At 55.3% G+C, this 52,295-nt stretch carries 46 protein-coding genes, 1 tRNA gene, 3 rRNA genes and 2 pseudogenes; 14 read left to right on the top strand and 38 right to left on the bottom strand.

Features of this window, described 5'->3' with window-relative positions:
• Together FEAC_RS10080 and FEAC_RS10075 are read left to right on the top strand one after the other, a co-directional pair.
• Positions 1-563, top strand: a 563-nt coding sequence (locus FEAC_RS10080) for a group II intron maturase-specific domain-containing protein (protein WP_272867006.1), incomplete at its 5' end; no start/stop codon positions are given.
• Between the two features lie 119 nt (positions 564-682).
• A complete protein-coding gene (locus FEAC_RS10075) occupies positions 683-1,216 on the top strand; it encodes a transposase (protein WP_052566200.1) in 534 nt (177 codons plus the stop codon).
• Between the two features lie 477 nt (positions 1,217-1,693).
• On the opposite strand, the gene FEAC_RS10070 is transcribed toward FEAC_RS10075, so the two are convergent.
• The 13 genes from FEAC_RS10070 to FEAC_RS10010 form a co-directional block, all read right to left on the bottom strand.
• Complete coding sequence (locus tag FEAC_RS10070) at positions 1,694-1,966, bottom strand: HPr family phosphocarrier protein (protein ID WP_035391975.1); 273 nt, start codon at positions 1,964-1,966, stop codon at positions 1,694-1,696.
• 71 nt (positions 1,967-2,037) lie between these two features.
• On the bottom strand, positions 2,038-2,628 hold the full coding sequence (locus FEAC_RS10065) for a glycerol-3-phosphate responsive antiterminator (protein WP_052566199.1): 591 nt from the start codon (positions 2,626-2,628) through the stop codon (positions 2,038-2,040).
• Entirely contained in the window at positions 2,625-3,791 is a 1,167-nt protein-coding gene (locus tag FEAC_RS10060) for a heterodisulfide reductase-related iron-sulfur binding cluster (protein WP_081901289.1), read from the bottom strand. Before FEAC_RS10060 ends, FEAC_RS10065 begins: the two co-directional genes overlap by 4 nt.
• Positions 3,788-4,912 carry a hypothetical protein gene (locus FEAC_RS10055; RefSeq protein WP_035391977.1) on the bottom strand — a complete coding sequence of 375 codons (1,125 nt, stop codon included), beginning with the start codon at positions 4,910-4,912 and terminating at the stop codon, positions 3,788-3,790. The genes FEAC_RS10060 and FEAC_RS10055 overlap by 4 nt, the downstream gene beginning before the upstream one ends.
• Positions 4,909-6,375 carry an FAD-dependent oxidoreductase gene (locus tag FEAC_RS10050; protein WP_035391980.1) on the bottom strand — a complete coding sequence of 489 codons (1,467 nt, stop codon included), beginning with the start codon at positions 6,373-6,375 and terminating at the stop codon, positions 4,909-4,911. Before FEAC_RS10050 ends, FEAC_RS10055 begins: the two co-directional genes overlap by 4 nt.
• A gap of 199 nt (positions 6,376-6,574) precedes the next feature.
• Positions 6,575-7,390, bottom strand: a complete 816-nt coding sequence (locus FEAC_RS10045) for an aspartyl/asparaginyl beta-hydroxylase domain-containing protein (protein WP_081901290.1) — start codon at positions 7,388-7,390, stop codon at positions 6,575-6,577.
• Positions 7,391-7,776: 386 nt separating this feature from the next.
• Complete coding sequence (locus tag FEAC_RS10040; protein WP_035391982.1) at positions 7,777-8,208, bottom strand: hypothetical protein; 432 nt, start codon at positions 8,206-8,208, stop codon at positions 7,777-7,779.
• A 73-nt stretch (positions 8,209-8,281) separates the two neighbouring features.
• The gene (locus tag FEAC_RS10035; protein WP_035391985.1) at positions 8,282-9,280 is read right to left on the bottom strand and encodes an aldo/keto reductase; all 999 of its coding nucleotides are present in this window, start codon (positions 9,278-9,280) and stop codon (positions 8,282-8,284) included.
• A 684-nt stretch (positions 9,281-9,964) separates the two neighbouring features.
• Positions 9,965-10,339: a YidH family protein gene (locus FEAC_RS10030; protein WP_160290377.1), complete on the bottom strand. Its 375-nt coding sequence runs from the start codon at positions 10,337-10,339 to the stop codon at positions 9,965-9,967.
• Positions 10,340-10,438: 99 nt separating this feature from the next.
• Positions 10,439-10,556, bottom strand: a 5S ribosomal RNA gene (gene rrf, locus FEAC_RS10025).
• Positions 10,557-10,629: 73 nt separating this feature from the next.
• Positions 10,630-13,648: ribosomal RNA gene (locus FEAC_RS10020) — 23S ribosomal RNA — on the bottom strand.
• Positions 13,649-13,842: 194 nt separating this feature from the next.
• A 16S ribosomal RNA gene (locus FEAC_RS10015) occupies positions 13,843-15,366 on the bottom strand.
• Together the 16S, 23S and 5S rRNA genes form the textbook arrangement of a ribosomal RNA operon.
• A gap of 478 nt (positions 15,367-15,844) precedes the next feature.
• A complete protein-coding gene (locus FEAC_RS10010) occupies positions 15,845-17,326 on the bottom strand; it encodes an MFS transporter (protein ID WP_236684637.1) in 1,482 nt (493 codons plus the stop codon).
• Positions 17,327-17,683: 357 nt separating this feature from the next.
• Between FEAC_RS10010 and FEAC_RS10005 the strand changes: the two are divergent.
• The 5 genes and pseudogenes from FEAC_RS10005 (at position 17,684) to FEAC_RS09985 (ending at position 23,359) form a co-directional block, all read left to right on the top strand.
• Positions 17,684-18,248: pseudogene (locus FEAC_RS10005) on the top strand (IS607 family transposase).
• 81 nt (positions 18,249-18,329) lie between these two features.
• Complete coding sequence (locus tag FEAC_RS10000) at positions 18,330-19,016, top strand: hypothetical protein (protein ID WP_052566196.1); 687 nt, start codon at positions 18,330-18,332, stop codon at positions 19,014-19,016.
• The gene (locus tag FEAC_RS09995) at positions 18,989-19,480 is read left to right on the top strand and encodes a hypothetical protein (RefSeq protein ID WP_052566195.1); all 492 of its coding nucleotides are present in this window, start codon (positions 18,989-18,991) and stop codon (positions 19,478-19,480) included. Before FEAC_RS10000 ends, FEAC_RS09995 begins: the two co-directional genes overlap by 28 nt.
• A 543-nt stretch (positions 19,481-20,023) precedes the next feature.
• A complete protein-coding gene (locus FEAC_RS09990; RefSeq protein ID WP_052566194.1) occupies positions 20,024-21,505 on the top strand; it encodes an APC family permease in 1,482 nt (493 codons plus the stop codon).
• 90 nt (positions 21,506-21,595) lie between these two features.
• Positions 21,596-23,359 (top strand): ABC-F family ATP-binding cassette domain-containing protein, encoded by a 1,764-nt coding sequence (locus FEAC_RS09985; RefSeq protein WP_052566193.1) that lies wholly within the window; start codon positions 21,596-21,598, stop codon positions 23,357-23,359.
• Between the two features lie 96 nt (positions 23,360-23,455).
• On the opposite strand, the gene FEAC_RS09980 is transcribed toward FEAC_RS09985, so the two are convergent.
• The 5 genes from FEAC_RS09980 to FEAC_RS09960 all read right to left on the bottom strand — a co-directional run bounded on the left by FEAC_RS09980 (position 23,456) and on the right by FEAC_RS09960 (position 27,172).
• Positions 23,456-24,457 (bottom strand): NAD-dependent epimerase/dehydratase family protein, encoded by a 1,002-nt coding sequence (locus FEAC_RS09980; RefSeq protein WP_035391118.1) that lies wholly within the window; start codon positions 24,455-24,457, stop codon positions 23,456-23,458.
• 262 nt (positions 24,458-24,719) lie between these two features.
• Positions 24,720-24,791: transfer RNA gene (locus FEAC_RS09975), tRNA-Arg, on the bottom strand.
• A gap of 193 nt (positions 24,792-24,984) precedes the next feature.
• Positions 24,985-25,239: a hypothetical protein gene (locus tag FEAC_RS09970; RefSeq protein ID WP_035391121.1), complete on the bottom strand. Its 255-nt coding sequence runs from the start codon at positions 25,237-25,239 to the stop codon at positions 24,985-24,987.
• A complete protein-coding gene (gene xseA, locus FEAC_RS09965; protein WP_035391123.1) occupies positions 25,236-26,609 on the bottom strand; it encodes an exodeoxyribonuclease VII large subunit in 1,374 nt (457 codons plus the stop codon). Before xseA ends, FEAC_RS09970 begins: the two co-directional genes overlap by 4 nt.
• 47 nt (positions 26,610-26,656) lie before the next feature.
• On the bottom strand, positions 26,657-27,172 hold the full coding sequence (locus tag FEAC_RS09960) for a SixA phosphatase family protein (protein WP_052566192.1): 516 nt from the start codon (positions 27,170-27,172) through the stop codon (positions 26,657-26,659).
• A 304-nt stretch (positions 27,173-27,476) separates the two neighbouring features.
• On the opposite strand from FEAC_RS09960, the gene mftE reads away from it, so the two are divergent.
• Complete coding sequence (gene mftE / locus FEAC_RS09955) at positions 27,477-28,190, top strand: mycofactocin biosynthesis peptidyl-dipeptidase MftE (RefSeq protein ID WP_035391125.1); 714 nt, start codon at positions 27,477-27,479, stop codon at positions 28,188-28,190.
• A complete protein-coding gene (locus FEAC_RS09950; RefSeq protein WP_035391127.1) occupies positions 28,187-28,966 on the top strand; it encodes an SDR family oxidoreductase in 780 nt (259 codons plus the stop codon). The genes mftE and FEAC_RS09950 overlap by 4 nt, the downstream gene beginning before the upstream one ends.
• A gap of 16 nt (positions 28,967-28,982) precedes the next feature.
• On the opposite strand, the gene FEAC_RS09945 is transcribed toward FEAC_RS09950, so the two are convergent.
• The 12 genes from FEAC_RS09945 to FEAC_RS09895 form a co-directional block, all read right to left on the bottom strand.
• Positions 28,983-30,242 (bottom strand): aminotransferase family protein, encoded by a 1,260-nt coding sequence (locus tag FEAC_RS09945; protein WP_035391129.1) that lies wholly within the window; start codon positions 30,240-30,242, stop codon positions 28,983-28,985.
• Positions 30,243-30,288: 46 nt separating this feature from the next.
• The gene (locus FEAC_RS09940) at positions 30,289-31,974 is read right to left on the bottom strand and encodes a GGDEF domain-containing protein (RefSeq protein WP_035391130.1); all 1,686 of its coding nucleotides are present in this window, start codon (positions 31,972-31,974) and stop codon (positions 30,289-30,291) included.
• A gap of 75 nt (positions 31,975-32,049) precedes the next feature.
• Positions 32,050-33,234 (bottom strand): mycofactocin radical SAM maturase, encoded by a 1,185-nt coding sequence (mftC, locus tag FEAC_RS09935; RefSeq protein WP_052566191.1) that lies wholly within the window; start codon positions 33,232-33,234, stop codon positions 32,050-32,052.
• 2 nt (positions 33,235-33,236) lie between these two features.
• A complete protein-coding gene (gene mftB / locus FEAC_RS09930) occupies positions 33,237-33,593 on the bottom strand; it encodes a mycofactocin biosynthesis chaperone MftB (RefSeq protein ID WP_035391132.1) in 357 nt (118 codons plus the stop codon).
• Positions 33,580-33,714 (bottom strand): hypothetical protein, encoded by a 135-nt coding sequence (locus FEAC_RS16110; RefSeq protein ID WP_269078267.1) that lies wholly within the window; start codon positions 33,712-33,714, stop codon positions 33,580-33,582. The genes mftB and FEAC_RS16110 overlap by 14 nt, the downstream gene beginning before the upstream one ends.
• A 219-nt stretch (positions 33,715-33,933) precedes the next feature.
• Positions 33,934-34,548 carry an RNA-guided endonuclease InsQ/TnpB family protein gene (locus tag FEAC_RS09925; protein ID WP_052566189.1) on the bottom strand — a complete coding sequence of 205 codons (615 nt, stop codon included), beginning with the start codon at positions 34,546-34,548 and terminating at the stop codon, positions 33,934-33,936.
• A 188-nt stretch (positions 34,549-34,736) separates the two neighbouring features.
• Positions 34,737-36,305: a 3,4-dehydroadipyl-CoA semialdehyde dehydrogenase gene (locus FEAC_RS09920; protein WP_035391134.1), complete on the bottom strand. Its 1,569-nt coding sequence runs from the start codon at positions 36,303-36,305 to the stop codon at positions 34,737-34,739.
• A gap of 61 nt (positions 36,306-36,366) precedes the next feature.
• Positions 36,367-37,524 carry an amidase gene (locus FEAC_RS09915; RefSeq protein ID WP_152623186.1) on the bottom strand — a complete coding sequence of 386 codons (1,158 nt, stop codon included), beginning with the start codon at positions 37,522-37,524 and terminating at the stop codon, positions 36,367-36,369.
• Between the two features lie 11 nt (positions 37,525-37,535).
• The gene (locus FEAC_RS09910; RefSeq protein WP_160290376.1) at positions 37,536-38,633 is read right to left on the bottom strand and encodes an alpha/beta hydrolase family protein; all 1,098 of its coding nucleotides are present in this window, start codon (positions 38,631-38,633) and stop codon (positions 37,536-37,538) included.
• Positions 38,626-39,108 (bottom strand): ribose 5-phosphate isomerase B, encoded by a 483-nt coding sequence (gene rpiB, locus FEAC_RS09905; protein WP_035391141.1) that lies wholly within the window; start codon positions 39,106-39,108, stop codon positions 38,626-38,628. The genes FEAC_RS09910 and rpiB overlap by 8 nt, the downstream gene beginning before the upstream one ends.
• A complete protein-coding gene (locus FEAC_RS09900; protein ID WP_035391143.1) occupies positions 39,105-39,590 on the bottom strand; it encodes a proteasome activator in 486 nt (161 codons plus the stop codon). The genes rpiB and FEAC_RS09900 overlap by 4 nt, the downstream gene beginning before the upstream one ends.
• 50 nt (positions 39,591-39,640) lie before the next feature.
• On the bottom strand, positions 39,641-40,780 hold the full coding sequence (locus tag FEAC_RS09895) for an alkaline phosphatase family protein (protein ID WP_052566188.1): 1,140 nt from the start codon (positions 40,778-40,780) through the stop codon (positions 39,641-39,643).
• Positions 40,781-40,867: 87 nt separating this feature from the next.
• Here FEAC_RS09895 and FEAC_RS09890 point away from each other — a divergent pair, with 87 nt between their 5' ends.
• Together FEAC_RS09890 and FEAC_RS09885 are read left to right on the top strand one after the other, a co-directional pair.
• Entirely contained in the window at positions 40,868-41,320 is a 453-nt protein-coding gene (locus FEAC_RS09890; protein ID WP_035391145.1) for an RrF2 family transcriptional regulator, read from the top strand.
• Complete coding sequence (locus tag FEAC_RS09885; protein WP_052566187.1) at positions 41,320-43,869, top strand: bifunctional acetate--CoA ligase family protein/GNAT family N-acetyltransferase; 2,550 nt, start codon at positions 41,320-41,322, stop codon at positions 43,867-43,869. The genes FEAC_RS09890 and FEAC_RS09885 overlap by 1 nt, the downstream gene beginning before the upstream one ends.
• Before the next feature lie 545 nt (positions 43,870-44,414).
• Here FEAC_RS09885 and FEAC_RS16105 read toward each other — a convergent pair.
• Positions 44,415-44,540, bottom strand: coding sequence for a hypothetical protein (locus tag FEAC_RS16105; RefSeq protein WP_269078266.1), 126 nt, complete (start codon positions 44,538-44,540; stop codon positions 44,415-44,417).
• A gap of 208 nt (positions 44,541-44,748) precedes the next feature.
• Complete coding sequence (locus FEAC_RS09880) at positions 44,749-45,216, bottom strand: glutathione peroxidase (RefSeq protein ID WP_035391147.1); 468 nt, start codon at positions 45,214-45,216, stop codon at positions 44,749-44,751.
• A 248-nt stretch (positions 45,217-45,464) separates the two neighbouring features.
• Between FEAC_RS09880 and FEAC_RS16430 the strand changes: the two genes are divergently transcribed.
• Positions 45,465-46,175: a zinc ribbon domain-containing protein gene (locus FEAC_RS16430; protein WP_082055644.1), complete on the top strand. Its 711-nt coding sequence runs from the start codon at positions 45,465-45,467 to the stop codon at positions 46,173-46,175.
• On the opposite strand, the gene FEAC_RS09875 is transcribed toward FEAC_RS16430, so the two are convergent.
• From FEAC_RS09875 to FEAC_RS09860, 4 genes are read right to left on the bottom strand one after another with little or no spacing between them, the layout of a single operon-like run.
• A complete protein-coding gene (locus FEAC_RS09875; RefSeq protein WP_035392168.1) occupies positions 46,132-46,581 on the bottom strand; it encodes a hypothetical protein in 450 nt (149 codons plus the stop codon). The two genes, FEAC_RS16430 and FEAC_RS09875, sit on opposite strands and share 44 nt — an antisense overlap.
• Complete coding sequence (locus FEAC_RS09870; RefSeq protein ID WP_152623184.1) at positions 46,581-46,934, bottom strand: hypothetical protein; 354 nt, start codon at positions 46,932-46,934, stop codon at positions 46,581-46,583. The genes FEAC_RS09875 and FEAC_RS09870 overlap by 1 nt, the downstream gene beginning before the upstream one ends.
• Positions 46,931-47,287 (bottom strand): metal-sulfur cluster assembly factor, encoded by a 357-nt coding sequence (locus FEAC_RS09865; RefSeq protein ID WP_201773893.1) that lies wholly within the window; start codon positions 47,285-47,287, stop codon positions 46,931-46,933. The genes FEAC_RS09870 and FEAC_RS09865 overlap by 4 nt, the downstream gene beginning before the upstream one ends.
• Complete coding sequence (locus FEAC_RS09860; protein WP_052566186.1) at positions 47,284-47,508, bottom strand: DUF2249 domain-containing protein; 225 nt, start codon at positions 47,506-47,508, stop codon at positions 47,284-47,286. The genes FEAC_RS09865 and FEAC_RS09860 overlap by 4 nt, the downstream gene beginning before the upstream one ends.
• 819 nt (positions 47,509-48,327) lie before the next feature.
• Between FEAC_RS09860 and FEAC_RS14795 the strand changes: the two genes are divergently transcribed.
• Both FEAC_RS14795 and FEAC_RS09850 read left to right on the top strand, forming a co-directional pair.
• The gene (locus tag FEAC_RS14795; protein WP_081901303.1) at positions 48,328-49,296 is read left to right on the top strand and encodes a DUF2249 domain-containing protein; all 969 of its coding nucleotides are present in this window, start codon (positions 48,328-48,330) and stop codon (positions 49,294-49,296) included.
• Positions 49,293-50,615: a hypothetical protein gene (locus FEAC_RS09850; protein WP_035392172.1), complete on the top strand. Its 1,323-nt coding sequence runs from the start codon at positions 49,293-49,295 to the stop codon at positions 50,613-50,615. The genes FEAC_RS14795 and FEAC_RS09850 overlap by 4 nt, the downstream gene beginning before the upstream one ends.
• Before the next feature lie 268 nt (positions 50,616-50,883).
• On the opposite strand, the gene FEAC_RS15605 is transcribed toward FEAC_RS09850, so the two are convergent.
• Together FEAC_RS15605 and istB are read right to left on the bottom strand one after the other, a co-directional pair.
• Positions 50,884-51,138, bottom strand: coding sequence for a transposase (locus FEAC_RS15605; RefSeq protein ID WP_236684638.1), 255 nt, complete (start codon positions 51,136-51,138; stop codon positions 50,884-50,886).
• 483 nt (positions 51,139-51,621) lie between these two features.
• A pseudogene (gene istB, locus FEAC_RS09840) lies at positions 51,622-52,295 on the bottom strand (IS21-like element helper ATPase IstB); the annotation flags it as partial.

Below are 52,295 nucleotides of genomic sequence, written 5' to 3'. Positions count from 1 at the left end.
CTAAGGAACATACCGAGGCCTTGCGAGCCGAGGTTGCGGTGGTACTCTCCCAGGTAGGTCTACGCCTATCACCGGAGAAGACGATGACCGTCCACATTGACGAGGGGTTTGACTTTCTCGGCTTTCGCATCCAGCGACAGACCAAGAGAGGATCAAACAAGGCATACGTCTATACCTGGCCGTCGAAGAAGTCGCTCTCCTCGATCAAAGCCAAGGTTAAGGCGATTACCAAACAGGGAACGAATAACCCGCTCTCTAGTCTCTTGCGCCAGATTAATGGTGTTCTGAGGGGCTGGACAAACTACTTCCGACATGGCGTATCCAAAGATAGCTTCGCCTACCTACACCAGTACACCTGGCTAAGGGTAGTGCACTGGCTACGGCGGAAATATCGCCGTGCGAACTGGGGGTGGTTGCGACGGCATTACCTGGCCAACGCCTGGATGCCCGAGCAAGACGGTGAAGTACTCTTTGACTGCAGGTCAGTCCAAGTGACCCGTTACCGCTATCGTGGTGCGGCAATCCCTTCACCGTGGGCGGGGATAGAGGAGAAGGCATCTTAGCCAGATGGCATGGGTTCGGGGAGAGCCGGATGCGGTGGAAGTCGCAAGTCCGGTTCGGAGGGCGGACCAGAGAAACCCACCAGCGGAAACGTTGGTAGGGCGCTCTGGTCCGACCCTACTTGGGAACCGAGGCCCTAGAGGAGGTACGCAAGGATCTCTGGCGGGAGATGAGAAAGCTTCCCTCTCCTGTCTATGCCCGTAAGTTCGCTGGGGCACGGTGGGCACTGTTGAAGAATCCAGGAACCCTAACCAAGCGTCAAGGACTAGCCCTCTTAGCCATCAAACAACGAGGAGGAGCCCTATGGCGAGCCTATGAGATGAAGGAGTCCCTACGGGCGATCTTTGCTGGAGACCTCGAAATCGACGAGGTGAATGAGATGCTCGATCACTGGTGCAAGCGAGCCTCACGCTCACGACTATCGAGTTTCATCCGACTCTCAAAGACCATCCGAACTCATCGAGACGGGATACTTGCCTCCATCAGACTTGGGGTATCCAATGGAAGGGTCGAGGGACTCAACACCAAAGTTCGCTCCATCATTGCCCGCTCGTATGGGTTTCACTCCGCCAAGGCTACCCTGGCCCTGGTGATGCTAGCTTGTGGACCGATTGACTTGAAGTTACCCTATGAAAGGGCGAGTTTATCCACATGAATGTCAATAGAGCCCTAAATACTCTGATAGCAGCTCTCCCCAAGCGGTAGCGCGCCAACCGGTTTTACCATATCGCACTTTCGTAGCCATTACTTACTCCTTCTCGCGGAACCATAGGTGGATCAAAACAGCAAAAAACCCAAGCCCTAACCAAGGACTTGGGTTCTCAGTTTCTCCCACCCACCCTCGATGGTACACTATTCTTACAGGGCATGCGCACGAAACCAGATTTTTATTCCCACTTCTTGCTATGTTTACATATTTAGCTGATCACAATAGACTGATCGCCCCTGTTTTGGTCAGCAGACATTGAAACCCGAAGCAGGCAGATCGAAAGCTTCGAGAATAGCCACCATTTTACTTCATGCCGAAACTCAGGATTCTAATAAAGAACAGGAAGCTTAGCAACGGGAGCTCACTTTACATGAGTGCTACTACACTGACGTGAATCCAAATCTAGAATCACTCAAGCCTAAATCACAAGCTCTCACCATTATCATTGCAGGGCTCAATAAGGTCAGCGAGACTAGCAATGACATCGTCGGCCTGTTCGCTAAGGTCCAGTACGATCACCTCCCCGGCATCGACTCCAAGGCCAAGAATCTCCAGAATGCTACCAACACTAGCCACCTTGTCGCCCTTGGACACCGTGCCTTCTACTCCTGCAGCATGCATAGCCCTTACGAACCGAGCTGCAGGTCTGGCATGGAGTCCCGATGGGTCAATAACTCGCAATCGTCTAGCTGCCATCGATCCTCCTTGTCACAGTGTTATATATCTCCTCTTCGTGCTCTTTCCAGTCTCACTCATAGCAAGCAATCCTAAGCCAGACCCTGGGCATGAGCGAGTAGTAGACCTGAACTGGTCGATACCCCAAGTGCCCCAGCCTTTAGCGCCGCCGTTACTTGGTCGATGCGCGTAATTAATCCACCAGCAATAAGCGGCACAGAAATGGCGTCAACGACCGTCGTGATCTGATCTGGCAAAACACCTGGCAACACCTCAACCGCATCAGGCTGAGTGCGAGCGACGTTGCGAAGCCCAGAGTCAACGGAAGAGCTATCTAGCAGAAAAATGCGCTCGATCGCCAGCAACCCTACCTTCTTGGCGGCGATCACTGCTGATGGGTGCGTCGTGATAACCCCAGCTGGATGGCCAAGGTTAGCAAGTAGGCGAATTCCCTCACCATCATTGGTGATACCATGCAGCATATCTACATGGACAAAGACCTTAAATCCTCGATCACTCAACAGCTTGGAGGCACCCAACACCTCTCCAGCATTGCCGCCAAGCAGGAAGACCCAAGTGGGCTCGGTGTCAGCCACCATAGCGAGCACGTCAGCTGGGTCTCTGGCCGCAAATATGATCTTTGGAATCTCGTCTGGGTCAATAGCATCAGGACGCGAAGTCACTGCAACACCTCCGTGCTTGAAAGCTGAGACTGCATCCATCGAGCAGGGTGTACACTGCGGTAGCCAGTCAACTCCTCAAGATGGATCGCACATGTACCGCTATCGGTGAGAATCATACCTGGCTCATCGATGGCCCGAGCGGCTCGACCACCCAACGCCCTGGCGACCTCGGTGTGTTCTGACTTAAACGCATAGGAACCAGCAGCACCACAGCAGCTAATCTCCAGAATCCGAGGACCCTGCTCACTTGCCTGCTGAACAAGTGAAAAAAGCGTCCCCTCCCCCTTTGCCGCTTTGGAGCGGCAGGTTGCATGGGTGTAGAGAACCCCTTGAGATGGTCTCGAACGCAGCTCAGCGAAGAAGCTAGGATTCGCGTTGGCAAGTACGAACTCTACAAACGGGGTTACCGGCACCGAAAGTGTCAATCCGAAATAACGCGGCCACTCGACACGCAAGGTGTCATCGCAGGTGGCGTTCAAAGTAACAATAGCCTCAAGCTGGCTCGTCATCCTCCGAAGCGCACGATGAGTCACCTTAGCAGTCCGCTCGGCCTCGCCAATCAGGCCCGAGGCGTAAGCGGCGGCGCCACAACAATGGCTTGCAGTGGGCAGGTTTACCGTGTTGAACCCTAACCGCTGGAGGATAGCAGTCGCGGCGAGCAGTGTCTCTGAGTCGAATCCTCGGGTAAAGCAGTCGACATAGATACCGACAGTGCGACCGTCGTAGTGCCGTCGAGTCGACTGGTGGCGATAGTTGCGTTTCGTCGGAGAGGGTGTCGGCCACTGTGTCTTTGCACTCACCCCAAGGGGCACGCCTAGCTGCTTTGGAGCCTTCACCAAGGATGGAGCCATCGCTAACCACTGAGGGTGGGTCAATAGATAGTCGCGCAACTTAAGTCGTGGCGACTGGTTCGCAAACTGTTTGTGCTCGGCTATCAGGTGTGCGATCGGCACATCAACGGGACAGGCCTCCTCGCACAGCTGACAAAACGTACAATCAATCACGTGCTCCATCGCCTTTTGCTCACCTGCCTGATGCCGTCTATACCAATCAGGGCCAAGCGCCTTCGGCCCTGGAAACTGCTGGTCAACCCGATATACCGGGCAGGCTGTTACGCATATCGAACACTTAATACAGGCGTCCTCATATTCGAATCGTCTCATAGGTCTACCCTCGCATGCATCTCTAGCGCGGCTCTCACCGTCGACACCACCATTGCTCCGCCGTTGTGATCACGATTCGGGTTCCAGCCACCCATCGCACGACCAACCGCCAGCACTCGCCCATCCCCGAGACAATCGATATCTCGATGACCAAGTGAATTGAGATCCTTAAGTTGTTCCATGTGTCCAAGCCCTCGATTTACTAGCCCATCTGTGACATGGCCATCGATAGCGACTTTTGCACCGCCACCAAGAACACCGCCGGTGGCGAGGAACACGTAATCGCTCTCGAAGACTCGACCGTCGCCCAAAGCGATCCTTGGCGCTGGCGAGATCTCCTCGACTCTCCCACTCAGAAATCGGACGCCCTGGTGTCGCAACCAACGTTCCCAACGATCCCGCACACGTATGCCGCCAACACTAGGAGAAAGAAGCGGGAATTCGGCTACGCTACGTTCAAGTTCAGCCGAGAGCCGGCTAATGATTTCGTCGGTTCGGTCAAGTCCGAGAACCTGCGGCAGCACCACAGCTCTGCCAACGGGAAGCCCACTCAAGGCCAACTTCAACTGGTCGGTCAACCAATCAATGCCAGCGTCGCTGTCAAGATAGATTGCGAAACGGAGCGCTCCCCAGCTCTGGTCCCAACCAGGCGGCTTCGGAATTGTGCAGGCAATGGCGTCTCGATGGCTGTGCTCGCGGTAGCTAGCCACTTGTGCCTCAACAATGGAGTCGGCGAGTCCGTCTACCCCGACAAAGACAAGATCCTCAGGCTCAATCGAGGAGTACTGCCAGCTCGGTGTCGCGAACGTAGGTCGAAGCCTACCAATAGCTGTCACCGTGCAAGGGATCCCTTCTATCGTGGGCAAAACAAGGGTGACGCCGAAAGTATCGAAGAGCGAGACTAGTTCGCGAAAGGAGTGCAGCCACTCTACTAACGACAGCTGAATAGGAAAACTCTGGTGGGCGTCTTGGGTCCTACCAAAGCTGAAGTCGCTTGGCCACATAGCGAGACTGCCTTCGGCGTCGGCAATGACAGTCACTTCGCAGCCTCGCTGGCTGAGGTAGCTCGCACTGAGCAAACCCGCTGGGCCCCGGCCAATTACTATGGCTGCTTTAGTCATCTGGCATCCTCTCCTAAGGATTGAGCTGCAATCGACTGCTCGAGCGCAATCAAGCGAGCACTGGCGCCCCAACCCACGGCATTTAGGCCGTGTTCACGCTCTCGCCGCAATGATGAGAGCTCATCAGCGAAACCCACAGCTCGCTCTCGACCTAGCACTCTGTGGGCACAGAAGGTACCTTGGCACGGACCCATGGCAAACCAGGTATCAAAGCGCCGTTGCATCTGCGAAGTTGCCGTCGACTCATCTAGGTCAGCCTCATATACCTGCTCACATTCACACAGCAGGGCTCCACGAGCTTTCGGAGCAGACGGCACCGATCTCACATGCCTTCGCTCTATAGCAACCTCACGACTGAGGCTTGGGCTATCAACATTGAGCGCCTTGGCCAATCTTTCGCCAAGGGCCTCGCCCATCAAGCGAAACGTAGTCCACTTACCTCCCAACACAGAGAACGCTCCATTCAAACCGTCGGTCTCACCGTGATCGAGGACCGCGAAGTCCCTCGATACTGTTCGTGAATCACCAGTAACCCCAGAGGGTTCGTAGAGGGGACGAACACCCGTGAACCCTCGAAGCACCCGCCATGAACCTAGATCTGGAACCAACTCAGCTCCCAGCTCCATCAACCGTATCGCCTCGGCACGTCTTGGCTCGGGCGCATCCGGTAATCCCTGAGCGACATCGGTGGTGCCAAGAATAACCACCTCTCGATGGGGGACGAAGATATCTCCATCTCCAGGTGGTTTTAACCGGTTGACAACCTTGTTCATGCGGCGATTGGCGAATATGAGCATCAGTCCATATGATGGCTGAACCTTTATGTCGAGACCCCAATCACGAGCGACGATCCCAGCCCATGGGCCGGCTGTGTTCACCACCGCATCACACTCGAGAACTCGATACCCGCCCACACCTTCGACCTCGACACCGCTCACACGATCACCATCAAGTCGCAACCGTATCGCCTTAGTGTGATCGAACAGCCTAGATCCACGTGATTCGATCGCTTGTACCAACATTGAGAGCATGGTGAACCCCTCGAGGACGCCATCGGGGACCCAGTGGGCGCGCTGAACATCGCGAGTCAGCATCGGCAATTCATCAACCAGTTCAGCAACCTTCACCGGGTGGGTGGGCACTCCCAACTCTTCGGCCTGGCTCAACCAACGACTCTCGAAGGTGCTGTCATCACCGAACTTCTTCACGAAGTACCCTCCGGTTGCCACCACTGCGTCGCACGCAATCCGACGCAACAGCATGTTCTCGCTATAACACTCCTTGGCCGCAGATGGATCAGTGACGAGATACCTACCGCCGCTGTGGAGCAGCCCATGAAAGCGTCCGGAGGTGCCAGCACCAAGTTCGCGTGCCTCTACCACAGTGACATCGATCCCACGAAGTGTAAGGTCCCAGGCTACGCCCAAACCAGTGGCGCCAGCGCCGATGACTACAACTCTCACATCAACACACCCCTCCCAACGGCTAAAACGAGACAAGCCCGACAGCAATTGCTGTCGGGCTCTCACAAATCAAACGCCACGTCTAGCAGTCGAATCGACTGATCTTCATACTAGATCGATGGTCCACCAAAGTCAAGGTGATGGCCTCAGAACTCGATCTCTTTACGCTCAAACACACGAGCCCGATCCAACGTCTAGCCTACTGTCGGATGCTCCCTTCGAAGCGTCGCTCCCACGCCTCATGCCGTTTCTTGGCATCGCGCAGGAAAGGAGAGTAAGCAATAGCCTTTAACAACGCGTCGTTGGTGACTTTGGCTGCCCCGGACATCGGTCGAACCACGTCCAGGAAAAGCACCGCTCGTAGCTCCGTTGAATCATTCCATGCACTGTGTTGATAGCCATCATCAAACAACAAGCTCTTGCCCTCCTCCCAGTGCCGAGTCTCACCTCCGACTTCGATTCCGCAGAGTTCCTTAGGCTCTGGAATCCTCAGTCCTAGGTGGTAGCGCAGCACACCACGATAGGGACCGCGATGAGGAGGCAGGTGCTTCCCAGGGCTAAGAATTGAGAAGAATGCCGTCGTCATTCCAGGTACCTGCTCTAGCAATGCTGCCGTCTTTGGGCAACGCTCCCAGTTGGCCGCGGAACGGTAGCCGTACCCCATAAAAAAGACCGTCTTCCACTGATCATCATCAGAGATCGAGGCGACATCACGAGAGATATCCTGGAAGTTCGGAAGATCATCACGGCGTCCAAGCAACTCGTCGAGCTCTGCACGCATATCCTTCCAGCCATCCTCGAGTGTCTTGGTCCACGGGAAAATCTCCGGATCCATAAACGGTGTCGTCGGTACGATCGAAGACTTCAGCAGCCAACCTTCGAGGCCGAAAATAGCCGCCTCTCCACCGTTCAACGCTGCTTCCCGAAGATCCTCACGCACCTCCTTAAGATCGGTACCGGCGGACCGGAGGTTATCGCGCGCCTCTTGAAGTGCCACCTGCCAAGTTTTGGTCATACTATCTCCTCCTCTCTGATGGCGACGGATAGTGCACACAAAGCACACCTCTACTCTCTCAGCTGCAAGTTTAGCAGGTCATGGTCGTACAGAGTTTTACTACTGTAGCGATGGACCTTCGTCAACCCAGTCAACATCCGCCCTGAACTACTCAATCAGCATTGGAATCGAAACCCGTCCCTGGTCTGTCGGCAAGCTAACACGCTTGCCGCGAACCAAACTTTTGTTCCACGGCACGCCACTCATAACTCTTCCGCGTCACCCGTCTCCGTCGACGTAGATGCCCATCTCGCCGGCCGATGTCAGATCCCATTTTATGTGGCACAAAGAAACCCGAATACCAACTAGATCAGATGGCCCACCCGAACGGCGAACTCGAACGAGATCTAACTACCGCTGCCGGAACTAGCCAAGATCAGACGCGCACGATCGCGCATCTTTCGGCGTGAACGCACACCCCATGCCGCGACAAGGAGGTAGATAACACCGATAACGATCAGGTCTCCTGCTGGTCGAATCAGGTACTCGCCTATCAGCAGTACCAAAACAACGCCGTAGATCGCCGACGGATCCCACTGACTCACAGTCGCCTGTGCGACCTCAACAACCACCCCGGCCAGGTGGGGATCATCCGGCAAAGTACCTGTGCGCAAGTGACCAAAGGCTATTCTCTGCTCCTCCCTGTCAGGCAGCGCCGACCGAAGAACCATCAACCCGGTCGGCTGTCGACGCTTCCGCCACACGACGAAGCTGACCACCAATCCGGCAGCCGCCACCAGAACCAATATCAGTCCTATGACTTTGCCGATCTCACCCACTACTACCTCCGCTCACTAACTGAAGGCAGTCTATCGCCACCGGTGCTTGCATCTGAATTTTGAGCAGCCACACTCAAACCAGCGCAGGACCAGTCAAATACTGATCGGTCAACCCTCGCAGTTCGGCATCGAGTTCATCGGTCACCACATAGTTCATCGCAGCGATGGAATCGCTGAGCTGCTCAGCTCGCGAAGCACCAATGATTGGTGATGTGATACCTCCTTGGCGCATCACCCAAGCGACAGAAAGAGTGACGAGACTCACACCTTCGCGTACAGCAATAGCCTTGAGCTTCTCAACCGTTGCGAACATCTCCTCATGCCAATAGCGCTCTCGATAGATTTCGCTCGCTGGTGTAGAGTTGAAACGCGTACCTTCAGACGGGCCCTCCGTCGGCTGGTGCTTGCCCGACAACAAGCCACCAGCAATAGGGTTATACGGTATCACTCCGACGCCATCCTCGGTTGCCAGCTCCAACAGGTCTCGCTCTATGATTCGATACAGCAGATTATACCGCGGCTGGACCGACGAGAACTTCGCCAACCCCTTTCCGTCGGCGATACCATTTGCCTTAGCCAATCGGAACGCGGGGAAGTTAGAACAGCCTGCATACCGAATCTTACCCATGTGCACTAAGTCATCCAGGGCCCCAAGAGACTCTTCTAGTGGGGTATCCGGATCATATCTGTGGAGCTGATACAAATCGATATAATCAGTACCGAGCCGTCGCAACGATGCGTGAACCGCGTCGAAGATATGTTTGCGCGAATTTCCCTGCTGGAACGGCTCCTTAGCCGTAGCACCATAGCACTTGGTGGCAAGGACTACTTTGTCACGCTTACCCTTAAGCCAACGTCCTAGGATCTCTTCGGTGGTTCCGGCCAAACGGACTCCACCACCGAGCGGATAGACATCGGCGGTATCGATAAAATAAACTCCTGCATCGAAGGCGGTGTCAAGGATCTTGACGGCCTCCTCCTCCCCGCTCTGGAGCCCGAAGGTCATGGTGCCGAGACACAAACGCGACACCTTCAGCCCCGTCGACCCTAAACGAACAGCCTCATCACTCATCAAACAACCACCTTTCAACACACCTACTTCTTACTCCGACCCTACCACGGCCCTGACAACCAACAAATCCAAAGCAAAAGAGCGAACAGGACACAACTGAACCAAACCTCCATATCCAATCGATCATGACTTCGAATCAAAGGTCGGTGGATGACTCCATCGACGAGAAAGCAACATCGAACCAAACTCCTGGGAACACGCAGCTACGAAACTGGTCAGACTGACTTATATCACCATCACAGCTGCGCGAATGGCACCTACACGACCGCAAACACTCACAAAGCTCAACTAAAACACGCCCAACTCGCCGTCCAACATGACGAAACGCAATAAACATCAGCGCCTGCTAAACCAGGCAAAATAAACCCTGAGACATGCAACCGAGCGAACCCCAAAAACGACTGGACTACAGCGGATCTGATAACCACACCAAAGCCAGCAGTAGCATGGGCAGACATCAGAATGATGCACTAAGCGGGAACCGAGGTGCATCAGAACCTACCGGACTACACGTGTCCTGTCGATTCAACCAGAAACCACCTTGCACTATCCGCAAGCCGCACTGGCACCACCGAGCCGGCTAATGCCTGGACCTTTGTCATTCCCTAACACGGTAAAACTCCAATCACGGGCCCGCCCCACGATGAAAATAGCAAGTCGAAGTACCAGACGCCAGACGCTATGCTACAGGCCTACAGCTAGGTAGACAAATAGGAAAATACCTATAAGAGTCAACCCAATGCCCAATCCGACAGCAGTGCGCGAACGCCCCGCCGTCGACATCGCCTCAGCATCAATCGTAAGACCACGAACGCGATACCGATAGGTAGCGGAGGCGATAGCAGCTAAGCCAAGAGCGACGAGCGCGAGTCCAACAGCCTGTGCACTCACCGATGAACGAAACCTCTGTTGCTGGTGAAGTGCCGCTCCGATATAGGAGAGAAAAATAGTGAACTTCTCAACCAGGAAACCGAAAGCCATCACGGCAATTCCTGATCGAATCCAGGAGAGCAATGTCCTCTCGTTAGCAGCATGATCACCAAAATTCCTAATACCCACAGAACACCCCCAGTCATCTACGTATTGGTATACCAACTCCCCAACCAAACCACCCCCAAAACAGAACAACCCCCCTCACGAGGAGGGGGGTTGTTAAACGAGCGGCAGTGCCCTACTCTCCCAGGGGGCCTCCCCCCAAGTACCATCGGCGCGGGTGGGCTTAACTGATCGTGTTCGGAATGGGAACGGGTGTCTCCCCACCGCCATTGCCACCGCTCGAAATTGTCAACCTAGATCATCGATCTAGTGCTGTGTGTTCTCATCATGAGAACGAAAGAGCGAGCACGGGTAACTCCAAGCCCTCGGCCGATTAGTACCGGTCGGCTGAACACATTACTGTGCTTACACCTCCGGCCTATCAACGTGATCGTCTCTCACGGGCCTTACCAGGTTAACCCTGTGGGAAACCTCATCTTGAAAAGAGCTTCGCGCTTATATGCTTTCAGCGCTTATCCCTTCCGTAGGTCGCTAACCAGCCGTGCCCTTGGCAGGACAACTGGCACACGAGAGCTACGTCCGTCCCGGTCCTCTCGTACTAGGGACAGCCTTTCTCAGGTTTCCTACGGCTGCATCGGATAGGGACCGAACTGTCTCACGACGTTCTAAACCCAGCTCGCGTACCGCTTTAATGGGCGAACAGCCCAACCCTTGGGACCTACTTCAGCCCCAGGATGCGACGAGCCGACATCGAGGTGCCAAACCTTGCCGTCGATATGGACTCTTGGGCAAGATGAGCCTGTTATCCCCGGGGTACCTTTTATCCGTTGAGCGACGGCGCTTCCACACGCTACCGCCGGATCACTATGCCCTGCTTTCGCACCTGCTCGACTTGTGGGTCTCGCAGTCAAGCTCCCTTTTGCCATTGCACTCTAACGACTGATTGCCAACCAGTCTGAGGGAACCTTTGGGCGCCTCCGTTACTCTTTAGGAGGCGACCGCCCCAGTCAAACTGCCCACCTGACGCTGTTCCCGATCCGGATTCACGGACCATGGTTAGAGCTCCGGCACCGACAGGGTGGTATTTCAAGGACGCCTCCCGGGCAGCTAGCGCCACCCGTTCATAGGCTCCCACCTATCCTACACAATCGGAACCAAAACTCAACATCAAGCTACAGTAAAGGTCCACGGGGTCTTTCCGTCCTGATGCAGCTAACGAGCATCTTTACTCGTACTTCAATTTCGCCGGGTCTGTGGTTGAGACAGTGGGGAAGTCGTTACGCCATTCGTGCGGGTCGGAACTTACCCGACAAGGAATTTCGCTACCTTAGCACCGTTATAGTTACGGCGGCCGTTTACCGGGGCTTAGGTTCAAAGCTTCGCCCTAAAGGGCTAACCTCTCCCCGTAACCTTCCGGCACCGGGCAGGCGTCAGAGCGTATACGTCGTCTTAGCGACTTAGCACGCTCCTGTGTTTTTAGTAAACAGTCGCTTCCCCCGATTCTCTGCGACCCACTCGGGCATCAAAGGAGCAAGTCCTTCTCACCCTAACTGGGCCTTCCTTATCCCGAAGTTACGGAAGTAATTTGCCGAGTTCCTTAACCACAGTTCTCCCGATCGCCTTGGTATTCTCTACCTGCCTACCTGTGTCGGTTTGGGGTACGGGCGCTCTTACCACTCGCTAGAAGCTTTTCTCGGCAGCATGGGATTAATGACTTCACCTAAAAGCGGTTCGGAATCACGTCTCAGGCTTATATGAGGTCCGGATTTACCTGGCCCTCGCCCTACACGCTTTCCCCAGGACAACCAACGCCTGGGATCATCTACCCTCCTGCGTCCCTCCATCACTCAAACGTGGTATTAGCGGTACCGGAATATGAACCGGTTGTGCATCGACTACGCCTCTCGGCCTCGCCTTAGCTCCCGACTTACCCTGGGCGGATTAGCCTTGCCCAGGAACCCTTAGGCTTTCGGCGGAGGGGTTTCTCACCCCTCTCTCGCTACTCATGCCAGCATTCTCACTCGGACACGCTCCACGGCCGCTTACGCTGACCGCTTCAATGCATGCCCGACGCTCCCCTACCATATGGACACTGGATAAATCCAGCTCCACATCCGCAGCTTCGGTGTCTGACTTAGCCCCGTTACATTGTCCGCGCAAAACCACTCGACCAGTGAGCTATTACGCACTCTTTAAAGGGTGGCTGCTTCTGAGCCAACCTCCTGGCTGTTTTTGCGGTTTCACATCGTTTTCCACTTAGTCAGAACTTAGGGACCTTAGCTGGCGGTCTGGGCTGTTTCCCTCTCGACCATGAAGCTCATCCCCCATGGTCTCACTGCCAGACTCTAGAGCATCGGCATTCGGAGTTTGATTGGGATCAGTAAGCCTGTGGGGCCCCATAGCCCATTCAGTGCTCTACCTCCGATGCTGAACATCTGACGCTGTACCTAAATACATTTCGGGGAGAACCAGCTATCACCGGGTTTGATTGGCCTTTCACCCCTATCCACAGGTCATCCCCTCTGTTTTCAACCAGAGTGGGTTCGGCCCTTCACGGGGTCTTACTCCCGCTTCAGCCTGCCCATGGATAGATCACCCGGCTTCGGGTCTACCGCAGGCAACTCATACGCCCTATTCAGACTCGCTTTCGCTTCGGCTCCCCCATACATAGGTTAACCTTGCCACCCACGGTAACTCGCTGGCTCATTCTTCAAAAGGCACGCCATCGCAGAACATGTCTGCTTTGACTGCTTGTAAACCAACGGTTTCAGGTTCTATTTCACTCCCCTCTCGGGGTACTTTTCACCTTTCCCTCACGGTACTAGTTCACTATCGGTCGCCTGAGGAGTACTTAGCCTTACGAGGTGGTCCTCGCAGATTCACACGGGCTTTCCCAGATCCCGCGCTACTTGGGTGGTGATCGAAGGAGGTTGGAGGTTTTCGTCTACGGGGCCATTACCCTCTGTGGCGCAGCTTTCCAGACTGCTTTGACTAACCAGCCAACTTTGTAACTCCTCCTAGGCTCTGGCGAACCTAGATGATCACTCCCACTACCCCGAACCGGCAACGCCGCCAGGCTAATCACACCGGTTCGGTTTAGGCTCTTCCCTTTTCGCTCGCCGCTACTTGGGGAGTCACTGTTGTTTTCCTTTCCTAAAGGGTACTGAGATGTTTCAATTCCCCTTGTTCCCTCCTCCTGCCCTATATATTCAGGCAGGGGTGACATCGCATTAACTGATGTCGGGTTTCCCCATTCGGAGATCCATGGATCGAAGCTTGGTAGACAGCTCCCCATGGCTTATCGCAGTCGCCTACGTCCTTCATCGGCTTCAGGCGCCAAGGCATCCACCGTTGGCTCTTAATAACTTGGAGTACTTATGTTGATTACTCGTGCTCGCTCTTTCATTCTCAAGATGCATAACAAACGCATTGTAGCTGAAGAGGGATGCCAGGCTTCGACACTTTCTTTGAGACAGCCTCACCATCTGCGACAACTACTTAACTAGTTCTACTTGCGTAGCGCTAAGTGTGTAGCTGTGTTAGATGGGTTGGCGTGTGCTCCTTAGAAAGGAGGTGATCCAGCCGCACCTTCCGGTACGGCTACCTTGTTACGACTTCACCCCAATCACCGACCCCACCTTCGACGGCTCCCTCCATTACTGGTTGGGCCACCGGCTTCGGGTGTTGCCGACTTTCGTGGTGTGACGGGCGGTGTGTACAAGGCCCGGGAACGTATTCACCCCGACGTGCTGATTCGGGATTACTAGCGACTCCGACTTCACGCAGTCGAGTTGCAGACTGCGATCCGAACTGAGACCGGCTTTATGGGATTGGCTCCCCCTCGCGGGTTGGCGACCCTTTGTACCGGCCATTGTAGCATGCGTGCAGCCCTGGATGTAAGGGGCATGATGACTTGACGTCGTCCCCACCTTCCTCCGAATTAACTCCGGCAGTCCCCTACGAGTCCCCGGCATTATCCGCTGGCAACATAGGGCAAGGGTTGCGCTCGTTGCGGGACTTAACCCAACATCTCACGACACGAGCTGACGACAGCCATGCACCACCTGTGAAGGGCCCTAAAAGGACACTGCATCTCTGCAGCTTTTCCCTACATGTCAAACCCAGGTGAGGTTTTTCGCGTTGCATCGAATTAAGCCGCATGCTCCGCCGCTTGTGCGGGCCCCCGTCAATTCCTTTGAGTTTTAGCCTTGCGACCGTACTCCCCAGGCGGGGCACTTAATGCGTTAGCTACGGCACGGAACCCGTCGAAATAGGCCCCACACCTAGTGCCCAACGTTTAGGGCGTGGACTACCAGGGTATCTAATCCTGTTCGCTCCCCACGCTTTCGCTCCTCAGCGTCAGTACCGGCCCAGATCGCTGCCTTCGCCGTTGGTGTTCCTCCTGATATCTGCGCATTTCACCGCTACACCAGGAATTCCACGATCCTCTACCGGACTCTAGCCATAGCAGTATCGGATGGCGACTCCAGGTTAAGCCTGGAGATTTCACATCCGACTTGCCAAGCCGCCTACGAGCTCTTTACGCCCAATAAATCCGGACAACGCTTGCCCCCTACGTCTCACCGCGGCTGCTGGCACGTAGTTAGCCGGGGCTTCTTCTGCAGGTACCGTCAGTTTCGTCCCTGCTGAAAGGAGTTTACAACCCGAAAGCCTTCATCCTCCACGCGGCGTTGCTGCGTCAGGCTTTCGCCCATTGCGCAATATTCCCCACTGCTGCCTCCCGTAGGAGTCTGGGCCGTGTCTCAGTCCCAGTGTGGCTGATCGTCCTCTCAGACCAGCTACCCGTCGTAGCCTTGGTGAGCCGTTACCTCACCAACAAGCTGATAGGCCGCGAGCCCGTCCCAGAGTGATAAATCTTTCCTCATTCAGTCATGCGGCCGAATGAGAGTATTCGGTATTAGCACCGGTTTCCCGGTGTTATTCCAAGCTCTGGGGTAGGTTGCTCACGTGTTACGCACCCGTTCGCCACTAGGTACTTCGGGTATTACTACCCTGATACCCCGTTCGACTTGCATGTGTTAAGCACGCCGCCAGCGTTCGTCCTGAGCCAGGATCAAACTCTCCGTCATAAACGAATGTCTCTTGGTTGGCGATACTCTAGGAGCCTTACTGCTTTCGCGGTGATGGCTCTGGTCTAGATACCGTATGGACAAGAGACGAGTTAATCCGAGCTGGATTGTTGTATCTCAAAGTGTTAGGTTGACGAGGTACTAGATCGTCACTCTCGAGTCCTTGCTGATTGCTCAGCAACGATCGAGGTCGACCTAGGGTTTCCTCTCATACCCGCACTGGCATGTCTTCCCTCTTCAGTTTTCAATGTGCCACACCAGCTTGCCCTTGGTTGGTGACTCCTTAAGAGTCACCTTCTTCGAACGAGCGCAGCCTTCTGATTCCAGAAGGAATCATCGACTGTGGTGTGTCGTTTGCGAGGTACTGGCTCTTTGGCTGTATTACCAGCTTTTAGCTACCAGTTCCTCGTTGCCAGAGGTGATTGCTTCTCTCTTGGTAGAGATGACAACCACATGGGATAGATAAATCTAGTGTGCTCTAGGGGGAGGGGGTGACGGTTTTGGGGGGGAAATTTGAAGAATTTGTTTTTTTACCGCTGAAGTGGTGTTTCAGGTTGGTCGCCGAGAACATTGCTGCGATCGCCATAAGCACGACGGAGAGGTAGAAGGCATTATGAATCCCGGAGGTGAATTCGGTACCGATGTGGGCACTCAACTTAGAGGTGCCGACGAAAATAGCGAATGCCTGTCTCTTCGAGATGGTCCCCGAAGCAACAACGATTGCAGCGGCAAAGGAGAAGACCATTCCGATATTAGCGAAAGTACGAAGCATGCCGGAGGCTATGCCAAAGCTACCAGCTGGCGCCGCCTTCATGACGGCAGCATTGTTAGCCGGATAGAACCCTCCAGAGCCAACCGCCCCGATCACGTAGGCTCCAGACAGGATCCAAATTGCCGATCCAGTCCCAAGCTGGGCGTAGATGACGAGAGCGACCATCTGGAGCACTAGGCCCACGGTAGCGGGCCAAACAGCCCCATAGCGATCGGCTAACCGTCCACCGATGGGACCGACCACCCCACCGACCACATAGCCGGGAAGCAGCAAAAGCGATGCATGCAAAGGTGAGTATCCTCGAACCCCTTGTAGGTACATCAGCAAGAGATATAGCACCGAAAAGCTTGCCAACCCCTGAAACAGAGAGGCGAGCAGGGTCGGGGACATGGTAGGAACCCGAAAGAGCGACAGATTCAACATCGGCTCTTTTTGACGCTGCTCGACGAGGGCAAAGACGCCAAGGAGGATCACGCCGGCGATCACAAACTCAATGATTGAGGCGTTCAAAGATTCACTAGTCAACTTCGTGAGCCCCCATAGGATACCAAAGAGTCCGAGCCCAAGGGTGGTGGTACCGAGATAGTCGAGCCGTCTCTTCTCGCGTTCACCATGATCACGAAGCACCTTGATGGCGACCGCTAACGCCACCAATCCAATCGGGACGTTAATCCAGAAGATCCACCTCCAAGAGAAATAGGTAACGATCAAACCACCAAGCAGGACCCCAAGTACCGCGCCAATGTTCCAACCAATAGCATTGTAACCATAGGCCTTACCTCGCTGTTCGGGAGGAAAGGTGTCTGCTATGACCGCGCCGGAGTTAGCGGCTACCAGCGCCCCTCCTACGCCCTGAAGCAGTCGAAAGCCGATGATAGAGGCTTCATTCCAAGCCAACGCGCACAACAGCGAGCCAACGATGAACACCAAGAACCCAAGTTCATACATCCGAACGCGACCAAACATGTCGCCCAATCGTCCAAGCTGGGTGGCAAGCAAGGTAATCACCAACAGATAACCGATGATCACCCAAATGATCGAGCTGATTCCAATATGCAGGCTGCGCTGTATCTCAGGCAGGGCCAAGACGACAATGGTGGTATCTACCGCGGTAATCAGCACTCCGATGACGATCACCAACAACGCGAGTCCGCTGTGGGGCGCTCTCGCTCGCGCAGCCTCAACCATAAATTCCCTCATTTCACGAACGCGGTCGACTACAGATTAGATTAAGCAACCCTTTGACGCGCATATCTCTTCCCTTGCAACTATGAACGTCCAGCAGACACCAGCTATCTTCCCCCCACCGCACAACTCAAACATTTGACGGTCTACCCCGTTAAGGCGGTCTAATCCCCATCAGAAGAACTACTGCTTGCTCCTCCGGTCTCAGTGCCGCTGCAACTAGGAGGGCAAAGAATCAAATCACTCGGGCACGCCACTGCTATCTCTAAGCTAAGCACTCTTGAGTGTTGTTTACTGTACGTCTATATGACGAGGTTGGTCCCCATTGTGGTAGCAGCACAGGAACTCTAAGTTCACCCCATGACGCTACGGAGATGGGAAACAGAGGGACGTATTGATCCTCCTGTGCACACTCAGGGAGGTAGAAGGCGTTATGACCTGGCTAAACTTCGTGCCATTGCGCCTCATAAGGCTCCATCTACCAGGACCACCATTGCTTATGCTCGCGTATCAACCAACGGTCAAAAAGACGACCTAGTGCGCCAGGTAGCTCTCTTGGAGAGCTACTGTGCTGTGAACGGGTGGACCTACGAGGTCATCTCTGATCTAGGGTCAGGACTCAACCATCACAAACGAGGACTAAAGGCGCTCGTATCTCGGATCTGTTCTGGCGAGGTTGGACGACTGGTGCTCAGTCATAAGGACAGACTGCTCCGGTTTGGATCGTAACTGGTGTTCTCCCTGTGTGAGCACTGAGGTAATCATTATCAACGCTAGTGAGGACTCGACCTTTGAAGAGGATCTTGCAAATGATGTCATTGAGATTGTGACTGTATTCTCGGCCAGACTCTATGGCTCGCGCAGCCATAAGAACAGACAGGTTATGGAACGGCTTCAAGAGATAGCCAAAGAGGTAAGCCCATGACCCGATGTCTGAACTTTCGATGCCAGAGCCTTCGATGTCAGAACCTTCGATGTCAGAGCCTCATCCTATGGTTAGATTCCCATGAAGCGCACGGTACGCCTGGCCACGTTGCCACTCAACAGGGGCAAGTATGGGGAGCTGTGCTTGGTGATCGGGCACTATAGCGACGCAAAGCGCGTCTTTGTGGCTCATCTGCGCCAAGCCAGCCTGTGGGGACTACTAGATCGAAGCAAGAGCTTCCGCGACTACGCCAAGGCACGAGGGCTATACCCAGAGGGCATCAACGTTCATCTGATAGACCAAGCCGCCTTTGATGCCGTGGATACCTGCATTCGCCACATCGAGTCCTGTTTTGCCCGTGCTGACATCAAAGCAAAGACATGGCGGCGATTCACAGACGAGAACGAGAGGCATTATGCCTACGCCTGTCTCGCCCGATACTCGGCCATTGGGCAGATCATGGGTGGTGGCGTGCCAGAGATCTCTACGGTAACTACCTCTCTCGACGCGAGAGTAAAGATAGCTGCGTACCTACACCGTGTGTCAAGGGCCGTGTCATTCGTGATGCGCTTGGTAGTAGTTGGCCAACGGTCGTCAAGGCTCGCTCTATGTCTTTGGACTCTAGCTTGTACTCGGTGGTCGACAATGATACTCGAACAGGCAAAACCAGACGCTATGTCAAAGTCATTAGCTCAACCCGCAACAAGCGCATCTCGCTACCTCTGTCTGGGATCTCTCGGGTGTCGGGCAATATCAGGGTTGTACTAGACGAAGAACACAAGCGAGCCTTCATCCACGTAATCTACGACGTTGCACGCCTACCCAGGGCAACCGGCCCCGCCGTGGCTCTTGACTGGGGGATCACCGAGGTCTGTACTGATAGCTCGGGAGTCCATCACGGCAACGAGTATGGCCGAGCACTTAGGTCTATGGCCGAGCGCCGGAACAAGACCGGCAAGGCGAGAAATAAGCTTCACGCACTGTCAAAGAGAGATGCTGGCTCTAGGCGAACCAAGCACATCGCACGCAACAACCTGGGTACAAAGAAGCAGCAGGCTCGACTCCGGCGCACAAAGGCACAACTACAGACGATCTCTGGTGCCACAATCAAGGAGGTGGTCTACGGGGAAGGGAACCGGACCAGAGCTAAGAAACGAGTTCCCCAACTTCCATCACAACGGCCAAGAGAGATCATCATCGAAGACCTCTCTCACCTGCAAGGTAAGGTCTAGCGTGTGGGTATGTCCATAGTGACAACCGACACGGGGATGTGTTTCACTGTCGCAATCCCTATTGGGAGTGCAACTGGCAGGGCGATGTGGATCACGTAGCTGCCATGAACATCGCGTCAAGGATCGAAGATCGCCAGATCAACCGGTTCACTCCCTATAGGGAAGTGAAGAAGATCCTTGATGAGAGGTTCCTACGCGCAAATGGAAAGCCGAGTTGGAGCACGTATCGTCCCTTTGGGGACCACCGGCAACGGCGTCCGAGATACGTGTCTTGAAAACGGAGCTACCGCTCAACGGCTGAGACCCCAAGCGAACCACGACAACCCAAGTTGGACGTGGGAGGTGGACAACCATCGACTCGCCCTAGTTCTGTCCCTGTGGATAGGGCAGAACACTCAAAGGCGGCTGGAGAGTGAAGACAAAAGAGGTGCATATGAATGTAAATGTATTTCGGAGCGGAATAGCAGTATGTTGCAAACAGTTCGCAATTAGTGTTGAAACGTCACCCATGAACAGCAAGCACAGGTAGCAGAAAGTGAACGCATGAGCGACCAACTAACTCCGCAGCCAACACCAGCGCAGGAACAACCACGTAAGATGCGCCAAGTCTTTAGCTTGCTTGACCTGTTCCCACTATCAATATCGAGCATTGGCCCCGTGTTTTCGGTGGCAGCCACCGGTGGCGTTATGGCCGCCGATGCAGGTTGGTGGGCGTTACCAGCGATCGCCATCTTAGCGATCCCATTCATCATCGCATCGTTCGTATTCAGGCTCCTCAATCGACATTTCCCTAACTCAGGGGCCTCCTACCATTGGTCATCTCGCGTGATGGGTCGCAGGGTATCGCAGTACCAAGCATGGATCCTGATTCTGGCCTACTTTTTCTCAATTCCACCGATCGCCATCCCAGCAGCGACGTATACGCTCGCGCTGGTAGCTCCTCATTACCACCCAAGCAACATCGTAACCATTCTGGTAACCATATTTTGGGTCGCATTCGCAGCAGTTCCATTGCTCCTTGGCTCCAAGCCAACAGCCCAGATCACCAAGGCCTTCTTCGCCCTCGAGATGGTATCACTGATAGGCTTTGGGATTCTCGGCCTCTCTCGACTCCATGCGACTTCAGTCGGGATACACTTCGGAACGCTCCCCGTTGGCGGCATGTTGGTTGTCGCCGTCGTCGCAGCTACCATTTTGGACGGCTGGGAGATCGACTCCTACGCCGCCGAAGAGTCAGAGAAGCCACGTCAAGACCCTGGCATCAGCGGGATCGTCGGTGCCTTCCTCGCCCTGGTGTTTTATGCAATCCTGTATCCGCTGATCTTCTCAGAGACTCCAATGAAGCTGCTGGCATCGCACAGCGACGCCGATCCTCTTGCCCTCTGGGCTCAGCGAGTACTACCGTCCGCACACTGGGTAATCCTTGTGCCGATTCTCGCCTCAACAGCCGGAGGACTCTGGCTTACCACCTATATCCTGACTAGAGCCCTCTATTCAATGGGGCGCGAGCAGCTCATTCCACAGGCGTTCGGCAAGCTGAGTAAACGCCACGTCCCCCACATCGCCACGCTTGCGGTTCTTAGTCTTACGTTGGTAGTCGTGGCGGTGCAGTTGTTCGTATCTTCCCTGGGTAGTTTTTTCAACCTCGTGCTCTCCGCAGCTGGCTTTTTCCTGCTTGCGGAGTTTTTCTTTGACATACTAACAGCGGTCATCTTTTTGACAGTTGGACATAAAAAGCTTCCTGACGTCCAATTTCAACCCCACCAACATCGGTGGTTGCTGATAGGCGCAATCTTCTCCGGGAGTATCATGGGCGCACTCCTGGTGGCATTCTTCATCTACGGCCCCAGAGCGATCGGAGTCGGAATCGATCAAACGCTAGTTGTGCTCCTGCTCGCCGGGGTGCTCTTCGTGTTGGTCACATTGCGACGGGTGAAACGCAGTTACATATTCGATGGCAACAACGCCGACTCAGAACAACCACTCCCCGAGGCAGGTTCAAGCAGCACCGGCATGAATGGCTAGCAGCCAAGTTCCTAAGAAAACCATCACCGTTTTAAACGTCGGCATACACGGCGAACCATCAGCAGCTCCATATCCCCTACGGTGGATGTCGTGACCATTCTTGTTGATGCCGCCAATATCGCTGTGAGTCGATCCGATAGGGTTCTATTTTCAAACCTCTCGATCACCATCTCGGATGGAGATCGACTTGGAGTGGTTGGAATCAATGGCACAGGCAAATCTACCCTGCTGCGGGTCCTCGCCGGGACGCAATCTCCCGAAGCCGGCGAGGTCCGCAGAGGTAAAGGCGTCGTCATCAACCTCCTCGATCAGCAGGACAATCTCCCGGATGCAAGCGTACGCGAGCTGGTTGGGACCGGCTGGGAAAGTGAGGCCATTCTCGATCGACTAGGGATGATGACATCGATCGATATGAAAATCTCTGAGCTCTCGGGGGGTCAGGTAAAGCGAGTAGCGCTTGCGCGTGTACTCAGTAAACCGGGAGATCTATTGATCCTCGATGAACCAACCAATCACCTCGATCTGGCCGCGGTAACCTGGCTTGAGGCCTGGCTCGCGCGCTTTCCTGGAGCAGTCGTCCTCGTGAGCCACGATCGCTACCTCCTCGACCGAGTGACCAACAGGATGCTCGAACTCGATCGCGGCCAAGCGTATCTGCATAATGGTGGCTATGCCGCCTATCTCGCGGCCGGTATCGAACGTGAAGTCCAGGCCGAGACACAAGACTCGATACGCCGCAACCTTGCCCGTCGTGAGCTCGCATGGCTCAGACGAGGGGCGAAGGCCCGCACCCGCAAGCCGCAGGCGAGAATTGACGCCGCTAAACAACTCATTGAAACCCGACCCCAACAGGCGGCTCGCGTTGGTGCTATCGATCTCGGTTTTGACACTCCTCGTCTAGGAAGCAAGGTAATAGAGCTTCAGGAAGTAGGCTTCCGATTTCCGAAGAGTCAGCTTCCAACATTTAGCAACGTGACCTTAAGTCTTGATCCACGTGAACGCTTGGGAATTGTGGGACCCAACGGCGCAGGCAAAACCACACTCCTCGAGATTCTGGCCGGCCTGAGACCACCAACATCAGGTAGCGTTGACTCCGGTACGACCACCAGAATCGGTTACTACGCCCAGCATGGCCCTGATCTGGATCCAACGGCACGAGTTCGTGATGTAGTGGCTGGCCCTCATCGTATAGCCGGGGATCCCTCTGACATCCGCTTGATGGAGCGCTTCTGGTTCACCGGCGAGCTCCCCTGGGCAACGGTTGGGACTCTATCTGGTGGGGAACGTCGACGTCTACAACTACTGACCGTCCTGGCTGCACGACCAAACGTCCTCCTTCTAGACGAACCTACGAACGATCTCGACCTAGACACCATGCGCGCGCTCGAAGATTACCTCGAGGACTGGCCGGGCGCATTGGTAACGGTAAGTCACGATCGCACATTCCTCGATCGCGTTACCGACCGTATCCTGATATGCGCAGATCGAGAAGTAAAATCGATTCCAGGTGGTCTCACCGCCTGGATAGCAATGGCGAGCACGCGGCCCAACCGGGACTCTGGCCCACTCACCTCAGGTCCATCCAACCGGCAATCGGCACCACAGGCGCGAGCTACTCCAGCACGGAAGAGATCGGCGAGTACGGTCCGTTTCCGACTACAAAAACTCGAGGCAACTATCGACAGACTGACCCACGAACGCAACCGACTCACACTAGCCTTCGAGGGCGTGACCGACCACGAAGCGCTCACCAAGCTCGGAATCGAGCTCGCCCACTGCCAAGCAGAGCTCGAGAGTGCCGAAGACGAGTGGCTCACGCTCACAACCGAGCACGACCAGAACTCACACTCATGAGATACCGATTATTAATCCCGTCTTCAGCTCTCTCGTCGCCGCATACAAAATGTGACATCAATAGACAAAGAAGGCCCCATCAACAGCAAAACCGAGTTACGCAGTCTCTCCAATACGGGCAAGTAAATCGCTCACTTGTTCTTGACTTAACCCAAAACCTGGAACTTGGAGTGGATCAAACCCATCAGCCATAGCCCAAGCATGGGTATCCTCTATCGTGTCTCTTAGCGGCCGGGGTGCGAGCCCGGCGGCGTAGGCCCTCTCCGGGTTAGCAGCGCCGACATTGCGATCAGGATCATCTCCTGCCCAGAGTGGGAAGACAGATTCGTTAACACCAACCTCTCTTAGCAACGATGGCTCAACCCACTCGAGGTTTAGGTCACTCGGACCCACGACTGCCTTGACCAGCTCCAAGAATTCAGCGAAGGTTATGCCAGAGGGTGGGCTCACGGTATGGTAGGTTCCCGCGGTCTGAGCGTGTGCGAGCGTGACCATGAAGTCCGCCAGATCACGAACGTCAATGACCTGGAACGGATTCTCCTTTGGTCCAGGCGCCAAAAAGATTCCGCCTCTAGCTATCATCTCGATCCACCACGTGAAGCGCTGAGTATGGTCATAGGGGCCAACCACATAGGTTGGTCGGACTATGGCTACAGGAACGTGTCGAAAACTTCGTTGAGCCTCAAGCTCACAGAGCGCCTTGAGTCCGCCATAGGTCTGACCGGTAACCTCTTCAATCGTCGGATCTGACAACGTCTGCAAAGGTGCATCCTCTGTATACCCAGCCTCGATCGGGCTAGCATATGCCGATACCGACGATACATGCACGTACGTCCCTCCACGCACTCCGAGATGCTCTGCGAGCAGCTTGACTTGGCGAGGGAAGTAGGCCGAGGTGTCGATAGTCGCATCCCAGTCGCCATTAGCCAAACCAGATAGATCACTGTTTCTATCACCAAGGATATGGCTCACCTCGGGAAACAAACTCGGGTTTGTGCGACCACGGTGGAAGAGGGTGACCTCATCTCCGCGGGCCAAGAGTTCAGCCACTACATGTCTACCAATGAACTGGGTTCCGCCAATCACAAGAATTCTCATGAACCGAGCCTAGCGAGTGCATACTTGCCGCTCCAAAGTACATATACATTTTTATGCACCTCTTTTGTCTTCGCTCTCCAGCCGCCTTTGAGTGTTCTGCCCTATCCACAGGGACAGAACTAGGGCGAGTCGATGGTTGGCCACCGGAAGGGCTGACTCGGATTCGCAATTAGTCGAAATTTAGTAGGTTGATCATCTAAAACCTTCCCTACAACAGCTCTAGAAAGCCAGCTAAGACAAATCGCGCGAACCGCCATATCCGTGCCCCCGGCAGGATTCGAACCTGCGCACATGGTTTAGGAAACCACTGCTCTATCCCCTGAGCTACGGGGGCTTTGGCGCCCAGCTTAGTCTGGCTACTGGCAACATCCGAGATCGATTGGCCACAACATCCTCCGTGGTCTAAATAGCCCGTGTTCGGAGTAGACCTCCACGTCTTGTTGCATCCAAGGGTGGCCGAGATAAAAGTTATCAGATACACCCAGCAAACCGACTACGATCGCAGTCGCCGTTATGCCAATTCTGGACTAGCGAGATGGCTCCGATCCCGAGCTATCGAGCTCAGCGATCTCAAACTCCACTGCCTTAATCCTGCGATCGCAGTCATCGAGCATAGCGCGAACACGACGAACCACGATCGACAACTCATCTAGACCAAACTCCCTGCTGGCCAGTCGGTCGATCACGGTTTGACTCTCATCTCGAAGCTCCTCAAAGCTGGCACTCGCCAACTCTCGCAGAAAATCCTCGTCGTCAATATGAAACCAATCAACCTCGCTCACGTTTGAACCTCACCCTCTTCCAGTCTCACCTTTGCAGAACCGTCTCTCATAAGAACCGTCACCAACCGCTCGTCCATCACATCTGAAATGGTGGTAAGCCATCGGCCGCTGCGCCCCTGCACTATGGCATAGCCCAATTGCAGCTGTTTCCTGGGGTCATAAGTTTCAAGCCAGACTCGTGCTCGCCCAACATCGCTAGCCTCGCTCTCGAGTCGCCGTTGCAGTGCCTTCGCCAACTCACCCTGATCCAAAAGACGTGGTAGCTCGTGGGCCAAACGCAGCCGAACGTTGGAGCGCAAACTTTGCGACAACCTACGTACCTCTTCCCCGTCACCACGGCACCTACCCTCGGCAAGTCGAACCAAACTCGCCCACTGCTCGGCCTGCCCAACCCTTAACTGTGTCAGGCCAGCATGGCATGAACCTATCACACGTGCAGCCATGCCACGCCGGTGAGCCTGTTCATCACGCAACCTCGCAGCGATAAGCTCAACAGCTCGACCGAGTGTGTGCTCAAGGCCAAGCAGATAATCCTCAACCCGTTCGACCAATGCAGTCGCCACGCTCTGTGGAACATCAAGCGCTCGGTGGGCAACTTCATTTACCAACACATCATCTGCGGCATGCCCGATGGCACACCAGACCGGCGTCTTAGCGTTCACAACCGAACGAACTACCGCCTCAGTATTGAAGAGAGCTAGCTCGCTCTCCGATCCACCTCCGCGGAGGAGGACGATCAGATCGTGACCATCGGCATCGGCACGCTTCACCATCGCGGCCAACTCGTCAGCCGCCTGCGTACCAGTTACTCGAGTCGAATACAGTTGCCAGGAGAACCTATATCCACTCCGCGCTAGGACACGGGTAAAGTCATGCTGAACCGTGCCCGCCTCTGAGGTAACAACCGCAATCCGCAGAGGAACGGCGGCCAGAGGACGATCCTTATTGGCCCCAAAAAGACCCTCTTCTATCAGAGCGGCTCGTAACCGCTCTACATCGAGCCTACCGAGCCGACGCATCTCATCGTAGTCAAGCTGCTCGACGACGAAACTTACCCTGCCGGCTGGGCGATACGTGCTCAAGCGCCCGACAGCTACCACCTCAACATCACTCTCTAGCTCGCCCAATCCTCGACTAAGCAGCTCCGAGCGGATACGAGCAAGGTCGGCGGCGAAAATCACAGTATTCACCTTCGCTACCTGGGTGGCCAGCGTTCGATCAGCAAGAAAGCAGTACAGATGTCGACGAACTGCTACGTCTTGGATCGTCCCTCTCAGTCGGAAGCGACTGGTCATCAACGGCTCAAGGCTACCTTCGATCATCTCCCAAAGGTTCGCCACCGAGAAGACAGGAGCGGGATCAGCTATCACAGCTGTTGATCCTAGTGCACCGAGCTAGCTGATATAGGCAGCGGCGGCTAACCAACGATGCGGACTCGTTGGTAATCACTCGCCGGGTAACGACTCAACGCGACTAGTCGGCGGCCGGAGTCCTCTCGAAACTCGAAGGATGCAAAGGATGCAATCCCAAGCGCTAGTTCAACTGCCGGCACAACAACTCCTTGCGAGGCGGTCATGATCTGTGCGAGGCGGCTGAGCGCTGGTGCATGGCCACACAACACCAAAGCCCCAACCGCAGTCTGTGCAACGTTTGCCAGTTCGCTGAGCTCGTCATCCGGGGCCATCTCCAGAAGTCGTGGGTCCTCAAAGGACTCGATGCCAAACCTCATAGCTAGCGGACCGACGGTAGCTTGACAACGTAAGGCGGGACTCGCGACGATCCTGATCGGCGTCTCGCGAGCGAGTACGCCCCCAACCACCTCAGCCAACACCTGCGCCTGAGCAAGACCTTCGTTGTCTAACGTTCTGGCGAGATCATCACCATACCCAGCTGTGGCCCGCGCCTTTGCATGTCGTAGTAGAATGACCGTCACGAAAACCTCCCTGTCATTAGACCGGCACCACCACGCAACCGGCACCTCATCCCTGGGACCAATCACGCTAAGCTTTTGACTTTGGTGCCAACCGCACCGTGGTCTCTGAACCTATGCTAGCTCAGTTGGAATACAAAACTTTGACATATTCCTTATAGCAAATATATCAGCTACTTCTCTTGCTAGACGACTCCCTGTTGCTTGTGCCTGCATCTTCTCGCAAACCTAAATCTTCTCCACCGTTGTTCGAATACAGCCGGGAGCGCGCGATCGACGTCTACTCTCGATAGCAAGGGGGGCGCGGATGACGTTCACGATTGCAGACCTGACACGACCTGAGTTTGAGGAGCTAATTCACGAACGAGTGCTGGTCATACCCGTCGGATCCGTCGAACAACATGGTCCACATCTCCCGATAGGTACCGACTCCCATATCACTGCAGCCCTAGTGGATGAACTCGTACGTCTGCGCGGGGAGCAGCTGGTGCTAGCACCACAGATTCCGATCTCCGCATCCGACGAGCATACCTCCTTCCAGGGAACTCTCTCTATGGGTAGTAATCTTCTATCAGCCATGCTCAAGGCGATAACCAGCCACTTGAGCATTCGACCACGCACGCTGCTGGTAAGCGCCCATGGGGGCAATCTGGCTGCCTTTCTTGAAGCGAGCACACCCTTCTGGGTGCCGAGGACTCATGTTCTCATTGAGGCCGCCGCCAACTGGGAACTACCCGCTGATGCTAGAGGCCTCTGGGAACCGGATGCGCACGCGGGTCGTACCGAAACCTCCGTGATGCTCGCTCTGCGCCCAGACCTAGTGAGGCTTTCCCAGGCCGTCTCAGGGTATAACGGACCACTCTCGCCAGTGGGTGCCATCCTCGCCACAGACGGAATCCGAGGAGTGAGCACTACTGGAGTGCTGGGTGATCCAAGTGGAGCGAACCGCGAAGAGGGGCTCGCCATCCTCGCCGCCCTAGCCGCCGACCTCGTTCGCACCTTTGACCAGGTCAACACGTGACTGACAGCGCTCAAGAGAGATCACCACTTGCAATCGTTACCGGAGGAGCGAGGGGAATCGGGCTAGCATGCGTTCAGGCACTAGCCTCCACCGGTTACCAAGTGGTTGCGATCGACGTGCCCACTGACTCGAGCATGCCCTATTCGCTCTCCACGAACAATGATCTCGCTGCGATCTCTAACCACAATATTCATCCGATCGCTTGCGATGTCCGAGACTCTGAAGCACTCACCAGTCACGTTCAACAGTTAACACGACGTTGGGGGTCGATCCAACTCGTAGTAGCCTGCGCTGGCGTCCTGGCTGGATCAACATCATCGCTCGAACTCGATCGCGAACAAGCTCAGGAGATCTTCGATGTCGACTATTGGGGAGTTACATATCTAGCGAGCGCGACAATGGAATCACTCAGACAAACCCGTGGAAGCTTCATAGCAATCTCCTCGGCGGCGGGGGTGCGGGGACTCCCACAACTCGGACACTACTGCGCAGCCAAACATGCAGTACATGGCTTCCTTGCAGCCTTGGCCCGTGAGGAGATCTCAAAGGGCGTGCGGATCAACATAGTAGCCCCGGGTTCGACCGACACTGCCCTACTCGCCGCCACCGCCCAGGTCTATCAACTCAACTCAGCCAATGAATTTCTTGCCCAGCAACTCGATCCCACTCTAAACACCCCAGCCGACGTAGCGGCCGTCGTCGCCTTCCTGGCCTCCGACGCCGCCAGCGGCATCAACGGAGCGATCATTCCAGTCGACCGCGGCTTCATCGGCTAGCCAGTCCGCCCCGGACCTAAACGTTGATTGTGGTCTCCCACTCCTCCAGCGAACCCATGACGATATCGCCAATCTCCTGAATCTGCGAGGGTTCGATTACCAACGGTGGAGAGAAGGCCAAGCCCTGGCCAAGAACACGTGTGATCAAACCATTACGACGGACGGTTACAGCCAATCGGTCGACCGCCTTCGGATCCTCTCGACGCACCTGAGGTGAGACCTCGACCGCCGCTAGCAGCCCAACGCCACCACGGACTTCAGAGACGGAGGAGAACCGCGTCGCTGGTCTCAGGGCCGCCAACAGATCTCCCTCGAGCAGGCTGCCTCGCTCGAGTATGCCCTCGCCCTCGAGCAACCGACAGTTGGTTAGGCCAGCAGCAGCACAGGTTGGATGACCACCATAGGTAGGGCCATGGCGAAAGACCGGTGAATCTTGGCGTGCGAAGGGTGCTGCGACATGTCCAGCAACGGCCACTCCACCGAGCGGGAGATAGCCACTAGTCACCCCTTTAGCGAAGGTGATCAGATCAGGCGAGATCTCGAATCGCTCAACCCCAAACCAGCTGCCCACCCTCCCGAAACCACAGATCACCGAGTCAACTATCAAGAGCACTCCATGTCGGTCACAGATCTCGCGAAGTGATGCAAAGTACCCAGCAGGTGGTGGATAGACACCACCCGCACCGATAACCGGTTCAGCGATCACCGCTGCTACCTGCTCCTCGCCGAGTCGAACGATCTCTGCCTCAACTGCCTCTACATCGTCGTAGGGAACGCGATAGGTATCTGGCACCAATGCGCCAAATCCCTCTCGGTTGGCATCAATACCTCCTACAGAGGTGCCGAAGCCCCAAGTCCCATGGTAACCATTTACCCGTGAGATGATAGCGGTCCGCTCCGGATGTCCGAGTTCGAAATGGTATCGACGTGCGAGCTTGGTCGCCGTCTCAACGGCATCTCCACCACCCTGCACAAAGAAGATCTGTGCATCGCGCATCGGCGCTCGTTCAGAAAGAAAGGCCGCGAGCTCCTCGGCGGGTCGATTCGAGAAGTTACCAAAGGTTGAATAACCCGCTAGCTTCTTCGCCTGCTCGGCTATGGCATCGGCAATCTCTGTACGGCCATGACCAATGTTGGCGTACCACAACGCTGCTGTCCCATCGAGATAGCGCCTTCCATCCTCATCGAAAACGTAGACACCAGATCCGTGATCGAAGACGACGGCGTCGTGGCTGGCCTGATAGAGCTGTCCGAACGGATGCCAAAAATTGCTCATACGTACCCCTTTTTGACCCTGCACCCACCTTGGGCGCGCTTGACCTCTAGGAGTCTAGAACACCACCAAGCTGGACCCGGTTTCGTCCGCGTGCCTTGGCATCATATAGGGCAGAGTCGGCGAGGCGCAGTAACTCCTCAACGAGCCCCCGTGGCGAGAACCTGCGAACGACCGGAGCAGCCACCGCAACCCCAATAGAGGCGGTTATATGGCTATCCACGTCCGGCACCGACACCGATGCGAGAACTAAGCGGAGCGACTCAGCAAGACTAAGCGCTTGAATCTGGTCAACACCGGTCAGGAACACCACGAACTCCTCGCCACCGAATCTGGCCACCACGTCCTGCGTACGAAGGCGATTCTGGATATTGGCCGCAGCCTCCTTGATCACGAGATCGCCGGCTGAATGCCCAAACTGATCGTTCACCGCCTTGAAGTGATCTAAGTCTATAAACATCGCCGCCATCTGAAAACCTCCGCCACGTGCGTTGACAACGAGTCGCTCGGCGAGCGACCAGAAGCTTCGGCGGTTCATGAGGCCAGTCAATGGGTCGGTCTCGGCGAGCTCGCGTAAAAGGTCATACTGCATCATCTGCGAAACCGCGATTCCCGCCTGATCTGCGAAGAACTCAAGTGCTTGGACTTGTTCTAGGTCTGGAAATCGACCATCTATCGGCTCATCAGCAGAGATCACACCCAACAGTTGACCGGACTCGATAATTGGGATAGTCAATGAGTCCTGTGGTTCCCAGTTGCCCACATCCAGTTCATCGGGGCTACGAGTTGGAACCGACAGCTGCTGGCCGAGCTGGTCAGGGAGCGGATATTTACGATGGTCAAAGAGGTAAGAACGCGACAGACGCATCTGTGGTTGCATAATTTCAGCGAACTGTCCAAGCTCTATAGGACCATTTTCATGGAGCCGTGCGCGTTCGCGTGTATCGATGCCGGAGGTGACACGAAGCTCAAGGTTGTCATCGCTGCGCAGGTAGATAGCAGACCGGCGAAAACCGCCCGCCGAGGTTACCGCATCTGCAGTCATCTGAAGGATCTCTTCTAGCTGGCCCGCACGCTGCACGTCGTTGCTCGCTCGAAATAGCTCACTCAAGCGTTCACGCTGAGCGGTAAGAATCCTTAGCTGAGCCTCTGCATAGCTCCGGTTCTCGTGCAGCTGAATCGCAAGCGAGGCAAAGTGTGCCAGTGTCGCGATGAGCATCGCCCTCTCCAGGGTCGGAACCATACCATCCAGAGGATCATCTGGGAAAACGACACCGAATACCTCCGCTGGTGGTCGATAGAGCGGAGCTATCAACAACGAACGCGGATGCCAGTGGCTTGACTCGACCGTCGGAGTAGTCGCGATCACCGACCCACGTTCCTCCATCTCGGCAAGAATTGGTTCCGAACCATCGACCCAGTAGATGTCGCCAATCGGCTTCGCGACCCGCAATAACCGTTCCAGCTCTTCAAAGGGCATAGAGTAATCATTGAAGTCATCCATCGTCAAATCGCCACGAAGGCTGGTCATCGCCTTCACGCGAAAGCGACCGTCTCCGTCCAATATTGCAATAGAGGTTGCACCAAAACCGAGCACCTCTGAATTCGTTTGGGTAATTTTACGCAAGAGTTCGTTACGATCGGTGAATACACTTAGATCCCGAGCGACACTCAGCACCTTCTGCAACCTGCCCTCAAGATCCGAGAGCTCGTCTGTAACTGTATGCATATCCATCAATTCCCTCGACGTAGGATCGGGCGAATACTCACCTCGCTTAAGTCGAACCTTACAAACGTACTAGTCCGAGCATCAGACACTACCAACGGAGGTGTTCTGAGCACGCAGACCAACACCGATGTCGTCACTGGGAACTGCCCGCCCTATCCGGGTAGCGTCGCCGTCCGCAACCTGGAGTCCGGCTCTGCCTCTCCGTATCCGGCGAGTGTGATCAGTCGTATTCCGTGTTGGTGTGAAGGTTACTGGGTTGCTCACCGAACGGATACACGAAGGATCGGCTCCCTCTAAGGAACGTCCGGTAAAGAATTTTGCCGCCAGACAACCACCGTGGCAACGTGCATAGGCGTTACATCCGTGGCAACCGAGCGCCGGCGGTTGCGCACGAAGCGTTCGGAAGAGTTCTGACTCTCGCCAGATGTCTGCGAATCGATCGCTGCGTACCGACCCTGCAAGAAAGTCGGGATGGATCGTAAATGGGCATGCGTACACATCGCCTACAGGGTCTATCAGGCAGACGACCCTCCCTGCACCACAAAAATTGAGGCCAGGAAGCGAAGCCCCAAGGGGGTTTAGGTGGAAAAAGGAATCGGCCGTCTGAATCTCCGGATGAGCTATCAGGTAGTCATACAACACTCGCTGCTCATCATCGGTAAGAGCTAGCTCTTCATAGCAGTCCTGGGCCCTACCAGAGGGTCGAAGGCGAGTCAGACGAAGCTGTGCTCCGAATCGGTCGGCAAGAGCACGTAAATCATCGAGTTGATCGATCGACCCCCTCGTCACTACTACGGAGATCTTGGTGCCCTGGACACCCACCTCAGCAAGGTTCGTTAGAGCCCATAAGGCACGGTCAAAACTCCCTACTCCCCGAATAGCATCATTGACCTCTGCCGTGGCTCCATCGAGAGATACCTGAACATTGCAGTAAGTCAACGCTGCGATCCGTTGAGCCGCCGATCTAGTTAGACGGGTGCCATTTGTCGAAAACTTGACCCCGATACCCAAGGAGTCCGCGTACTCGATAATATCGAAAAATTGCGGGTGCATCATCGGCTCCCCACCCCCGATATTCAGGTAGAACACCTGCATATCGTGGAGATCATCGAGTAACTTCTGACAGGCAGCGAAGTCGAGTTCACGAGGGTCTGACACTCCAGATGCCGAAAGGCAATGCCGGCATGAGAGGTTGCAGGCCCACGTGAGCTCCCAAGTAAGGCAGAGCGGTGACGACAACCCCTCGATCAGGGAGTCACGCAACATGTTCACCCAAGCACATCCTCAGCCAGATGAACAGATGTCTCCATCAAAGTATCTGCCTCCTCGACGATCTCCACTATCGCCTCCTTGTAGAGCTGAATCAACAGCTGTTCGAGTTCATCGCGGTCGCAACCAAGAGGAGCAAGCTCATGCCAGGCTGGTTCCTTACCGCGGAGTAGATCGGCCACCCGTGTCACCACCACCGACTGTATCAGCATCAAGCGTTGCACCTTGTTGTGGTAGGCTACAGCTCCAAAACGCTCGCGACGAATCTGAACGTCAGCAGACCACCGCAGTCGCAACTCGCTGAGGCAAGGCGTCGGCGCACTTATATCTCCGACTCTTTTCTTAGTAGACGCCACAGATCCCATCAATATCGATAATCTCGATAGCGATAGTCGGACTCTCAACAGGAATCTGCGAATCAGGATCGTGCTCGCAAGCCTGATCCTGGGCGGCGCCGATAATGCTCTCCTCACCCATGACTAGTTAGTTTAGGGCACAATCATGGCTACCGTGACATCCTCCCCGCCCTTACGGACGGGGCTTCCTAGGCTGCTCACGCAGCTTCGGCTGGTTGACGTTTCACTGGGTCTGGGTGCTTGTTAGCGTACGATGTCCCTCCACGTCCTTGGATCACACCTACCCTAGAACAACGTAGGCTCGTGTATGCAGGGTTGATAGCGATGATTTCTACTGGGGTTATGGCATTGATAGCTTTGTAGCATTACGACGGTTGGAGCCTTTGGTCTGTCTAGCTAGTTTGCGTTGTAGTCGCCTCTTAGGTTGGCGCTCTCGGTTGGTGAGTAGTTTCATATCGAGAAACTTGCCCTTGGACGTAGCCACCGTATGAGTGACACCCATGTCCAGGCCGACTATCTCGCCGGTAGGCTCGCGTTCAATCTGTGGAGCTAGACGGGTGAAGCTCACAAACCATCGTCCGGCGCGATCTTTGGTAACTCGTGCGGACAACGCTGTCTCTATATCACGCCACTCACGGGTGACGCGGAACTTAACCCACCCACACTTAAGGACAAGAACCTGGCCCCACTTGCGGTTGAGCCGTCGAACGGACAGATCCCGTATGGCAAAGCCTTCATTGATACCGGCTTTAGGCCAAATGGGGTGCCCGAAATGGTCTGGTCGTTTCCACCAGTTTTGAAATGCTTGATTTAGGTCTCGAAGAGCCTGTTGTTGAATTGTGGACGAGCCTTCTTTGAGCCAAGTTAGCTTACGAACTTTGGCGAGTTCTAGCATCTTGAGAATGGGTGGTGATCCTCTGTGATCGTCGGCGTCTCCATGAGTTGCGTTGTTCAAGTGCTAGATTCCAGACATAGCGAGTATCGGAGCAGTGACGCACGAGAACGGATAACTCCTCTTCTTGTGGATAAAGTCGCTCACGAATACTCATAGTATTGGTAGGGAGTCTGACAGACTTGACTTTGGGACGTAATCGAGGTCGCTCTACCCAGCCCTTACAGACGGGGCTTTGCGCTCCGGTTTGGTCAGCCAAGCTCCGCCGAAAGCTTGCGTAGCGCCTCCAGAACCGGAACTCGCGCTTGAATAGCAGTGCGTTGATGGTAAAAATTCAGCGCCCGTAGGCCCCCAAGCTCCTCGCCGCCTCCAGCCCTACCGGGACCGCCATGAATACCTTGAGGCATAACCACGCCATGGCCAGGATTATCAGCCGCGCCATCATGGGTTAGATGTGCGATTCGCCCGTGTAGTGAGCCTAAGGATAATGCGCTTTGGGCGAAAGCGGCATCGTCATCGGTGACGACAGTAGCAACCAACGAACCACGACCTCTCCTGACCAGATCGATACCCTCGTCCAACCCTCGATATCCAATCACTGCCACACAGGGACCGAAAACTTCGAGCTCATGAACGAGCTTTGCAGAACCTGGCTCGCTGATTTGGATAAGCGTCGGAGCCACAACCGCGGCAACCTGAGGATCGACATCGACAAACTTGATCGATCCGGCACCTCCAAGAACGGTTTTGCCCTCCTGCGCCAACAACGCCGCCCCTGCAATAACTGCCTCCTGCTGAGAGCGCGAGACAAGAGGACCCATATCAACGCTCGGATTCCGAGCATCACCTATCTTCAAAGAGCTCAACCTGGCCACGAGCCTGTCGGTCACCGATTCGACTAGATGCAGAGGCACGACGACCCGCCGAATGGCGGTGCACTTCTGACCGGCCTTTATCGTCATCTCAGTAAGGACAGAATCAATCAAGCTATCAACGGAAGGGGATGACTCGCTAAGGTCAGGGAGGGCCAGGATCGCATTCAAGGAGTCCGCCTCTGCATTGAAACGAGCTCCTCGAGCGAGTAGTGTTCGATTCGATCGGAGCATCAGTGCCGTGTCCGCAGAACCGGTGAAGGCAAGTGTGTCCTCCTCCTCTACCAGCTCCACTAGCTCGCGTCCGCCAGCGGTCAAAAGCGACAGCACGCCTTCAGGAACCAAATTCGCATCGTAGAGATCACGCACCATGAGATAGGCGACCAACGCCGTCTGAGTGGCTGGCTTGGCTAACGATGGCATCCCCGCCAGTGTCGCTGTAGCCACCTTCTCGAACATGCCCCAAGCGGGAAAGTTAAAGGCGTTAATGCCGATGGCTATGCCATGTCGAGGCGTCAACAGATGAGCTACCCGGAAATCCTCTGAACGCGTCATCTGATCAGTACCTGGCTCCATCAGAGTACGCCGATCACCCAGGACTCGACCAAGGCTCGCGTAGTAGCGAAGCACCGCGATCGCCCCGTCAATGTCGTATGCTGCGTCGCGCTTATTAGCTCCCATGTTCGCGAGAACAGCGTCATAATAGGAAGGACGCTGTTCGCGAAGCTTGTCTGCAAAACTCGATAGGAGCTCTGCGCGCTCGACAAACGTCATCGCCCGCAGCTGAGCACCGCCCACACGACGAGCCCAATCGATTGGCTCTGCAACATCAATCCCAACGGCCGACGTGGACGCTATAGGAATAGCTGTTGCTGGATCCCGCAGCAGCGTGCCTTCACCCTCGCCATCTACCCACCTGCCGCCCAAGAGATGCTGCAGCCTGATCACCGTGCCGACCTCCTTCTCAACGCGACGCGAAAATTAAACCTACGCCTGACCAACGACTAGGTTAGTGCTGAACGCCGGTCGTACCCAAGTCCGCATGGTAGGTGCCGTAGCGTTCGTATATCTTCTTGGCAACCGTCAGTAGCTGTGACTCTCGATGATCAACCGCAACTAGCTGCAACGAGAATGGAACCATGCCATCGGCCCCTTCCCCCTGGAGAGCTGGTGGCCCCACGCGAACTGGAAGGGCAAGAGCCGGAAAGCCTAGATAGTTAAAGGGTAACGTCAGTCGATTCATGTAAGTCAGATCAAAAGAGGCCAGCTGCGGCACTTGAACCGCCATGGTGGGCAAGGCGACTATACCCTCGCCCATGCCCAAGGATCGAAAGGCGCGCTCTCGTGCGCTATCTCGATATCGAAGTGCCTCCAGATAGACATCATCAGTAATCGTTTCAGCGCCGCGAAGGCGCGAGAGCCCTCGAGGATCGAGGCGATGAGCTTCACCAAGGTAGTCATGAAGTTGTCGATACGCCTCAACCAGGAGCACAGTGTTGCCATTGCGCCAAAGTTCATTTAGGTCAATGTCGGTTACCGCATGCATGGGGATATCTATTCCCCGAAGCACCTCGGTGACGACATCGTCAAACTCTGGAACTCCAACCCTGACCTGTCCAATCCAACTTGGAACCGAACCCTCCAACATGCCGCCTATGCCGCAAAACCCGTCCGCGAGATCAGCGAGGGTGCGTGCTAGCACTCCAATGGTATCAAGACTTAACGCCAACGGTGCACAACCAGTCTCGTCGATCAGGCCATAGGTAGGCTTCAGTCCGATCACCCCGCAACACGCTGCGGGTATCCGAATCGAACCCCCTGTGTCTGTGCCGATACCGACCTCAGCCTCACCCAAGGCAACCGCCACTGCCGACCCCGACGACGACCCACCAGGGAGAAGATCGCCGGATAACGGATTCCGCGGAGTCCCATACCATGGGTTGATGCCGTGCACGCCAAACGCGAACTCGACGAGATTCGCCTTACCTCGCAGGTGCACTCCACTCGCTCGTAATCTGGCTACCACTGAGCTATCTTGGGTGGCCGGCGTTGCTGTAGCCGCCACCAGCCTGGACCCTAACGTGGTCGGACAACCTTCAACGTCGAGCATATCTTTAACGACGACATTTAATAGACCCTCACGGTAAGCCTCAATTTCGCCTATCATCCATGGGTTATTCACGACAGATCAGCCGACTCACTAGCAACACCTGCAATATTGCCTACCGTTCCAAGCTGAGTCACCGATGTGGGAGCATCTCTTAGATAGGTGGCGAGAAAGGCTAACGAAGTTTTGAGCACCGCCTGCTCATAGGGGTCTACCTCAGTGTAGGCCACCAGATGATCGGCACCAAGAAGTTGAAGATATAACTTTGGGGCTGGCGCTTGAGCATAGATCTGAGCAGAAAGTTGAGGTGGATTAACGGTGTCGGCTGTCCCCTGCGCTACCATCAATGGAATCGCAGGCGAAGGGAAATACTGACCTCGGTAGGGAGGGAACTCGGCACCCGATAGAACAATTGCGGCCTTCACCGCAGGGTCACGACAGCAAGAATTATCCGCGAAGGCAAGAGCGGTATCCCCGCCGTCGCTTTGGCCAGCCGCTGCAATATCATTCGTGTTAACCAGGCCATTAAGGGGTACAGACGGATTCTGGTTCAGCAACGTGACCTCGGCGATGGCCGCCTGCATGTCTCCTGGTTGGTTCAACATATCTGACTCGAACGCATCCGAAAGCTTCAGATCAGACAGATTTACTCCGTAGTGGCTAATCGCCCAAGCTGATGACAGTGGGAAACGCGGTGCCGCAACTACATATCCGCTGTGGACCCATCCACTGATAAGTGGAAGATAGTTAGACGGATCGACGTTGAAACCAGCTGCAAAGACAATCAAAGGGTATGGAGAACCCGATGTGGCCGGAGTCGCGTCAACCAATGGTGAATTTTGTGTGCGTTGCATCGATGGATAGTAAACATGTAATAGATAACTTCTCGTCGAACACGCCCCTGTGGTGGGCACGCAAAGTATTCTTCCAGCCTCTGTGACCGTCGTCGAATACTCTCCAAGTCCGCGTATGTTGGACCCATTAACTTGCCTTTGTTGAGGCCGGATCGGAACACTCTCGGAGGTCTGCCCTGGAACGGTAGTAGCCGTCGGAACACTCAATCGAGCTGGTACTCCAGACCCCCGATTGGCAACAACGAGCGCGGCAATCAGGACTACTACTGCCCCAACGATCCCGACTAGCAATGTTGGACGTGTTGGTCTACGCAAACGCATCTGGTATGTACGACGCTCCCTCTTCAACTTGACGGATCTGGTCGATCCTCTTTAAGTGCCGCCCTCCCTCGAAGGCGCCTCGCATGAAGGCCTCCAACACTGCAAGAGCAAGGTCGTCACCTAACAACCGAGCCCCTAGTGCGAGTACGTTCGCGTCATTGTGGGCGCGCGCCAACCTGGCGCCGAGTTCGCTCCAACACAACGCCGCACGAACACCGATCACTTTATTCGCTACAATCTGCTCGCCTTGCCCGGAACCTCCTACTACGACGCCGAGCGAGGCGGCGCCAGTTGCCACTGAACGAGCCACAGGCTCACAAAATAATGGATAGTCGACCGGCTCCTCAGATGTGGTGCCAAAGTCGAGCACCACCGCCCCTTGATCAGCAAGATAGGCACCCACTTTGCTCTTCAAGCGATACCCGGCATGATCGCTACCAATCGCGATCACAACAGCGTCGAGTGTCATAGATAGTTCCCTGGTGCTGACGACCCTTGAGGAAGACCACGAGCACGAAGCTCTTGCAACTGAGTACGCGAGTCCATCTGTTGCGCCATTAGCGTCGCCTGTATCCCGTGGAAAAGTCCCTCAAGCCAACCGACCAGCTGAGCTTGTGCTATCCTGAGCTCGGCTTCGGAGGGCACCTCACCTCCTCGAAAAGCTGGCGCGAATCCCTTCAGCTCCTCAGTGAGGTCCTCGGACATCACGCCTCCAAGCTCTGCCACAGATGTGTCGTAGATCTCAGCAAGGCGAGTGCGTGAGCTTATATCGAGAGGCGCCGCCTTCACCTCTTCGAGAAGCGCCCGTATCATCGATCCTATCCGCAACACCTTTGCTGGAGACATGACCAGCTCAGAGCCCGACTCCACGCTAGCGTCGTCTTTGGCACCACTGTCGCTATCACCTGCGCCTGACAAAAATACCTTGGAATCCTTAGGTTCCTCTGACATCTGCGTCCTCCGATCCAGGGCATTTAAGACCCACAACAATGATAAAAAGCCTAGCTGGCGAAGGTCAGGATTGGAATGATCATCTCATCAGCCATTAATCCGCCATGTCGACAGATCAACTGCAAGGCACCGACATCGTCTGGATCATAGAAACTGACCGCACTAGTTGGAATGATCGCAACATCACCAACTCGCGCCAACACCGAACGAGAAGGGACGCCGCCAAAGACGCCCAGCTCCACTAGTTCATCGCGAACCAACACCCGAGCAATATCGTGATAGCGCTCAGACGCCATCTCAGCCACCCTGTCAGCAGCCCCTTGTTGACAGTGCAGCCATCGAAAACGCCCCTCTCCAGAAAGGAGTTTGACGAGCGACATCGCCTCGGCATCAATACGAATTGGTGGTTGAAGCACCTCTACCTGTCCATGATCTGCGGTGATCACCAGCGCAGTACGCGATGGAAGTAGATCCATCAGCATCCCAACCAGAGTATCAACCATCGTCAGCTCACGCTCATAGGCATCGCCAAGACCGAACTCATGGGCAACAGTGTCGATGCCGTCGTAGTAGGCAAAGATAAGAGATTCGCCCTCTTTGACCGCACTCATCACCTTTTCGACAATACTTGACATTGCATGCCAGTATCGGAGTCTGCCCCCACGAAGGTGAACCTGGGTAAAGCCTGTTTTGGCAAAAAGGTACTTAGTCACCACCGCAGGATTCTCGCCACAGAACGGCGGCACAGGCTGAAAGTCCATCGGAATCGGTGCAGCCACTTCACGCTCCGAGGAGCTCCAACGCAAGGTATTCAAGATCGCATGAGTGCCCAGACGCACGCGATAGCCGAGCACTCCATGCTCAGCGGGAGTTGCGCCCGTCGTGAGCGAGGTCAGGGCAGTGGCCGTCGTACTCGGACCAACTGAATAGCCACGCCGGAGCACTCCACGTGCCAGATTCGGGAGCGAGCCTAGCCGCGGTTGAAGTTGGAAGAAGCCGAGGCCATCGAGCGCAAGCACCACGACCCTATCGATATCATCCATCGATGCACCGAGGAACGCTCCTGCTGAATCTTTCCTTCCTCGAACCACATCAACCACTGCGGGCATCAGGGTCGCCAATCCAGGTGCCGTATAGTCCGGTACCACGAAAGAGTCCTGCGGCGTTATCTCATCCAGCTGTTCGCCCATGTATCCTCTCTCTCACACCAGGCTAGCCCAATCTAGCATCCGAAATGTCACGGCGAAGACCGCCTAAACCGGCTACGATACTGGTTGGTGAAGGTATCAACTCGCGGAGACTACGCATCAAGGGCGTTGCTCTCACTTGCGCTGCACCAAGGCTCCGAACGACCAACCTCAGTCACGGAGCTCTCGCGACGCACGGGCCTACCACAGCCATACCTAGAACAGATCCTCCTCACTCTAAAAGGTGCAGGTCTTGTAACCTCCCGTCGGGGGGCCAGCGGGGGGTACATACTCTCGAGGGATCCATCGCAGATCACACTCGCTCAGATCGTATCCGCCGTCGATGGACCACTTACTCTTGGAAACTTTGGAGCTCCGCACGAGAATGGCGCTTGTGAGCATGAGGGCCAGTGTGTTCTGCGTGATGTTTGGGCGCAGGTTGGCAGTCACATGCGCGAGCATCTGCGTTCCTACACGCTAGCTGACATGGTCGATCGTGCGAGAGGGATGGCACCGGGCGAACAGCAGGTTGCGGGACGCTAATGCCGGCCAGTCGCTACCCCACCAGCTGGGAGTCCGACACGATCCTCTCAGACGGGCGAACCGTGCACCTGCGGCCGATTCGTCCAGACGACGCAGCAGGCATCACCGAACTACACGCAAGGTTGTCACCCGCTACCGTGTACTACCGTTTCTTCACCCCCATGCCACAGTTGAGTGAATCCATGCTCAATCGATTTGTAAATGTCGACTACCAGGACCGTATGGCGTTCGTCGCCGACTATCGGGGTAGCTTGATCGCGGTCGCCCGCTACGATCGGATTCCGGGCAACCCTGTTGCAGAGGTAGCCTTCCTGGTCGACGACGCACACCAGGGGAGGGGCCTGGGGTCGATCATGCTTGAACAGCTGGCCGCATTCGCCAAGACCAACGGCATCACCCGCTTTGTCGCTGACACCCTTGCAGACAATACCCGAATGCTCAAAGTATTCCGTGATGCGGGCTATCAACTCATACGACACACAGAGGAGGGTGTGGTTCAGGTTCGCTTCGATCTCACCCCTACCCAGCAATCGCGAGACATGATGGCAGCTCGTGAACATCGAGCAACCGCCCGCTCGATAGAGGCGATCCTGCGTCCAAACTCACTAGCCCTGGTCGGCGCGAGTAGAGTCCCCGGCAGCGTCGGCGATCTAGTCTTTGCCAACCTACTCGAGGGCAGCTTCTCTGGAACCATCTATCCGGTCAACAGCGAGGCTGTCTCCATCCGTGGCGTGCGCTGCTACCCAACTTTGGAGGCATTACCCGAACCGGTTGATCTAGTGATCATCGCAGTCAACGCAAAGGACGTGCTGCATGTCATCGAGGATGCTGTGGCCATAAAGGCCAAAGGCATCGTTATCATATCGGCAGGCTTCTCAGATACGTCACGCGATGGCGCGGCTGTAGAACGTCAACTAGTTGCACTCGCTCGACGCAATGGCATCCGCGTCGTCGGCCCTAACTCCATGGGCATCGCCACCCCGGCACTTGGCCTCCAAGCCACTCTTGCTCCCGTCACCATCCAACAGGGAGGAGCCGGGGTTCATGCGCAATCTGGGCCACTCTCACTCGCAATCCTCGCCGAGATCCAGCGGGCCGAGATTGGTGTATCTGGCTTTGTAAGCTCTGGCAACAAGGCTGACATCTCGGGCAACGACCTACTCGCATTTTGGGAGGACGATCCCATGACCGACATAGTCCTCCTATACATGGAGGGCTTTGGCAATCCTCGCAGCTTTGCAAGAATCGCACGTAGGGTCTCACTCGCCAAGCCTGTACTGGCGGTAAAATCTCGTAGGCGCAGAGATGCTCCGGCATCATTGGCCTTCGGAGAGCTGGACTATGACGGGGCCGTCGAAGCGCTCATGCGCCAGACGGGGGTGATCCGGTTAGACACGCTTGAACAGCTGATTCAGCTGACACGGGCGTTCCTTGATCAACCGTTACCTAATGGCAACCGAGTAGCCATCCTGACCAACACCGGCGGCACCGGGCCACTGGTCGCCGATGCACTGACACCAGCAGGGCTGGAGCTCGCCACCCTTACCAGTTCCAAAGCAATCGTAGGTGCCGACAACCCGATCGAGCTAGATCCCTCTGCAACGCCAGCACAATGGGGCGAGCGGCTGGCTGCGCTTCTGGCCGACGAAGCCGTCGACGCCGCCATCGTCTGCTACATTCCCACAGTGGTAGGTTCGACGAGTGACCCGCGAACGCTTGCACCTCCAACTGAGCGCGGTCTGAGTGGCTATCCAAACCCAGCGATAAATTCTGCAGCTCATGTAGCTGAAGCCATCGCCAATGCCGCGTCCAACCAAAACATCAAACCGGTGCTCGCGAACTTTCTGGCGCTACCAGGTGTCCCAGCGGCACTCTCTAGCCACGGTCAGAAGATACCCTCGTATTCATTTCCGGAGAGCGCCGCAATCGCCCTCGGACGAATGGCCGAATACGCGCGATGGAGGAGCCGACCAAGCGGCGAGTCGCTCAAAACCGAGCCAATAGCGATGCCAAACGATCTCACCGCCATCATTGAGTCAGGCCAACGAATGGTGGAGGGCCGGCAGGCTCGCGACATCGCCATCGCGCTTGGGCTCCCAATGACGGCACCGAGCGGTGCCCGAAGGGAGGAGCTCGAGGGCCGAAGTGTGTTGCTGCGCATTGAGCTCATCCACGACAGCCGTTATGGACCCTTCTTGCGCGGCAGTCTGTCTGGTGTTGCATTCGATCTCTTTGGGGCGACATCACTACGAGCGCTACCGCAGACAAATCAGGATGTCGATGAGTTCATCGCTTCGATTCCGGGGATCACCATCACCGACGGTTACCAGAAGCTTCCGGTTATAGATCGCACTCCACTGATCGCACTCACCAAGACACTCGTCGGCATTGCAGACCAGTTATATACGATCAATGCGATGCTGCTCGATCCCATCTCGCTAACTACAAAGGGGCTCTATCTGCGCGGAGTTCGTCTGCTGTTGCGTGATTCACCGCTTGAGCCACAGATGGTGACCAGGAGTCTCCGTGCCCCTGGTTCAATTCATTAGCATGAAAACTACTAAAAACCAACGCTGCTACCTCTATGAACAGCTAACGCATTGCATCACGCTACTCAAAACGCCTACAGCTCGGCGCGTGGGAATAGATCCAGTCGACAATCAAATCTGTAGGACCATCATGCCTCCGCCTCGACTGGCTCATGCTGACGCCTAAATCGCACGATAATAGTCACACGCAACTCCAATCTGCGATAGACACATGGCGTCACTAGCGGTTTCCAACCCGCAGCAGGATATCATTTTGCGCAACACTCGAAGGTGGCATCCTCCCCAGCCTTACGGACTGGTACTTCCTGAGTAATTTACGCGGCTTATGGTGGTTAACGCTTCACTGGGTCGTCGTGCGGTGTCCTGCAAGACATAGCGTACGGTGTCCTGCCGAAATTGTACGAGGTGCGCATTGACTCAATATCCAAAACACGTTAGCTTTCGGCCGGCTAAGGACTCTCGTTCATCTACTCTCCAGTTGGTCGGTTTATAGATGCGTATTCTCGCTACAATTACCACCTGTTTTCGCTCAAGTTCGTCGGCCACTAGATAGCGCGAGCAGGACTGCCTGAGATGCGCACTAAATTCAAGACATAGCGAACATCGGCGCAGTGACCTAAGAGAGCAGGAAGTTCCGTCTCTTCGGGATACATGCGCTCACGGATACCCATGTCTATCCTATCGATAGGGTGTCTCCGGCGCTATTAGCCCTGGAATGAAACCTGGGTCACTCGACCCCAGCCTTAGACTGGGTTTGCATTCTCGTTTGATCAAGGTAACCCGTAGTTTGTGTCTACGACTCGCAGCAGCAGGTCGGTCGGAGGACTCCAAATCAGTTCAATTAACTCTGGCGGAAGTCCGCCACCAGAGTAGAACAGGCTACTTGGCCAACAACTCCTCGATGGCTCCCACAAGCTCTGAATCCTCTGGCGTAACCATTGGTCGGAAACGACGGATCACTGATCCATCGCGAGAGACTACAAACTTCTCGAAGTTCCACTGAATATCGCCGGCAGCGTTCTCCCCGTCCTCAACACCAGTCAGAATCTGATAAAGAGGATGACGATTCTCGCCATTCACCTCAATTTTGGCGAACATTGGAAAGTCAACTCCGTAGGTAGTAGAGCAAAAGGTCGCTATCTCCTCTGACGATCCCGGCTCCTGCTCACCGAACTGATTGCAGGGAAAACCCAAAACCGTAAAACCTTGATCTTGATACTTATGGTGCAGTGAAACAAGACCTTCGTATTGTGGCGTCAGACCGCACTGAGAAGCGACATTGACCACCAACAGAACGTCACCCCTGCGATCACCAAGCGACTCCTTCGAGCCATCCAAGCGCTCCATCTCTAACTCGTACGGAAACAAGACAACCTCCCTTATCGGCTACCAAACACAACCCGACGACGACCCACATTAATCCCGGCAATCGCGGAAACATCAAACCTTGCTCCCGAGACATCCAGTATTGACTAGTCAGCTACGGTGGCGCAGTCAAGCACAGACGGAACTCGCCTCTAAACCGGCGTTGCCCTGATAAACAGCAAATTCCAGCCGATGGCTGGCATGGTGGAAGATTTGTGTAGAGGTCGCAGATTAGAGAATTAAAAGCGCCACTCTCTGCTTCTCCGTTCCAGACAGCGAACACCGGAGCAGCGATCGACCCATGGACTTGGTCATTCGAATGCCTCGCTGAGCTGATCCCTAGCGCACCTGGGAGTTCCGGATCGCCGTCAAGCATCGAAGACCTCTCTCACCTGCAAGGCAAGGCTAAGTCCAAGAACATCTCTCGACTCTGCTCATCGTGGGCAAGGAACGAGAACCAAGAACGCATTACGGTACATGCCTATGTCGGAGGTTCCGGCATTAAAACGGTCAACGCGGCCTACAGCAGCCAAACATGTCCTGATCCAGGGTGTGGGTATGTCCATCATGACAACCGACACGGGGATGTGTTTCACTGTCGCAATCCCTATTGGGATTGTAACTGGCAGGGTGATGTAGATCACGTAGCTGCCATGAACCTACTCAACAGGATCGAAGATCACGAGATCAACCGGTTCACTCCCTATAGGGAAGTGAAGAAGATCCTTGATGAGAGGTTCCTACGCGCAAATGGAAAGCCGAGTTGGAACTGGGAGGTGGGCAACCATCGACTCGCCTTAGTTCTGTCCCTGCGGATAGGGCAGAACATACGAAGGCGGCGGGAGAGCGAAAACAAAAGAGGTGCATATAGATGTATATGTATTTTGAAGCGGGATGTCACGGCCCTGGGAGGACTGCTAGCGTCGCCGCCAGTGCGATGATCGCAATTGACAATATCATCGTGGTAATCGCGAGACTCCTTACCCCTCGTCGCGAGAGACGACGGGCAGCAGCTCCATGCAAGCTCGCAAGGATGAAGACCACTATGACAAGGGCGACCTTGACCTCAAGAACATGCCCAAAGTCGGTGTTGTTGAGATTACTAAGGCGAACCCCATCATGCCAGGCGAGAAGGATTCCAGTGACAACCAGAGTAGGAAGTAGGCCGAAGTTGGTGATGTTCGTGAATCTTCGTCCCGTAAGTCCTGCTATCTCGCGCAGCAATTCTGGTCGTGCTCTGCGCAGTAGCGGTACCACCACTACCGATAGCATTAGTTGGCCCCCGACCCAGAAGGTTGCCGCGAGGATGTGAACAAACAGGATGAACGACCACACTAGTTCTTCCATCACAGCCGTGCCTCGAGAGTACTCTGTTCAAGCGGAGCATCTGGCGATCTCATGACTCGCTTGGTCTGGCGGCCGTGGGTTTGCGGCTGAGCACTCGCGCTCAGTGCGTTGAGTTCGGTGTCATATAACGCGTGAAGCTGCTGGTACAGGGTCTTCGGCTCTTTCTCATCAATGAGGTCGGCATCGAGAGTAGGTTTGCGATACCTTGCTGCCCCTAACTCACTGCATTGCCTCGGAGTCTGGTCAGAGACATCGAGGTACGGATCGAACCGTAGCTGGTAATCTTCGCCTGGCTGGAGAAAGAGTATGAGTCCTCTTCTCACCCGGCGTTTTGGCGAAGCAGTCTGCCTCACCGGCCCCGGAATCCGAGCGAGCGAGCGGCAGTTTCAGTCATCATGGCTGGGCTCCACGGTGGATCCCACACCACCCGGACATCCACCGCTACTTTATTACCAAGAGCCTCGCTGATGGCGGCTCGTGCCATTGCGGGGAGGCTCTCTGATGCCGGACAACCCGGGGTGGTCAAGGTAAGCTCCACATGCACCTCAGTGTCATTCCCACGTACGTCATAGACCAGACCAAGTGAGACCACATCGAGGCATAGCTCTGGGTCATAGACGGTACTCAGAGCACTCCAGGTTGCGTTCACTACAGCTGATTCGGACGCGAGCGAGAAGGTTTCGCCGCCTGTTATGGGGGCACTCAAGAGAATGACCTCCGAAAAGTGACCCGCCAGTCGCCTTCACCAATATCCTCCGCGGTATAGGAGAACCCCTCCGACGAGAGGACGCCCTCCAATGGTATCGGTTCGAATGGAGCCAATACCACGAGTTCTTCGCTGTCGCCAAGCGCACCAACCGCCGCCATGATTGCTTCGAAGGGCTCAGCACCCGATGCGATAATTGGGCGAGCATCAACGGTAGCCATCGCCACTTCCTTTCTCAGGTATCTGGAACTTCCAGTCTTTACCTATATTTCTACTTTATACTAGAACTTATCGCACGTCTTCGACTCTGTATTGAGATAGATTTCCGAGTCAGACCCAGCTTGAGTGGCGATTCGGACAGTGGCGATTCGCACAGTGGCGATTCACACAGTGGCGATTCACTTCGCGGATAATCTTCTGCAGGATGCAGATGACAAGCGGCTGCTGAAAACCCGGCTACAACGGAGAGCGAATGTCTCCGTTGGTACTGATCCTCCATGTACCTGGATATACCACTGCGTGACAGGAGGTCACGTCGTCACCCCTGCGACAGCGAGCGATCATTGCAGGTCTCGCGGTGGTGTGCATGAGAACGCTAGCTCGATAAGCCGAGATACAGATGCCATAGAGCGAATAAGTGGACGTCCTGGACGTTAGAAGCTAGTGAACCACCGCATAAACCCATAACGAACAGCCGACATCCACACAGATAGCGATGCAGAAAAGGGTAACCTAGGACGTGCCGTGTCGAGCGCCCGGTCAGCCACAGCAGAGATATCGTCGCACTGGCGATCTAGCGCTCCCAGTGCGGGCAATGACTTTACAACAGCGATACACATTTTTCTTGCTTGCATGGTCTCTCGTCTCCCGAAGAGGCACCGTTGCTCTGGCTACGCCGTTGTCAGGCTAGCTCACCATCAAGGTTCGGCTCTGCTTACCTGAAGGGGATTGTATTTCTAGTCGTTAGTAGATATACTCAGAGAGTACGACGACCCAAGAAAGCGGTTCCACCGGTGCCAATAGGCGTGGAAGGATAAATAATGGCGAACACTGAGACCGAAGCCTTCGAGGCAATGTTGCTTCACCACCAAGACCTTGAAAGTCAAGTGACGAAACGAGTCGAAGCCTTGTTGATTACCTTGACAACTGAGGGTCGTTATGAGTCGGTGACGGCCGACCTGCTAGCCTATCTGGCTGAACAGGTACTTCCTCACGCGATAGCCGAGGAGCACTCGATCTACGAGGCTGCAAATAGTTTGTCGAATTTGAGGGAAGCCGTAGCAGAGATGATCGCTGAGCATCGAGAGCTGGCGGCTTCAGTCGAGGCGCTAGGGAGGTCCTCTGACCCAGCAGAAATAACCATCTTGGCCGAGTCGATCCGGCACCTATTCGCCACTCATGCAGCCAAGGAGAATGAGCTCCTTCTTCCTGCGCTTCGGGCGGATTCAACGGTGAGCCTTTCACACTTGTTGGCCCAGATGCACAACCTCACTGAAGCGGCACAGACCGATACTCCGGGCACCGAGAATCGCGCAGTACCGGACACCGAGGCTGACCTTCTAGCACTGTTACTCGAGAGCGGAGATCTGCTAGCCGAGAGTGGTCGAGGCGAAGAGGCATGCCGTCTGGTCGCGAGTGCGTGGGTGACGTTAAGAACACCACGACCCGAACTAGCCGTTAAGGTGACCTCTGCGTTGCATCGACTGATCCGCTCAGTGAGGACGGTACCAATTGAACTCAGCGCCCGCCGCTCTACCGGGAAGACTGATGATATCAATACTCTCGACGTACGCCCTCTTGCGCCAGCGAAACGGCATGAGGCGATCTTCTCCACCTTCGATGCCTTAGCTCCAGGAGAGGACTTTCTACTCCTCAATGACCATGATCCTCGGCCACTTCGATACCAATTCGAGGCAGAACACGCTGGCGAGTTCATCTGGGACTATCTGGAAGCTGGACCCCGAGTTTGGCGGGTGAAGATCGGGCGTTCCGTGGGGACGACCCGGTGAGTGTCATCCAGGCCGGTCGCTCTGGTTCCTGGCAAGATCGACCACCTGGGTTGCCAGGCGCTGTACCACCACCCTCTGTTCCGCTAGCGTTCCTTGCTGCTGCGTCAGCTGGACTGATCGCCTGTGGTGTCGCCTGGATATGGGCACGAAGCCTCGCAGCCAGCGATCCGACTACGGATCCAGTTGTCACGGCAGTGCACTTCGGAGTGCTTGCTACGCTCGCCATGGGAGTTATCGGTGCGATGCACCAGTTCACTCCGGTGATTACCGGTAGACCACTACGCTCGATTCGGCTAGCTCGAGCTACTTTCGTCACCTGGCTAGCCGCATCGTGGTTACTGCCTATCGGGATCGCCACCGAACAAGTTGGCATCACTGCGGCGAGTGGCGCGCTCGCAGGGGTTGGAATTATCTTGTTGGTGGTCAACCTCACCCAGCCACTCTCGGTCAAAGGGAAGGGTGTCGTGGTTACCGCGTTGCGCTTTTCCCTCGTGGGCGCTTTGCTGACGACGTTCTTGGGTATCGCCTTTGTGGGCGACAGGCAGGGGCATTGGTTTCACCTTGCTGGCCACGTTGAAATTGCGATGGCGGTAATCGGACTCTTTGGCTGGCTCGGGATCGCCTATGTCGGGATCGCCGAGAAACTATGGTCGATGTTCATGCTTGCGCATATTCCAGGAGTCCACAGGGCCGGACTCATTGCAGTTTGGGCGATACCTCCTGGAGCCGCATTGCTGGCTGCCGGGTTGGCCTGGAACATTCTGGACTTAGCCCTCCCTGGTGCGCTGATTCTAGCCGTGGGCCTTGGAGCCCATCTATTGTCGTTATATATTCACATTCGCCATCGCCGTCGCAAGGCTGATCTACATCTCGTCTTCGTGATGACATCGGCGCTTTGGCTGCTAGTCGGGGTTGGCCTCACGATCGGCTCCGTGTTCACGCTAGGACACCACTTCCATCTTGGTGTGGCGCTGGCGGCGGCCGCGATGGCCGCCTTTGGTGGTTGGTTACTCGAGGCTCTGGTGGGTCATGTTCACAAAGTTGTACCATTTATTCTTTGGTCAGCGCTTCGAGCTCGTGGCGTGGCTGTAGGTCCATCAGGAAAGCAACTCATGTTCGCCGATCTCTATAGCCAGCAGTTGGCGACAGTCACATACGTTACTGTTAGCGTCGGTATCGCAGCGCTGTGCCTTGGCCTGGGAGCCTCACTTTCGGCCGCGACGGCGCTAGCGGGGTTGCTATTCATTCTCACAGGTTTCGCCGTGGCAGTCAACTTGTCATGGCTTCCGATCCGCATGTTGGCGACTGTCGCCAGATAAGGGATTTGATCATTTTGCCTGCCGATACGAGCACACAGTTGCAGGTCGAGCCGCGTCATTTTTGAACTCCTATTGCGGGATCTTCGGAAATCAGCGGTAATCCGGCACCAAGATCGACCAGGAATCGATAAGTCGTTGAGCGCATCTGAGGTGATTGGCCAGATTGGGACCGTCATGTGGAGAGTTCTAAACTACACAACCCATGAACGGGCAAGAGGGGACAAGGGGTTCTCCCTGTTGTCTTACTTATTGGGTTAGTTGGTTCGGGTTACGAACCAAGTGCGCTAGAGATATGCGTTGTCACCGGGGTAACCGTAGCTAGCAGTGACCAGTCGGGCTTACCAGCGCTAAGGAGCGCTCTAATTCTAAAGTTCGCAAAGTTCGTCATCCCAAAGGCGATGCGCTTGATCCGCTTAATGAGGTTGTTCATCGACTCTGTCGGTCCATTGGTCACAAAAGTGCGTATTCCTGCGAAGTGTGCCACCTGTTCTCGCTGAAATGTGCCACCCGTTCTCGCTGAAATGTGCCACCCCCTAGAGGGCGCGAGACGGACTGCTTGAAGTGTATATCTAATGGGTCGAGAATTGGCTCCTTTTCGATTGATTTATGTGCACCCCAAAGGTCGGAGTTCTACTCCATCTTGGATGGTTGTATCCTCAGTTGAGAAAATCGTTGAGCCGGCTAGCGAGACGCTGTGCACCATCTCTGCTCTGACCGATGACAACGATCAGTTCGTCGTTGTCGCGACGTAGCTTGACCATCCACGACCGCTCCTCGCTTCGATTTCTTGTACTAGCGGAACCAAAGTGCACCTCTGCTGTGACCGGTCCTCTCCTTCGTCGTCGATGAGCAGCTACACGACAAGCGGCCGAGCAGTACCGGGCCGGTCTTCCCCTGGGTTGTTGGCCCAGAATCTGGGTGCATCCCGGCCCCTCGCAGATCCTTGACAACGATGGTTTCGTAACGTTACGTAATGGCTCTCGACTTTGTTCTTGTCGGCTCACACTCATGACTTCTTTGTCCTCATGGAGGCCCCGTTCATCTGGATAACGTGAGCGTTACACAGGAGACGATCGAGGACTGCATCAGAGAGCGTCGGATCCCCAAGTGCCTCATGCCAGGAGTCAACGGGAAGCTGTGAGGTGACGATGGTCGACTTGCGTTCAGATCGATCCTCCAATACTTCCAATAGGTCCGAGGGTTCGCTCCCTGTGAGTGGTGTGAGTCCGAAATCGTCTATGACTAGTATCTCAGCACGTGAAAGGCTCTGTAGTACCTTCAGATACCTTCCATCACCTCTGGCGATGGCTAGATCCGCAAAGAGAGCTGGTGCCCTCCGGTACAGTGCACTATGGCCAGATCGAATCCCAGCGTAGGCAAGTGCACACCCAAGGTAACTCTTACCTATTCCAGTTGGACCGGTGACCAGAATGTTCTGGTGTGCATCTACCCAGTGAGATGAGCTAAAGCCCATGATCATCGAACGCTCCAGTCCCCCTCGGGGTGTGAAAGTCGAGGTCCTCAATGCTGGCTTGATGTCTGAGCTTGGCAGCTCTAAGCCGGGTAGCGAGCCCTTCTGGCCTCTCGATCCATTGCCTCCCGGTCTACTAACATTGCGAAGCGTTCCTCAAAGCTGAGCTCGAGGTATTGGACACTCTCTAGCTGCTCACGAAACGCGTC

This window comes from Ferrimicrobium acidiphilum DSM 19497, from assembly GCF_000949255.1.
In the GTDB taxonomy this organism is placed as follows: Bacteria; Actinomycetota; Acidimicrobiia; order Acidimicrobiales; family Acidimicrobiaceae; genus Ferrimicrobium; species Ferrimicrobium acidiphilum.
This window is presented reverse-complemented; position numbering and strand designations above follow the sequence as displayed.

Bases quoted from the DNA above. Each gene is read 5' to 3' on its own strand.
- FEAC_RS10010 (WP_236684637.1), bottom strand. From the start codon at position 17,326: ATGGTTGAGGCTGCGCGAGCGAGAGCGCCCCACAGCGGACTCGCGTTG.
- mftE (WP_035391125.1), top strand. From the start codon at position 27,477: ATGACGTTCACGATTGCAGACCTGACACGACCTGAGTTTGAGGAGCTA.
- FEAC_RS10035 (WP_035391985.1), bottom strand. From the start codon at position 9,280: ATGAGTGATGAGGCTGTTCGTTTAGGGTCGACGGGGCTGAAGGTGTCG.
- FEAC_RS09915 (WP_152623186.1), bottom strand. From the start codon at position 37,524: ATGATAGGCGAAATTGAGGCTTACCGTGAGGGTCTATTAAATGTCGTC.
- FEAC_RS09875 (WP_035392168.1), bottom strand. From the start codon at position 46,581: ATGGAAGAACTAGTGTGGTCGTTCATCCTGTTTGTTCACATCCTCGCG.
- FEAC_RS16105 (WP_269078266.1), bottom strand. From the start codon at position 44,540: ATGGGTATCCGTGAGCGCATGTATCCCGAAGAGACGGAACTTCCTGCT.
- FEAC_RS09940 (WP_035391130.1), bottom strand. From the start codon at position 31,974: ATGGATATGCATACAGTTACAGACGAGCTCTCGGATCTTGAGGGCAGG.
- rpiB (WP_035391141.1), bottom strand. From the start codon at position 39,108: ATGACACTCGACGCTGTTGTGATCGCGATTGGTAGCGATCATGCCGGG.
- FEAC_RS09895 (WP_052566188.1), bottom strand. From the start codon at position 40,780: ATGGGCGAACAGCTGGATGAGATAACGCCGCAGGACTCTTTCGTGGTA.
- FEAC_RS09945 (WP_035391129.1), bottom strand. From the start codon at position 30,242: ATGAGCAATTTTTGGCATCCGTTCGGACAGCTCTATCAGGCCAGCCAC.
- FEAC_RS09860 (WP_052566186.1), bottom strand. From the start codon at position 47,508: ATGGCTACCGTTGATGCTCGCCCAATTATCGCATCGGGTGCTGAGCCC.
- FEAC_RS16110 (WP_269078267.1), bottom strand. From the start codon at position 33,714: ATGGGTGAGGAGAGCATTATCGGCGCCGCCCAGGATCAGGCTTGCGAG.
- FEAC_RS10000 (WP_052566196.1), top strand. From the start codon at position 18,330: ATGAAGCGCACGGTACGCCTGGCCACGTTGCCACTCAACAGGGGCAAG.
- FEAC_RS09980 (WP_035391118.1), bottom strand. From the start codon at position 24,457: ATGAGAATTCTTGTGATTGGCGGAACCCAGTTCATTGGTAGACATGTA.
- FEAC_RS09900 (WP_035391143.1), bottom strand. From the start codon at position 39,590: ATGTCAGAGGAACCTAAGGATTCCAAGGTATTTTTGTCAGGCGCAGGT.
- mftC (WP_052566191.1), bottom strand. From the start codon at position 33,234: ATGTTGCGTGACTCCCTGATCGAGGGGTTGTCGTCACCGCTCTGCCTT.
- FEAC_RS14795 (WP_081901303.1), top strand. From the start codon at position 48,328: ATGGCGAACACTGAGACCGAAGCCTTCGAGGCAATGTTGCTTCACCAC.
- FEAC_RS10055 (WP_035391977.1), bottom strand. From the start codon at position 4,912: ATGACTAAAGCAGCCATAGTAATTGGCCGGGGCCCAGCGGGTTTGCTC.
- FEAC_RS09880 (WP_035391147.1), bottom strand. From the start codon at position 45,216: ATGGAGCGCTTGGATGGCTCGAAGGAGTCGCTTGGTGATCGCAGGGGT.
- FEAC_RS10070 (WP_035391975.1), bottom strand. From the start codon at position 1,966: ATGGCAGCTAGACGATTGCGAGTTATTGACCCATCGGGACTCCATGCC.
- FEAC_RS09885 (WP_052566187.1), top strand. From the start codon at position 41,320: ATGCCGGCCAGTCGCTACCCCACCAGCTGGGAGTCCGACACGATCCTC.
- FEAC_RS10045 (WP_081901290.1), bottom strand. From the start codon at position 7,390: ATGACCAAAACTTGGCAGGTGGCACTTCAAGAGGCGCGCGATAACCTC.
- FEAC_RS10060 (WP_081901289.1), bottom strand. From the start codon at position 3,791: ATGAGACGATTCGAATATGAGGACGCCTGTATTAAGTGTTCGATATGC.
- FEAC_RS09990 (WP_052566194.1), top strand. From the start codon at position 20,024: ATGAGCGACCAACTAACTCCGCAGCCAACACCAGCGCAGGAACAACCA.